Here is a 57,671-nt window from a genome sequence, read left to right as displayed (position 1 = left end):
TTGATTCGTCCACTCTCGGTGGTGCTTGCCACCATGGCGCTTGCCGCTTGCGCGGTTGGCCCCGACTACCGCCAGCCCGATCTGGCCGTTCCGGCCACCTATCCGCATGCGGACCGGCTTGCGGAACGTCAGACCACGCTCGGGGCGCCCGCACTGGACCAATGGTGGACTGGGTTCGATGACCCGGCGCTGACCCGGATCGTGCAACGTGCGCTGGACCAGAACCTCGATCTGGAAGCGTCACTGGCGCGCGTGGCGCAGGCACGCGCCGCGGCCCAGGAGGCTGGTGCGGCGCTCTATCCCGAAGGCAGCCTTGGCGCCAGCGTCAGCAAGCAGCGTCAATCGCTGGAGAGTCCGCTGGGCAAGTTGGGAAGCGCGATGCCTGGCTATGACCGCAACCGCACCGTCTACGATGTGGGCGCTGCAGCCAGTTGGGAGATCGATGTTGCGGGCGGTTTGCGGCGCGGCGCCGAAGCCGCGACGGCTGAAGCGCAGGCGGCCGACGCCGACCATCTGGGCGTGCGGATCACGGTAGCGGCCGAGGCCGCCGATGCCTATTTCCGCGTACGCGGCGCGCAACGCCGCATTGCGATTGCCGAGGACCAGATCCGCACCAATGGCCGGTTGCTCGATCTGGTACGCACGCGACAAAAGGACGGCTTGTCCGCACGTCGCGAAGTGGCGCAGGCCGAAGCACTGGTGGCCCAGGCGCGCACCACGGTGCCGCCGCTGCGCATCGAGTTGCAGACCCAGCTGAATCGCCTCGATGTACTGATGGGCGCCCAGCCTGGCACCTATGCCAGTGAACTGGCTACCCTGCCCGAAGCTTCGGCCGTGCCCGCCATCTCTGCTGCGGAGGGCCCGGGCGGGCTGCTACGACGTCGACCCGATGTCATGGCGGCGGAACGCCGGCTCGCCGCAACCAATGCACGCATCGGCGTTGCCACCGCCGAGTACTACCCCAAGGTGTCGCTCTCGGCGCTGCTTGGCTTTGAAAGCTTGTCCGCCAGCAAGCTGTTCACCGCGCGTGCCTTCCAGCCTGCCGCAACGGCCGGCCTGCGCTGGCGACTGTTCGACTTCGGCCGCGTCGATGCCGAAGTCAAACAGGCGCGCGGCGCCAATGCCGAAGCGTTGGCCCAGTACCGCCAGTCGATGCTGCGCGCCACCGAGGATGTCGAGAATGCCATCGTCACGCTGACCGAACTGGAGCAGCAGTCGGTCGAACTGCGCGCCGAGGTCGATGCGCATGTTCGAGCGCGCGATGCGTCCGAGGACGCCTACAAAGGTGGCGCGGTCAGCCTCTATGAAGTCCTCGACGAAGACCGGCAACTACTGGCCGCACGTGACCAGCAGGCGCGCGTGACCGCCGACAATGCACGCGCAGCGGTAGCCACGTTCCGGGCGCTGGGCGGCGGATGGTGAGCAACCACGGCGCTTCAACGTCCATTACCGGATGCCTTCAGCGCCTGCGCAAGAACCCGCGCCACATGAATGGCCTCGGTATCGGCGCCGTCGTGAATTTGATGCCGGCAACTGGTTCCGTCCGCCACGACCCACGCATTCTCCGGGCGCTTTCTGACCGCCGGCAACAATGAGAGCTCCGCCATGGCCCTGGACGCCTCGATGTGTTCGGCTTCGTAGCCAAAGCTGCCCGCCATGCCGCAGCACGATGATTCGATTGGCGAGACCCTGAGGCGTGGAATCCAGTTCAGGACGATCTGCACGGGGGTGAAGGCATCGAATGCTTTTTGGTGACAGTGGCCATGGACCAGAACCTCAGGTGTGTCGATGCCGGCAAGTTCAAGTTCGAAACGGCCCGCCTGCTTCTCGCGCACCAGGAATTCTTCGAACAGGAACGCATGCGCGGCCAGACGCACCGCCTGTTCACCGTATCCATATCCCAGGAACTCGTCACGCAAGGACAGCAGGCACGAGGGCTCCAGCCCCACCACGGGCACGCCGCGCTCTACAAAAGGCATGACCGCCTCCAGCAAACGCTTCGCTTCCGCCTTGGCTTCATCTACCAGACCCGCCGACAGGAAGGTCCGGCCGCAGCATAGCGGACGCTCGCCCTCACGGGAGTTGAAGTGGACCGTGTACCCTGCCGCCTCGAGTACCTGCTGGGCGGCCCGCGCGTTCTCCGGCTCCATGTAGTTGCTGAATGTATCGACAAACAGGAGCACTTCCTTGCCTGCCCCGGCATTGGCGGCATTGGCGGCATTGGCGGGATTTACGCCACGTATGCCGGAAAGGAACGGTTTCGCAAAACGTGGCAACGACCGGGCCTGCGCCAGCCCGAGTGAGCGCTTTACCAGGCCGGCGGCAAACGGGATGCGCTCGGCTAACGAAAGGACACCCCTGAGTTTGCTCGCGAGCGGCGCATAGCGCGGCATATAGGCCACCATCTTGTCGCGCAATGAGGTGCCATGCACCTTGGACCAGGCATTGCGGGCCTCGATCTTGAAGCGCGCCATGTCGATGCCAGTTGGACAGTCTCTCTTGCAACCCTTGCAGGACACGCAGAGATCCAGCGCTTCCTTGACTTCAGGGCTTGCCAGCCCCTCGGTACCGAGCTGACCCGACACAGCAAGCCGCAGCGTATTGGCGCGACCACGCGTCAAGTGTTGCTCATCCTTTGTCACGCGATAGCTGGGACACATGGTTCCAGCATCGAATTTTCGGCAATGGCCATTGTTGTTGCACATCTCGACCGCAGCGGCCAGGCCGTGGGCCTTGTCATAGCCCGTGCCAGGCGCCGATTCCTCGCCCGTCAATGGATCGCGCGTGACATTCCACGCCGACCAGTCCAGCGCCGGGTCGATGGGCAATGCGGAATAGCCGGGAGCGAAGCGGAAATTCTCGCGGGCATCCATGCGAGGCGGGCGAACGATCTTGTCCGGATTGAAGCGATTATCCGGATCGAAAATGTCCTTGATCTCGGCAAACGCGCGATTGATCCGGGGACCGTATTGCCAGGACACCCATTCACCACGGCACAGGCCATCGCCATGCTCGCCGGAGAACGCACCTTTGTACTCGCGAACCAACTCGGCAGCCTGCCCGGCAATCTCCCGCATGTGCAGCGCGCCATCGCGGCGCATGTCGAGCACCGGCCGGACGTGAAGCGTGCCGACACTGGCGTGCGCGTACCAGGTACCTTCCGTTCCATACTTGTGGAAGATCTCGGTCAGGCGCCGCGTGTATTCGGCGAGATGTTCGAGTGGCACCGCGCAGTCTTCAATGAAGGATACCGGCTTGCCATCGCCCTTCATGCTCATCATGATGTTCAGGCCCGCCTTGCGCACGTCCCACAATGATTTCTGGGCCTTCGGGTCCGACATGCTGACAACGCTCCCGGGCAACCCAAGATCGCTCATCAGCGTGACGAGTTCATCGAGCTTGCTCAACAGCACGCGATGGTCATCCCCCGCGAACTCCACCAGCAAGATCGCCTGAGGATCGCCCGCCAGCGCGGTTTCAATGACCGGCCGGAATGCAGGATTCTCCATGGACAAGTCAATCATCGTCCGATCCACCAGTTCCACCGCAACAGGCTTGAGCTTGACGATGTGCTGCGTCATGTCCATTGCCTGATAGAACGTCGGGAAGTTCACCACGCCTAGCACCTTGTGCTGGGGCAGCGCGGACAGCTTCAACGTCAGTTGCCTGCTGTAGGCCAGCGTGCCTTCCGAGCCCACAAGTATGTGTGACAGGTTTGCGTGCCCATCGTCGGTGTACTGCCGGGGGTTCTGGCAATCGAAGAGATCGATGTTGTAGCCGGCTACACGGCGTAGAACCTTGGGGATGCGCTCCGCGATTTCGTCGCGCTCGCGCTTCGCGATCCGGGCCAGTTCCGCGGCAATGCCCTGCACCCGCGGATCCGTTACAGGGGCGGCAAGCGAACCAAAATGGCAGTGGCTTCCATCGGCCAGAATGGCATCGATGGCAAGCACGTTGTGCACCATGTTGCCGTACTCGATGGATCGGGAGCCACACGAGTTGTTACCAGCCATGCCCCCGATGGTGCACTGTGCGCCCGTTGAGACATCGACGGGAAACCAGAGGCCATGTGGCTTCAGCCAGGCATTGAGGTGGTCCAGCACCATGCCCGGCTCTACGACGATCGTGCGTGCTTCGGCGTCGAAAGAGATGACCTTGTTGAGCCATTTGCTGTTGTCGATGACAACGGCCTCCCCGACGGTCTGACCGCACTGGCTTGTGCCGGCGCCACGGGCGAGTACCGGGACCTTCTCGTCGCGAGCAATATCGAGGGCGGTCAGCAGATCCTGCTGGTCGCGCGGTACCACCACGCCCATTGGCATGATCTGGTAAATCGACGCATCCGTGGAATAACGGCCGCGACTGGCACGATCGAACAGTACGTCGCCGCGCAGTTCCTTGCGCAGTCGCGTCGCAAGCGGCGACAAGCTCGTGGCCATGGACGGCGGGAGCAGATGAATTGGCTTGACCAAGGACGATGGGGAACTCATAGCAATACCCGAACTGGAATGAAATGCAGGGTTACGCAAGGACGACAGACACGGCGGGAAGCCCCGCGATGCGTCCCTCTACGACACCCGGGTTCTGAGGGAAAAACATGCCGGTGTAGGAACCCGTGGTGACCAGTGTTCCCGTTGGCAATGACATGCCACGGCCGGTAACGTGGTTCACCAGCCATGTCAGTAGCAGGCGCGGATCGCCGGCCGGATTGGCTGGCAGCGACTTCAGGATGTCGACACCATCGAGCGTCAGGCTGATGCTCGGGTCCAGATAGGGAAAGTCGACGTCGTACGGTGCGTCTTCTCCAACAATCAGCGCACCGTGATTCTGGAAATCGACAAGCTGCAAGAGCTTGTCGACGTCTGGCCATGAACAATATCGGCTGGTAACGATCTCGATGGTGGCGGCCATGGATCGGATAGCTTCCATCACCTCTGCCTCGGCATAGCCTTCCCGCCTTGGGGAGAACGAGCGGCCCAGCCGAAATGCAATCTCCAGCTCCACCCCAAGTACGGGAAAATCGATGGCATCGAGTTGGTGGCCGCTCTCGCATACGCCGCGGGCAAGCAGCGGCGCCGCGTTCGCCGGGCCACCCGGGCTCCTGGCGCCGACCTTCCACCCGCCCACCTCCGCGCCGTGGGCGTCTAGCAATGCCTCCTGCATGGCATATGCCATTGCCGTGCTCTGTGGAAGCGCCTCGGGCGCAAGCGCCGGGACGTCGAGCGTGCCGTTGGCGGCGGTCGCCAGTTGTTCTACAAGCATGCGGTGTTCGGGGGTGGATAAGCGAAAGGTCATGGCGCTGTCTCGATGATCGAAATACTGCGGATGTCAGACGCGTGATCGCGCTGTGTTTGGGGTAGCCGGGTTTTCGTCCTGCTCGAAACGCTGTTCGGGCTGCATCCGGAAAGCCAGCACCACACCTATCCCCATCAGGATCATGCTGCCGACGAACGGCAGTTCCCAACTGCCATACTTGTCGATCAGGTATCCGGAAAGCACCGGGGAAATGATGGCGGCCAATGCCGAACCAGAGTTCATCATGCCGCTTGCCGTACCCGAGTGATCGGGGGCGATGTCCATCGGAACGGCCCACATCGGCCCAATGGTCATCTCGGCAAAGAAGAAGCCAGCTGCCAGACAGCCCATGGAGATATAGAGGTCATGGGTGAATATGAGCGGCAACAGGGAAACCATGGTCAACAGCATGCAGACCGCCACCATCCAGCTTCTGGCGAGCTTGAGATTGCCGGTACGCTCGTAGAGCTTGTCGGTGACGATGCCACCCAACGTGTCGCCGACCACGCCGGCGACGAACACGGCCGAGGCAAAGATGGCGGACTTCTTGAGGTCAAGGGAATAGCTGTGCAGGAAGTACTGGGGAATCCAGCTCAGGAACAGCCAGAGCGTCCACCCGTAGCAGAAGTACACAACGGTGACAGGCGCCATCCGGGCAAACAGCCGCTTCCAGGGCACCGCGGTGTTCTTCTTTTTCGGCTCGGGAAGCGCGGCCAGCTCCTGAGGCGTGATGCGCGGATGATCCTTGGGGAATTCCGTGAAGGTGATTGCCCAGAGTGCCACCCACACAAGGCTGATGACGCCGCAGATATAGAACGACTCGCGCCAGCCATACACCGCCATGATCGCAACGACCGCGGCCGGCGCAACCGCGTTACCGACCCGGGCACATGCATGGGTAATGCCTTGCGCAAATCCGCGCTTTTCCCTCGCCACCCAGCGCGACATCGCCGCGGTTGCCGCCGGAAAGGTTGCACCTTCGCCAAGCCCCAGAAGCAAACGGGCGGCAAGCAGCGAAACCAGGCCCCCGGCAAGGCCGGTCAACAGTGTGGCAATGGCCCAGAGCACACCGCAGACAAGCAAGGTTCGCCGCGCGCCAAAGCGGTCGCTAACCCAGCCGCCAATAATCTGGAATACCAGGTACGGATAGGCAAATGCCGAGAAGACCAGTCCGATCTCGGTCTTGTTGAGGCCGAACTCCTGGCCGAAGCCCGCGGCTGCGGTGCTAACGTTGACGCGGTCCAGGTACGTAATGAAATACATGATGCACAGCATTAATAGAACAATGCTTGTGGCACGGAAGCGCTTCATGATTCTGTCTCCGGGAAATCATTTGGCAATCGTCGGGGGCAATGCCGTACCCGCTCCTGGCTCTGCGGCGGATGCGGTCCGGCAATGTCTGGCGCGGCGAAGCCGCTCCCTACGCCACCCATGGCGGCGTAGTTGCATGGCGTTTGGAAGAGGGAATGCGCGCGATGAACTGCGCGGGGTGCTCCCGTCGATCAGGCGGCGATCCTGAGCGCTGGAACTTTCTCAAGGGAGGACAGGTAGTCCATGGCAGCTGCGACGCCGCCGCCGGCGAGCTTGACGCCGGCCATCTTCAGACCCATCTCGCAGCCCGACAGGGTGGCCATCAACATGAGATCGTTGCAGTCGCCAAGATGGCCAATCCGGAACATCGTGCCGCGGATCTTGCCGAGCGCCTGCCCCAACGACATGTCGAAACGCTCGTAGATGATCTTGCGCACGGCATCGGCGTCCACGCCTTCCGGCACACGCACGCCGGTCAACACGGGGCTGTAAACTTCAGGATCCACGCATTGGATCTCCAGTCCCCATGCACGCACCGCACGGCGCGTGGCCTCGGCGAGTCGCTGATGACGGGCAAACACATTGTCCAGGCCCTCCTCCAGGATCATGTCCAGAGCCTCCGACAATCCATAGAGCAAGTTGGTATTCGGGGTGTAGGGCCAATAGCCGGTCTTGTTGGCCTCAATGATTTCGTCCCAACCCCAGAACGCGCGTGGCAAGCGTGCCTGTTTGCTTGCGGCAATCGCCTTGGGCGACAGCGCATTGAAGCTGATGCCCGGTGGCAGCATCAGACCTTTCTGCGATCCCGACACCGTCACGTCAACGCCCCACTCGTCGTGCCTGTAGTCGGCCGAGGCCAGGCCGGAGATGGTGTCGACCAGCAGCAGCGCCGGATGGCCCGCAGCATCGATAGCACGGCGAACGGCGGCAATATTTGAGGTGACGCCCGTCGAGGTCTCGTTGTGCACCACGCAGACCGCCTTGATCGTGTGTCCGGCGTCTTCACGCAGACGCGCCTCGATCTTGTCTGCCTTGACGCCGTGTCGCCAACCTTCAATGCCGGGCAAGCCCAGAAACTCCGGCTTCAGGCCCAACGCTTCGGCCATCTTTTTCCAGAGCGTTGCAAAGTGGCCCGTCTCGAACATCAGCACGGAATCGCCCGGGCTCAGGGTGTTCGTCAGGGCGGCTTCCCATGCACCCGTGCCGGAGGCCGGGTAAATGATGACCGGATGCTCGGTCTTGAAGATCTTCTTGATATCAGTGAGGACCTTGCGGCCCAAGGCGCCGAATTCGGGGCCGCGATGGTCAATGGTGGGATAGCTCATCGCCCGCAAGATGCGGTCCGGCACTGGGCTCGGACCGGGAATTTGCAGGAAGTGGCGGCCGGAAGGGTGGAAATCGAGCTTGATCATTACGTCTCTCCTGGGTGAATTGAATTATGAATTTTGAATTCAAAATACTTTAGCACCCGGTTTCCGGAGACCTCAAGGTAAACTTCTCGCTCGTAAACCCGTATGAACATGGGTTTCCTGCTTTGGGCTACAATGCGACCCAGCGGTCCCACCAAGGAACTTTGAATGCAAAATCCTCTTAACGATGGCGCTAGACAAGCGGCATTGCTCCCGAAAGTGGAGCGCATGCGTCTGCACGACACCGTCGTGGAGCATTTGCGCCGCTTTATCGTCGAAGGCGTGTTGTCACCAGGCATGAAGCTCAACGAACGTGAGCTTTGTGAAACGCTCGGCATTTCCCGAACGCCTTTGCGCGAGGCACTCAAGGTGCTGGCAGCCGAAGGGCTGATTGATTTGTTGCCAAACCGGGGCGCCTCGGTCTCGCGCTTGAGCGAAGGCGAGGTCTGGGAGATGTTCGAGCTGATGAGCGGGCTGGAAGCGTTTGCCGGCGAGCTGGCTTGCGAACGCATCACGCCTGCCGAACTCGCCGAGATCAAGGCCCTGCACTACTCGATGCTGGCCTGCAAAGTGCAGAACGACCTGCCGGGCTACTACGCCCGGAACCAGGAGATTCACAATCGCATCGTGGCCGCGGCACGCAATGCCGCATTGAGCCAGACGTACCAGTCGATGAACCATCGCCTGCAGGCCCTACGGTTCCGCTCCAATCATCAGACCGACAAATGGGACCGCGCCGTAGAGGAGCACGAAGGCATGATCGGCGCGTTGGAAGCGCGCGACGGACGGAAACTGGCTGGCATTCTGCGTCACCACCTGCTTGAAAAGCGGGACGCCGTGATGCAGATCCACCAGGACCCCATAGGCGACCAGATTCCGCAAAACGGCTAACCGATCCTGCCCAAAAAAAACGTCGCAACCCGTGAGAGTTGCGACGCCTGAATGCCTGCGCGCGTAGTGGAGTCCTCGCGCCGGCCCCTCGCTTACTGCTTGCTCAGAAGATGTGCCGCAGACCCAGCGATACGCCAAGTTGGCCGCTTGCATCCGGCGTCTTGTAGTACACCTGCGACGTCGCCGGCAGGTAGCCTACCGACTGGCCATTGGGCAGGTAGGCGATGTTGTCCCAGTTCAGCGACGCATTGCGCGCATAGTTCACCGCGAAAAACACATCGGTACGCTTGGACAGGCTGTAGTCCGCCATCGCCAGATACTGCTGCGGATTCTTCGGATTGGTCTTCACACCGCCGATCGTGGCGGACTTGATGTCGTCGTAGTAGTAGGCCAGCGACAAGCGCAGCGCGGCCGTGGCATCCCAGTTCACGCCGAGCCAGTACATGTCGTCACGATGCGGCAGCAGCGTCGGCGTACCGGTGGCCGGTGCCACGGAATTGCCCCAGCGATAGCCAGCCACCATCTTGACCGGCCCCAGCCGGTAGCTGGCGCCAACCGTGGCACGCATGTCACGGCCATAGTCGTTCGAGCCAGACGTACCCGCTGCCTGCGCGGTATTGAGCGTCTTGACTTCGTCGTACGCAGCAGCCAGGCCGAGCGGTCCGCTCGAATACGACAGGCCCACGCCGTAGGCCGAACCGGCCGCGAAGGTGCCCGAGCGCTCGCCAAACGACCAGTGCCCGATGGCCGTCACCGGACCGAAGGTGCCCTGGTACTGCACCATGTTGTTCTCACGGAAGTTCGGGCCTGCGATACCGACCACAGGCTCGAACTCCGGCGCATAGGCAACGGGCGTGAAGCTGCCCATCGTCAGGAACCCGGACGTGTACTGGCGGCCAAACGTTACCTTGCCCCACTGGTTCTGCAGCCCGACAAACGCCTGGCGGCCAAACAGCAGTCCGCCGTTGCCCATCTTGCCATCGTCGGTGTTGAACTGGTTTTCGAGCACGAACAGGCTCTTCAGGCCACCGCCGAGATCTTCCACGCCGCGCAAGCCGAAACGCGACTGGGCAATGCCCGACGAGTTCATGAACACCGCGGAACCGCTGCCCGGCGTCAGTACGCCGTTGCTGGTGTTCTGTACGTGATTGACATACTGGATGCTCGTGGTCACGACGCCATAGAGCGTCACGGACGATTGGGCCCAGGTTCCCGGCGCCAGCAGTGCGCCGGCCATGGCGGCGAACAGCGTCTTTTTTTTCATGTAGTGCTTCCGTGTTCTGGTGTGGTGGCTGATGGCGCCAGCAGTCTCCTCCTTCCAGCGCCTGCGTTGCGACCCTTGTCGATCGCTTGTGCCAATTTAATCCCTCGTATTAAATTGGCATGATGCGCAGGCTAACGGCATCCGTGGATTCAGATACCTAGGGCTTTCCCGAACGGAGCGCACATTTGCAGATAATCCGACGCTTACCCGATGTCGGACGTCAGATTTTTACGTATCCTTGCGGAGCTTTCATTTTCATAACGACAAGCCTGCACGGCCTGCCAGGCCAACCAGGCATGCAAGTACTTCCATGAAGCTCAAGCAAGCGCGCGACATTTTCGCGGACGAGCCACCGACACCGGCCCCGGGCAAAACCCGCCGGGCCGCCAGCGCCGATGCAGATCGCGCGGCCAACACGGATCCCGCGGCCGCTGACGGCCATGACACCGATGACGGTCTGACCGATACCGCTCGGCGCATACTGGAAATCGCCGAGCGCCTGTTCGCCGAACAAGGCGTGGAACAGGTGCCGCTACGGCAGATCGTGGTGGAAAGCGGGCAGCGTAACCGCTCGGCGCTGCACTACCACTTCGGTTCTCGCGAGGCATTGGTCAGCCATCTGCTGAACCGGCGCCTGCATCAGGTGAACCAGGTGCGCCACCGCCATCTCGATCAACTTGAGGCACAAGGCCGTCCGATCGATATCCACGGCGTGGTCGAGGCCACCATCCGCCCGCTGGTCGAAGTGGTATTGCATACGGAATGGGGCACCAACTACCTGCAGGTATTGGCGCAGACCACGTTCAGTCCGGGCCTGCTCAACAAGGGTCTGGTCGACAAGACCGCGATGAGTGCGTTGTATCGCGTGCGCGAGCACGTCTACGGCTTGCTGCCCGATGTACCGCGCAACGTCATGAAGCTGCGCATGATCTGGTTCATGGACACGGTGGTCTACTCACTGGCCCACTGGGTGCGCGAGCGCGGCAAGCGCGCGCGCACCGAGCCCCCGGTTGAGGAACTGGTGGACTTCTGCGCGGCGGCCCTGGCAGGACCAAGGCCACCGCCCACCCCCAGGGCCGCGCGTTCGCGCTGATCAACCCGCGGCGCGTGCCTCTGCCGGTGCGGTGCGGGCCAGGACCGGCACCAGCGCCGCCCCGGTATGGCTGGCCTTGATGCGCGACAGCGCTTCCGGATCGGCCGCACCGACAATGGTGCCGCCATTGGCGCCGCCTTCGGGACCGAGATCGAGGATCCAGTCCGCCTCGGCGATCACGTCGAGATCGTGTTCGATCACGACCACGCTATGGCCGCCATCGGCCAGCCGGTGCAGTACACGAATCAGCCGCGCCACATCGGCCATATGCAGGCCCACGGTAGGTTCGTCGAGCACATAGAGCGTGTGCGGCGCCTTCTGGCCGCGACGCGTGATGTCGTCGCGTACCTTCGACAACTCCGTCACCAGCTTGATGCGCTGCGCTTCGCCTCCCGATAGCGTCGGCGATGGCTGCCCCAGCGTCAGATAACCCAGCCCCACATCCTTCATCAGTTGCAGCGGATGCGAGATCTGCGTGATGGCGGAGAAGAAGTCCACCGCCTCGTCGATTTCCATGGTCAGCACATCGCCGATATTCTTGCCGCGCCATGTAACCGCCAGGGTTTCCGGATTGAAGCGCTGGCCATGGCACACGTCGCACGGCACCTTTACGTCGGGCAGGAAACTCATGCCGATCGTGCGCACGCCCTGCCCTTCACAGGCCGGGCAGCGGCCGTCGCTGGTATTGAACGAGAAGCGCGAGGCGCTGTAGCCGCGTGCCTTGGCTTCCAGCGTTTCGGCAAACAGCTTGCGGATCGCATCCCATACGCCGATATAGGTTGCCGGGCACGAACGCGGCGTCTTGCCAATCGGGGTCTGGTCCACTTCCAACACACGGTCGATCGATTCCCAGCCGCTGATGCTTTCGCAACCGTGCCAGGCGTGGTCAACCGTGAGCGCCCGCGTTGCGGTGGGCTTGCCAGCCTTCTCCGCCGCAGCACGTGCGCGCCGCGTGGCCGGCGACGACATCACCGAACGGCCCACCGCGTCGAGCAGGTTGGTCATCAGCACATCGCGCGCCAGCGTGGATTTGCCGGAGCCCGATACACCGGTGATTGCCACCAGCCGCGCCAGCGGAATCCGCGCCGTGACATTGCGCAGGTTATGCAGGTGCGCGCCTTGCACGGTCAGCCAGTGCGCGGGTTCCGCTTCCTTGCCCGCGCGTGCCGGCCGTACCGCACGGCGCGTCTGCAACGGGTGGATCATCGGGTGAGCCAGGAACCGACCCGTGGTGGAATCTGGCGCGCCCGACAGCGCGGCCACGCCGCCCTGGGCCACCAGGTGTCCGCCACGCTTGCCGGCACCGGGGCCGATATCGATGATATGGTCGGCGCGGCGGATCGTGTCTTCGTCATGCTCCACCACCACCAGCGTATTGCCCTTGTCGCCAAGCTTGCGCAACGCATCGAGCAGGATCTGGTTGTCGCGCGGATGCAGGCCGATGGTCGGCTCGTCCAGCACATAGCACACGCCTTGCAGATTGCTGCCCAGTTGCGCGGCCAGCCGGATCCGCTGCGCCTCGCCCCCTGACAGGCTCGGCGCGGCACGATCCAGGCTCAGGTAACCCAGGCCCACCTCTTCCAGGAATTGCAGGCGGCTGGCGATCTCGGTCACCACGTCGCGTGCGATCTCGGCGTCGCGGCCCGTCAGACTCAGCCCATCGACCCAGCGCCGCGTATCCGATACGGTCCATTGCGCGACGTCGGTAATGGCATTGGTATCGAAGGTCACCGCACGCGCCACGTGGTTCAGGCGCGTGCCGTTGCAGTCCGGACACGGCGTATCCACCACGCCCTCCGGTTCCTGCTCCTCGGACGGCAGGCTTTGCTCACGGCCTCGGTCGTCGCCACCGAGCACGGTGTCATCGAACGCCGCGCGTTGCTCGCCGGTCAGGGCCAGGCCAGTGCCCACACAGGTACCGCACCAGCCATGCTTGCTGTTGTACGAGAACATGCGCGGATCGAGTTCCGGATAGCTGGTGCCGCAAACCGGACAGGCGCGCTTGGTCGAGAACACCTTGGTCTCGCCCAGTTGCGCGGTACGTGCGCCGTCCTGCATCGCATCGTGCAGACCATCGAGCGGCGCCAGCAGGTGCATTACGCCCTTGCCCAGCTCAAGCGTCTGCTCCAGCAAGGACCGCAGTTCGGCCTCGTGGTCAGCCGAGACGACAATATCGCCCACCGGCAGTTCGATCGTGTGTTCGCGGAATCGATCCAGTCGCGGCCACGGATCCACCGGCAGGAATTCGCCGTCGACGCGCAGATGCGTATTGCCGCGCGCCTTGGCCCATTTGGCCAGGTCGGTATAGACCCCCTTGCGATTCACCACCAGCGGCGCCAGCAGGCCCACATGCTGGCCGCGATAGTCGCGCAGCAACTGCGCAACGATCGATGCCGGGCTTTGCGACGTGACCGGTGCGCCGTCGTGTACGCAATGCTGGATACCCAGCTTGACGTAGAGCAGCCGCAGGAAATGCCAGACTTCGGACGTGGTGGCTACCGTACTCTTGCGTCCGCCGCGCGACAGGCGCTGCTCGATGGCCACGGTCGGCGGAATGCCGTACACGGCATCGACCTCGGGCCGCCCCGCCGGCTGCACGATCGAACGCGCATACGCATTGAGCGATTCCAGATAGCGGCGCTGCCCCTCATGGAACAGGATGTCGAAGGCCAGCGTCGACTTGCCCGACCCCGACACGCCGGTGATCACATTGAACTTGCCGTGCGGAATATCGACATTGAGTGCCTTGAGGTTGTGTTCATGCGCATTGACGATACGCACCACGCCCTCGCCTTCCACGGCTCGCCGCGCGCGCGCCGCCTGTACCGCTGCCTGCAGCGGCAGGCCGTGCTCCGCGCGTTCGGCCGCCAGCGTGCCCGACTCGCCCAACGCCTGGTCATAGGCAACCAGCGCATGCCCGGTGTGCGAATCGGCGCAGCGCTTGACGTCGTCGGGTGCGCCCACGCACAGCACCTGTCCGCCCGCATCGCCGCCTTCCGGGCCAAGATCGACGATCCAGTCCGCGGCGCGGATCACGTCAAGGTTGTGCTCGATCACGATCAGCGAATGGCCGCCATCCAGCAGCTTGCCAAACGCGCGCATCAGCTTGGCAATATCGTCGAAGTGCAGCCCGGTGGTGGGCTCGTCGAACATGAACAGGCGCTTGGGCAATACCACTGCCTTGCGGTTCTTCACCGGTTGCGCGGCAGCCGTCTCGGCCAGGAAGCCCGCCAGCTTCAGGCGTTGCGCTTCGCCGCCCGACAGTGTCGGTACCGGCTGGCCCAGTTTTACGTATTCCAGGCCGACATCGGCGATCGGCGCCAGCACGCGCAGCACGGCGGCATCGGCCTCGAACAGCGCCGTTGCCTCGCTGACGGTCAGCTCCAGCACATCGGCCACGCTCAGCGTGCGCGGCGGTTGGCCACGTGCGGCACGTTCGATCTTGACTTCCAGCACTTCGGCCCGGTAGCGCGTGCCATCGCAATCTGGGCAGCGCAGGTACACGTCCGACAGGAACTGCATCTCGACATGCTCGAAGCCCGAGCCGCCGCAGGTCGGACAACGCCCGTCCCCCGAGTTGAAGCTGAAGGTGCCGGCCGTGTAGCCACGCTGCAGCGCCAGTGGCGCCTTGGCAAACAGCTTGCGGATCTCGTCGAAGGCGCCAACGTAGCTGGCCGGATTCGAGCGCGCGGTCTTGCCAATCGGCGACTGGTCGACGAATACCACATCGTCGACCAGTTCGGCGCCAACCAGATCGCGGAACGCACCCGGCGACTCGGTGGCCTTGCCGAAATGGCGGGCCATGGCCGGATACAACACATCCTGCAGCAGCGTCGACTTGCCCGATCCCGACACCCCGGTCACGCACACCAGCCGGTTCAACGGAATCTCGACCGTGACATCCTTGAGATTGTGTTCGCTTGCGCCTTCCAGCTTCAGGCGCGGCGTCTGGTCGTCGACCGGCCGCAACTGCCAGTCCGTGGCATCGGTCACGCGCCGGCGCCCGCCCAGGTAGTCGCCGGTCAGCGTGCGCTCCTTGCGAATTGATTCGGGGGTGCCGTCAAAGATGATCGAACCGCCGCGCTCGCCCGGGCCGGGTCCCATATCGATCAGCCGATCCGCGGCCAGCATGACCGACGGATCATGCTCCACCACCACCAGCGTATTGCCGGCATCGCGCAGCCGGTGCATGGCCTCGACGATGCGGTTCAGGTCGCGCGGATGCAGGCCGATGCTCGGCTCATCGAGCACGAACAATGTATTGACCAGCGAGGTACCAAGTGCCGTGGTCAGGTTGATACGCTGCACCTCGCCACCCGACAACGTGCGGCTCTGCCGATCGAGCGTGAGGTAGCCAAGCCCCACATCGCACAGGTATTTAAGGCGCGTGCGGACTTCGGCCAGCAACAGCTTCAGTGCATCGTCGAGCAGCGTGCTTGACAGCGTCAGGTCGTCGAAGAAACGGCGGATGCGTGCAATCGGCATCAGCATCAGGTCGTGCACGGTCAGGCCCGGCAGCGTTTCAAGCTGCGCGCGGCTCCAGTCCACACCACGCGGCAGGAAGCGGCTGGCCGGCGCCAGCACCGCATCGGCGTTGTCCTTGCTACCCAGTCGCCACAGCAGCGCCTCGGTTTTCAGGCGCGCGCCGCCGCAGGTTTCGCACGGCGTATAGCTGCGGTACTTCGACAGCAGTACGCGGATGTGCATCTTGTAGGCCTTCGACTCCAGGTAGTTGAAGAACCGCATCACGCCGTACCACTGCTTGTTCCACTGGCCATCCCAGTCCGGCGAGCCGTGGATCACCCAGTGCTGCTCGGCCTCGCTCAGTTGGTTCCAGGCGAGGTCGCGCGGAATGCCGGCCTTGGCCGAATAGCGCATCAGGTCGTCCTGGCATTCCTTCCAGGCGGGCGTTTGCATCGGCTTGATCGCACCATCGCGCAGCGACTTGCGGCCGTCGGGAATCACCAGGCCCAGATCGACCCCGATCACGCGACCGAAACCGCGACACGTCTCGCAAGCGCCATAGGCCGAGTTGAACGAGAACAACGCCGGTTGCGGATCGGCATACCGGATATCGCTCTCGGGGCTGTGCAGCCCGGTCGAGAACTTCCACACCGGACCTTCGCCGTCATCGGTCACAACGTTCACGCTGACCCGGCCGCCGCCGCGTTTCAGAGAGGCCTCGATGGCCTCGACCGCACGCGCCTTTTCGACATTGCCGATGCGGAACCGGTCGGCCACCACATCGAGCACCTTGCGCTTGCCGGTGGGCGATTCGACGGTGCGCTGTCCGTGCACCCGCGTATAGCCACTCACAGATAACCACTGCTCCACCTCCTGCTCGGTGGCCGATTCCGGCAGTTCCACCGGAAACGTCACCACCAGCCGGGCATCGGCATACGGCTGCCCTGCCGCCGTACGGGCCTGCAGTTCCGCATAGATGGTTTCCGGCGAATCGTGGCACACCGGCAACGCGGTCTGCTTGTCGAACAGTTCCGAAGCGCGCGCGTACAGCAGCTTCAGATGGTCGTTCAACTCGGTCATGGTGCCGACCGTCGAGCGCGAACTGCGTACCGGATTGGTCTGGTCGATCGCGATGGCCGGCGGCACGCCGTCGACCTTGTCCACCTGCGGACGGTCCATGCGATCCAGGAACTGGCGCGCGTAGGCACTGAACGTCTCGACGTAGCGCCGCTGGCCCTCGGCATAGAGCGTGTCGAACACAAGGCTCGACTTGCCCGACCCCGACGGCCCCGTCACCACGGTCATCTGCCCCGTGTGCAGGTCGAGATCAACGTTCTTGAGATTGTGCTGACGGGCCCCGCGAATGCGGATCGTGCCGGAATCTGACAATTTCTTGCCCCGAATCAATGAGTTGGAAGCGATATTTAAAGCGCTTCAAGAGATTTGCATACGCGCCAGGAGCGCGGAAATGTCGTAACTATACTGTATAAACGTACAGGCTTCCTGACAGGCTACGGACAAGTTCATGGCGAGTAGGTCAGAGATCGCTGGTGCAATTTGGTGCACTTCATCAGTGGATCGAGTGGCGCAAACTCCTTATCATCACCTGTACAAACATACAGGCCTCGACTTGACGTACGCGACCACCAAACTTCAAAACGGGATTGACTGTTTATCGATAACCGATATACTTCACCATGATCGTGTCATTCAGTTGCCGCTTGACGCAAGCCTTGTTCGAAGGCAGGCGCGTTCCAAGGTTTGTGAACTTCCAATCGACCGCGGAACGCAAGCTCGCGATGTTGGACGCTGCAGCCATTCTTGATGATCTCGGCACGCCGCCGGGCAATCGACTGGAACGCTTGTATAGCGACCGCCCCGAGCAGTACAGCGTACGTGTCAATGATCAATGGCGAATCTGCTTCACCTGGACGCGTGACGGCCCGGCCCATGTCGCGATCATCGATTATCACTGATCCCACGCGGTCCGCCATGACCGCACGTTTAGAAGGAATGAGCGATGCAGAAATTTGAGAACGGCATGCGGCCCGTACATCCTGGCGAAGTATTGCGCGAAGAATTTCTTGCGCCACTTTCCATGACCCCGAACGCGCTCGCGGTTTCCCTGCGTGTCACGCCGGCTCGAATCAACGAGATCGTGCGCGGTGAGCGCGGCGTTACCCCGGTCACTGCCCTGCGGCTTGCACGCTATTTTGGCGGTACGGCCGAATTCTGGATGAACCTGCAGCAAACATACGATCTCAAGGTCGCGCGGGAAGAACATGAGCAGCAGATCATCGCGGAGATCCAACCACGTGGATCCGACTAAGCCTGGGGATCTGCAGCTTCTGAACGAAGCCGAGGACGACCTACTGGTCGCGTTTGACGCAGCCGTCGCAGCCGACGATGGCTTTCGGATCCCGGCCGTAGTACTCGATGCCGAACTTGCGGGAAGGCACCCAGTTGGAGCATGGCGTGAGCATCGCGGCCAATCGACGACAGCACTTGCTCAGGCGACAGGAATCAGCGAAGACCATCTGCTGCGAATTGAGCGGCGCGAGTTTGTGGGCGAGCCCGCAATGTACGTCGCGATAGCGGCGGCCTTGCAAGTGCCTCTGGACTTGATCGTTGAGCAGTAATCCGTTTGCGAGAGCCTCGAAGGGCGAGGCTCTCCCGCCATCACCCCCGCTGCGGCAGCTTCCACCCCGGCCTCACAAAGTGGCACGTATAGCCGTTCGGGATCCGTTCCAGATAGTCCTGATGCTCGGGCTCGGCTTCCCAGAACGGTCCTGCGGGAGCGATCTCGGTGGCGACCTTGCCCGGCCACAGGCCTGACGCATCCACATCGGCCGCGGTTTGTTCCGCTACCTGCTTCTGCTCGTCGTCGAGATAGAAGATCGCTGAGCGATAGCTCGTGCCGATATCGTTGCCCTGGCGGTTCTTGGTCGATGGATCGTGGATCTGGAAGAAGAACTCAAGGATCTGGCGGTAGCTGATCTGCTTCGGATCGAACACGATCTCGATGCCTTCCGCATGGGTGCCGTGGTTGCGGTACGTGGCATTGGGTACGTCGCCGCCGGTGTAGCCCACGCGCGTGGTCAGTACGCCGGGGTAGCGGCGCAGCAAGTCCTGCATGCCCCAGAAGCAGCCGCCGGCCAGGATTGCGGTTTCAGTTTGCGTAGTCATGTCTGGGTCCTCTTGTCCGTGTCGCCTTTCAGAGCCCAGTACTATACGCACACCCGTTCAAGTTCGCTCGAAGCGCATGAAGTCCCCACACCACGCGCAGGGTGTCATCGAGACCCTGCAGCAAGAGATCGCCGCCTGTACCCGTTGCGCCGCCGACCTGCCCGCTGGTCCGCGCCCCGTGGTGCAATTCAGTGCGACATCCCGAATCCTGGTGATCGGCCAGGCGCCTGGCTCGCGCGTGCATGCCAGCGGCGTGCCGTTCGACGACCCGAGTGGCGACCGCTTGCGGTCATGGATGGGTGTGAGCAAGGACGAGTTCTACGACGCCACGCGCATCGCCATCATGCCCATGGGGTTCTGCTATCCGGGCAAAGGTAAAGGTGGCGACCTGCCCCCGCGCCGTGAATGTGCGCCGCTATGGCACCAGCAAATCCTGCAATGCCTGCCGGAAGACCGGTTGACCTTGCTGGTAGGTACCTACGCGCAGGCACATTACCTGCCCGGTGCAGCGAAACAATCGATGGGAGAAAGGATGGCGGACTTCAGGCGCTTCGGGCCGCATGTCGTGCCGTTGCCGCATCCGTCATGGCGCGTGGCGATCTGGATGCGCCAGCATCCGTGGTTCGAGGCCGAACTGTTGCCCGTATTGCAGGCCGCGGTCCGCGCACGGCTATAGCTACAACGCTTAGAGTCCCAGCGATTTCACGAACGCGTCGAGGTCCTTGCGCCAGTAGCGCTGCCCAAAAGACAGCAGCAAATGGCCGTCACGGCCCGGCACTTCCTCCACGCTGACCAGCTTGACCGGGCTACCGCCCGCCGCAAACGCCTGATACCAGCCCAGCGGCGCCTCGGCGCCAAAATACTGGTCGTTCTTCGCGTAGAGCCACAGTCCCGGCACCGTCGCCGTCTTGCCGAACTCGGCCATCACATCGCGCATCTGGTCCGGATCGCAACTACGGCCCGGCGAGCGCTCGGGCGAACCGCCCGCGCCACCCGAAAAATTAACATAGCCGATCACGCCCGGCGCCTTGGCAGCAGCAGCGGCTACGCTGGCAAAACCACCCACAGAGCGTCCTTCCAGCACAATACGCTGCGTATCGGCCCACGGCTGCGTGCGCAACCACTGGATGGTGGCCAGCGTGGCATCGTTCAGCGCCGTCGCAACGTGACGGTAGTCGGGCTTGCTGGTGCAGTGGCCCATGGTGTCGAAGTTGGCGCCATTGGTCTCGCGGTCGGGACCGCCGGTGTCTCCGTAGCCAACCCGGATCGCCGCCACCACGGCCACACCGTGGTCGAGCCAGTACCGCACATGCCAGTTCTGGATCGGATTCTTGAGCTTCGCGCGTTCCAGTCGGTCAGATGCACGTCCGTGGGAAAAGATCAGGACTGGAAACGGCCCGGGCCCATCCGGCTTGAACAGCTCCGCATGCATGGCGATACTACCGCCAAAGGTGCCGGCGCCAGGCACCGGGATCTCGACGGCCTCGGCCACCGGTGCCGGTGGCTGTGGCTTGTCTTCAGCGGCGGCCAGCGCGATGGACGCGGAAGTCAGCGTGAAGATCATCGCCGCCAGGATCGGCAGGCGCTGGATACCGCGGAATCGGATGGACGGATGCATGGACGTTGTGCGATGTAGTCGGCCGCCAGCCTACCACCGTACTGGCTTGCGAAACCGCATGATGCGCCGTTGCAACCCCGGCCGGCAAGGCCAGCATGCGCCACAGTTCGAGCAAGGTTGGATTGCTGCTCAATACGGGCCGGTAGGCGCAGATTTCCAGGTCGGCCTGCCACATTGCATCGCCGGCCCGCACCAGCGTGCCGTCCGCCAGCGCCTCGGCCGCGGTACTGAGCGGCAGCCAGGCCAGGCCGTGCCCTTCGGTGGCCATCTTGAGCAACAGCATCGCCATATCGGCCTCATAACAACGTACCAGCCCCCGATGGGCGCCACGGGCTTCCAGCACGGTATCGAGTACGCGGCCAAGCGTGGTGTTCGGCGTGTAGGCCAGGAACGGCGTGGGCGGGTTGCCGGTGACCGGCACCGTGTAGAGCGGCCGGCCACGCGAGGTTGGGACCGATACCGGTACCAGCGTGTCGGCGCCGACCGTCAGGCTCAGGAAGCGTTCGGCATCGAGCGACACCGGTACGCGCGGATGGTTATAGCCGAGCATCAGGTCGCAATGGCCTTCGGCAAGCGCCACCACGGCATCGAGCACATTGGCGGCCACCACGCGCGCGTGAAAGTCCCCGAACTGCTGGCGGCAGCGCTTGAGCCATGCCGGCAGGAACGCCAGCGACAACGTGTGACCAGCGGCAATGTCCAGCGTCCGGTCGGGCAAGGTCGACTCGCGGCGCAATGCGGCGCGCGCTTCCGTCAGCAGATCGGCCGCCTGGCTCGCACTCTCGCAAAACGTGGCCCCGGCTGGCGTCAGCGCCAGCGGATAGATATTGCGATCGACCAGTTCGGCACCGACCCATTCCTCCAGCGAGCGAATCCGGCGCGACAACGCCGACTGCGTGATGTGCCGCAACTCGGCGGCCCGCGAAAAACTGCGCGTGCGCTCCAGTACGAGCAGATCTTCGATCCATTTCAACTGCATAAGGCGACCCCGGTAATGCGCTGGCCTGCGTGAGGTACATCGATGCACGGATGCATCGATGTACCGCGAACCCTATTCCGCTTTCGCATAGGTCCATGGCCAATTTGCATCTTCCCTTGCACAGACCATGCCTAGAATCGATCCCACTTCCCAACAGCGCACCATCCGCAGCACGGTGCCAGTCATGACAGACGCGACAGTGCCGCCAGCAAGTGGCCGGGCGTCAGATGTTCCGCAACCCTTCGCCCAACCGCGAGCGCCGGTCGCTCTTCGCACCGATGCCACGCGGCAGACGCACTCTCGGAGTCATCCCGATCATGTTGAAGCAGTCGATTTCGCCCGTTCGCACCAGCCCGGCGCATGTGCGCACCATCGTGAGCCGCTGGCTGTCGCGCGGCGCCATGTCCGCCGTTCCCGTCCTGATGGCCGCCGTCGGCCTGAGCACCGCACTGGCTTCACCCGCCGCGCTGGCCGATTATCCGGAACGCCCAATCCAGCTGGTGCTGTCGTTCCCGCCGGCCGGCGCCACCGACGTGCTGGCCCGTGCGATCGGCCAGCGCCTGTCGCAAGAGCTCAAGCAGCCGGTGGTGGTGGAAAACCGGCCGGGTGCCGGTGGCGCGCTGGGCATGGGCTATGCGGCCAAGGCCGCGCCCGATGGCTACACGCTTTACCTGGCCGCGGTCAGCAATGCCGCGATTGCCGCTGCCACCTACCCGAACCAGCCCGCCAACCTGGCCCGCGATTTCGTGCCGATCGCCGGGGTGGGCAACGTGCCGCATATCCTGGTGGTACCGGCCACGCTGCCGGTCAAGACCGTGCCGGAACTGATCAAGTACCTGAAGGCCGCACCGGGCCAATACAACTTTGCCTCGCAGGGTTCTGGCACGTTGTCGCATCTGGAATCGGAACTGTTCCGGCTGCGTACCGGTGTCGACGTCATGCACGTGCCTTACAAGGGCAGTTCGTTCGCACTGCCCGACCTCATGGCCGGACGTTCGGCGATGATGTTCGACAGCATCCCGTCGGCGCTGCCTCACGTGAAATCGGGCAAGCTGCGCCTGCTGGCCGTGGCATCGGAACAGCGCGTGAAGTCGCTGCCCGATGCACAGACCATGAACGAAGCCGGCATCGCAGACTTCCGCGCCAACAACCTGTTCGGGCTGGTTGCTCCAAAGGGTACGCCGCCGGCCGTGATCGACAAGGTCGCCGCAGCGGCGAAGACGGTGCTGGCCCAACCGGAACTGGCCGCGACCATGGACGCACAAGGCGTGCAGATCGCCTACACGCCCGCCGACAAGTTTGGCCGCATGATCCAGCAGGAAATGCGTGACTGGGCCAAGGTCGCCGAGGCCGCTCACGTCAAGGTCGACTGATTCACCATTACCGCTCATGAACGCATTCTGGGATTTCCCCTACGCCGCCCGGCGACTGCCGGTGCTGGCCGACAACGTCGTCACCACCTCCCAGCCGCTGGCAGCGGCCGCCGGCCTGCGCATGCTGGCGCGCGGCGGCAATGCCGTCGATGCGGCACTGGCCACGGCCATCACGCTTACCGTGGTAGAACCGTGCATGAATGGCATCGGTGGCGATGCCTTCGCGCTGATCTGGGATGGAGAACGGCTGCATGGATTGAACGCTTCGGGGCGCGCACCGCGCGCATGGACTCCCGAATCGTTCGCGAAATACGACGCGATGCCGTTTATCGGCTGGGATGCGGTAACGGTTCCCGGTGCGGTCTCGGGTTGGCGTGCCACCTGGGAGCGCTTTGGTTCGCTACCGTTCGAGGACCTGTTCGAACCGGCGCTGGAATATGCGCGCAACGGCTTTACCGTATCCCACACCGTGCATCGCCAGTGGCAGGCCCAGGTGCCGGTGCTCGATGGCCAGCCAGGTTTTGCCGAAGCATTTGCGCCGCGTGGGCGTGCCCCACTTCCCGGCGAGCGCTTTGTCTGCCCGGGCCAGGCCGAAACGCTGGAACGCATTGCGCGCACAGCTGGCGACGATTTCTATCACGGTGAACTCGCGCGCCGGATTGCCGAGCATGCGCGCGCCACGGGCGGCCGCATCGACGAAGCCGACCTGGCGGCGCACCGTGCCGATTGGGTCGAGCCGATCCGCATGCAGTATCGTGACCTGACGCTCTGCGAAATTGGCCCCAATGGCCAGGGTATTGGCGCGCTGATGGCGCTGGGCATGCTCGAACACTGGGATATCGCCGATTCCGGGCGCGACAGCGCGCGCACCATGCACCTGCAGATCGAGGCCATGAAACTGGCCTTCGCCGACCTGCACGCCTATGTTGGCGATCTCGACGCGATGCGCGCGCCCGGCGCGGTCACCCCGGAGGCGCTGCTGGACCCCGCCTACCTGGCGCAGCGTGCGCGCGCCATTCGCCCCGACCGCGCAACGTTTCAGGGACCGGGCAAACCGCACAGCGGCGGCACGGTCTACCTGACGGCGGCCGATCGCAACGGCATGATGGTGTCTTACATTCAGTCGAACTTCAAAGGCTTTGGTTCAGGCGTGGTGGTGCCGGGCACCGGTATCGCGCTGCATAACCGCGGCTGGGGATTCAATCTGAAACCGGGCCATCCAAACCAGGTTGCGCCGGGCAAGCGACCGTTCCACACCATCATTCCGGGATTCCTGATGCGCGGCGCGGCACCATTGGCATCGTTCGGCGTGATGGGCGGCTCGATGCAGGCACAGGGCCATGTGCAGATGACCAGCCGTATCGCCGATTTTGGACAGAATCCGCAGGCCGCGAATGATGCGCCGCGCTGGCGCGTGCTCGACGACAACATCGGCGTAGCGGTGGAAGCGCATTGCCCGCCGACTACCGTGGAGGGCTTGCGGGCAATGGGCCACAAGCTCGAAGTATCGCCAGCCGACAGCCTCGAGTTTGGTGGCGCGCAGATGGCGATGAAGGTCGAACATGGCTTCGCGGCCGCATCCGACTATCGCAAGGATGGCTATCCGGTTGGCTTCTGAACGCAGCCGGGCCTGCGCGCGTACCTAGTCCGCGCGCAGGCGCAGCGCGGCCAGCGTGAACGGCTTGGCCAGCACGGTGGTAGCCAGCGCCATCAGCAGCAGACCCGAGAATGCCGGCGTGCTGATCAACCGGTTTTCCAGCAGGATGGCCAGCACCACCACTTCCATCAGTCCCTTGGTCTGCGCGAGCGCGCCCACGGTCCAGGCATCGCGCCGGTTCAATCCCGCCCAGCGGGCCGGCAATGCGGTCCCGGCCATCTTGCCGACCACGGCCACCAGCGTGGTCAGCGCGAACACGATCAGTGCATCGGTGCCGGCCGTATTGAGGTCGGTACGCAGCCCCGTCATCAGGAAGAAGAACGGCATCAGCACCACCACCGTCGTGGGTTCCAGTTGGCGGCCAATCTCGGCCGCCGCATGGCGCGGTAATACCACGCCTGCCAGGAAACCGCCCAGGATGTAATGCAGGCCGATCAGTTCGGACGCGCAAGCCGATGCGAAGATCAGCACCACCACCGTGGCCAGCCGCGCATCGTTGCCGCGCAAGGTCGGCAGCCAGCGCGCAAGCAACGGACGCACGATGCCAAACATCACCGCCAGATAGATGGCTCCGCCGAACACGAGCTGCAGCGGATCCTGCGCTGCGGCCTGTCCTGTACTGGCCAGGATGCACGACAGCACGATCCAGATGGCTGCATCACTGAACGCCGAACAGGTCAATGCCAGACGCCCGGCCGTGGTATCGGTCAGCTTCATCTCGCGCAGGATGGCGCCGAGCACCGGCAGCGCGGTGACGGCCATCGACACCCCCACCGCTATCGCAAATTGCCAGCGCGTGGCAACCTCGCCAAGCAACGCCGGACGCCAGCCCGCAAGCAGATACCCTGCGCCTACGCCAAGTACGAACGGCAACGCGACACAGCCCGCAGCCGCGCTGATGGCGATACGGCGCATGCCCTTGGTTTCCGGGCCACCGATATGCAGCCCGGACAGGAACGCGAACAACACCACCGCCAGCCACTGCAAACCCGATAACGCCGTCAGCTTCTGCGCACCGAACAGGGCCTGCCAGTTGTCGGGCCAGATGGCGCCGAGCAACGACGGACCCAGCACAATGCCACCGGCAATCTGCATCACCACCAATGGCACGATGCCCCCCATGCGCAAACCACGCCACAGGATCAGCGGCGTGCCGACCACCAGGCAGGCTTGCACAAAGAAGATTGCAATCGGGTTCAACGCAGACGGATTCATGGCTCGTGGCTTTTGGCTTGTGTATCTGGCTCGCGCGCATGGCAAGCAAACGCGCCGGTCCCTCGGCAAGGGCCCGATGATACAGGCTCGGCCATGACAAACGTCAGCCCAGCGGCAGCGCGGTGCTGTAGAGCACCTGCTTCAGCGCGAAGCTCGAGCGGATGCTGGCCACCCCCGGAATCCGCGTGATCTGGTCGATGATCAGGCGCTCGAGCGCGTCCACGTCGGACACCACCACGCGCAGCAGGTAGTCGGCATCGCCCGACATCAGGTAACACTCCATCACCTGCGGCAAGGCGGCAATCTTTCGCTCGAAGGTATCGAGCGTTTCACGGCGCTGCTTGTCCAGCGTCACCGAAATGAACACCACCACCTTCAATCCGAGCCGGCGCGCATCGAGCAAGGTCACGCGCCGCGAAATCACGCCGATCTTTTCAAGGCGCTTCACGCGCGCCAGGCATGGCGACGGCGACAGGTTGATGCGGCTGGCCAGCTCCACATTGGTCAGGCTGCCGTCGCGCTGCAGCTCGCCCAGAATCCGGATGTCGGTGGCGTCGAGATCAATGTCCAGCATATTCCGCTTTGAAAAAACTGATTGTCGGCATTCTATGCTGAACGCCAGTGGAATGACAGCGTGATCCAAACAATACTGCGGGGCGATGGATCGTAGACTTTTCACCATGCCGCCGGCGTCGTGCCGGCCCCCGATTCCACACCGCCATGTCCGTTACCGCCTCCACTGGCTCAGCAACTTCCGCTGGTTTCAAATCGTTCCTGCCGCTGCTCGGCGCCGTGATCATCTGGGGCGGCAACTGGCCCGTCATGAAATTCGGCCTCGCGCACGTCAGCCCGCTGTGGTTTGCCGCGCTACGCTTTGGCTCGGCCGCGTTGATCAGTTTCGTGGTGCTCGGCGCGCTGCGGCGCGTGCGGTTGCCCTCGCGCGCGGAATGGCCGCTGGTGATTGGCGTGGGTCTGCTGCAGATGGGTGCGTTTACCGCGCTGGCGCTGTGGGCGTTGCAATATGTGCCGCCGGGCCGCGCCTCGGTGGTGGCCTACGCCACGGCCGTCTGGGTGATTCCGTTGTCCGCGCTGGTGCTCGGCGAGCGGCCGTCACGCTGGCAATGGCTGGCTACCGGCTTCAGCTACGCCGGCATCGCCGTGATCGTGGCGCCGGCGCTCGGTGGCTGGGAATTGCATGCGGTGATGGGCCTGGCCATGCTGCTCGGCGCGTCGCTGGCCTGGTCGATCAGCATCATTCAGTTGCGCGCGCATCGTCATGTGCGACTCGGCGCGGACATGATTCCCTGGGAATGCACGGTTGCCACGGTTCCATTGATCCTGCTGGCAGTGCTGCGCGATGGCGCACCCGATATCGGCGCCATGACGGCAATCTGGCCGGCGATTGCCTATACCGGCCCGCTGGCCACGGCACTGACCTTTATCGTCGTGCTCAACGTCACGCAATCGTTGCCGCCGGCAGCGACCTCGATCGCAATGCTCGGGGTGCCGGTGATCGGCCTGCTGTTGTCAGCCGTCGCCTGGCATGAACGGATCTCGGCCGACCTGTCGCTGGGCCTGGCCCTGATCGCACTGGGCGTGGTCACCACCGCGCTGGCGCCGCGCCTGGCCCGGCTGTCCGCACGTTAACAACACTTCAAGGTTCGACCGACAGTTCGCGCTTCAAGGTACGTAGCACAAAGGTCGAATGGCTATGGCGCAGGCCCGGTAGCTTGTAGAGCTTGTGGCGCAGGAATTCCTCGTACCCTTCCGTGCCAGCCACCGCCACCTTGATCAGATAGTCGTACTCGCCCGTCAGCAGATGGGCTTCCAGTACTTCCGGCAATTGCGCGAGTGCTTCGCCAAAGCGATGGAGCATGTCATCGTCGTGGCGGTCGAGCGTGACCTCGATCAGCACCGTGTCCGGCAGGCCCAGCGCCTTCTGGTTCAGCAACGCGGCGTAGCCACTGATTACGCCCGCGTCTTCCATGGCCTTGACGCGGTTCCAGCATGGCGTGGCGGACAGCCCGACGCGCTCGGCCAGTTTCGCGTTGGAGATCCTTCCATCACGGCGCAGCTCGCGCAGGATGCGGCGGTCGATATCGTCGAGTTTGGGAACGTTTGTCACGGCAGGCCAATCATGTAGAGATAAATTAACCGGTAATTTACCTTAACACGGATATTTGTTCTTCTATTTCGCGCCGCAAGAAGAAATTTCAGAAGCCAATTTTGCGACACCGCTGGTAAATTTACCGGACCGACCGCACATCACTTCGCGCTATTTTCCGGACCCAGCCATGTCACTTCCCACCCTCCAACTCGCCCTGCAACTCGATCGTGCCGATGTCTTTGGCAGCCTGGAATGGGTACTGGCCAATGCGCGCCGCACCGGCTTGTCACTGCAACAGATGAGCTTCGATGCCAATCGGTCCAATGCCGTACGGCTGCATTGCGAAGCGCCGATGGTGGAACTGCTGCAGTTGTTCGTGCGCCGCGTGGCGCATGGCGTGGACCTTGAAATCGTCGATGCCGAGTTCTCGGGAGACGTCGAGCTGGCCGAAGTGGCTGAAGAACGGGTCGCGCTGGTGGCCTGAGCGGTCAGGAATCGCCGAGCAGTTCGATGCCGTCGAGCTCCGCCGCGCAGATATCGCGCACGATGGCCACGAAGTCATCGACATAGGGCCGGTCGGCCAGCGCCGACGGCAGCGTGGCATAGAGCTCGCTCCACAAGCCTTTCGCGCCAATCCGCTTGGCCAGCACATAGTCGTGGTCGACGTAGTTCTTGACGCCCCAGTTCGGTAGCGCGGCCACGCCACGCCGGCTGGCCACCAGTTGCAGCACGGCAACCGTCAATTCCGCGGTGCGCCGTTCCAGATGGATACCGGCCGGTTCAAGCACCTCGCGAATCAGGTCGATCCGCTGCTCCGGTACCGGATAGGTAATCAGGGTCTCACCGGCCAGGTCGGCCGCCTCGACGCGACGCTTGTTGCGTAGACGGTGTTCATTGGCAATGACCGCCAGGATCTCGAAGCGGAACAGCGGCGCCACCGTCAATCCGCGCTTGCTGGGCGGCCTGGATCCTATGACCATGTCCGCCTTGCCCTGGCTCAGCAGCGCCAGCGGGTCGGCATGAAAGCCTGCCACCAGGTCGATCTCCACTTCGGGCCAGCGCCGGCGGAATTCGTCCATCACGGGCATCAGCCAGTCAAAGCAGGTATGGCACTCCAGCACTACCCGCAGTTCTCCACGCGTATCGCTCTTGAGCCGCAGCAGATCGCGCTCGGCCGCGCTAATGGCGGCCAGCGTATCGCGCGCCAGCGCCAGCAGCCGTTCACCGGCCGGCGTAAAGCGCAGGCCCTGGCGCGTGCGATCGAACAGCGCCATGCCGTAGTGGTCTTCCACCGCCTTGATCTGGTGCGATAGCGCCGACTGGCTCACGTGAACGCGCTCGGCTGCCGTAGCCAGCTTGCCCGATTCGGCAATGGCCACGAGCGAGCGGAAATGGCGGACTTCAATCATTGCGCAACCCTTGCGGCCGTGTGAGTTGAATGAAATTCATACATTGTTTAAAACATGTCGCTTGATTCATTCTAGCCGCGAATCGACACTGTGCGCCAGATCAAGACATCACCGGAGCACAGCATGGCACGCACCCACACCCTCGGCTTTCCGCGCATTGGCGCGCGCCGTGAACTGAAATTCGCGCAGGAAGCATTCTGGCGCGGCGAAACTTCCGAAAGCGCATTGCGCGAGACCGGTACCACGCTGCGTCGTCGCCACTGGCAACTGCAGGCCGATGCCGGCCTGAGCACCGTGGCCGCAGGTGACTTCGCCTGGTACGACCAGATGTTGGGCCTGACCACGTTGCTGGGCGCACTGCCCCGGCGCTTTGGTTTCGACGCGTCCGCGCTGACACTGACCCAGTACTACGAACTGGCGCGTGGCAATGCCGCCCAGCCGGCCATGGAAATGACCAAGTGGTTCGATACGAACTACCACTACATCGTGCCCGAGCTCGATGCCGACAGCACCTTCGACGGCGGCACCAACTGGTTCTTCGACGAGATCGACGAAGCGCTGGCCCTTGGCCTGGCCACGCGTCCGGTACTGATTGGACCGGTCACCTACCTGTGGCTGTCGAAGTCGCATGTTCCCGGCTTTGACCGCCTGAGCCTGCTGCCGAAGGTAGTACAGGCCTATCGCCGCATCCTGGCGCAACTGCAGGCGCGCGGCATTGAATGGGTCCAGATCGACGAGCCGGCCTTGTGCCTGGACCTGCCAGCGCAATGGCTCGACGCGTTCGACCAAGCCTATCCGGTACTGGCCGAGGCTGATGTGAAGCTGTTGCTGGCCACCTATTTCGACACCGCCGCACCGCATGCCGAGCGCATTACGGCCTTGCCCGTGCAGGGCTTCCATATCGATCTGGTGCGGGCCCCGCAGCAGCTGGGTGCCTGGCAAGCACTGCTGCCGGCCAGCACGGTGTTGTCGGTGGGCGTGATCGACGGGCGCAATATCTGGCGCGCCGACCTGCGCCGCGTGCTGGCAATCGTGCAACCGCTGCATGCGCAACTGGGCGACCGACTGTGGCTCGCGCCGTCCTGCTCGCTGCTGCATGTACCGGTCTCGCTCGACGGCGAAACCCGTCTCGATCCCGAGCTGAAAGCGTGGCTGGCCTTTGCCACGGAAAAGCTCGACGAACTGCACACGCTGGCCACGGCGCTGAACCAGGGTGAAACCGCCGTTGCGGAACAACTGGCAGCGTCGGATGCAGCCCAGGCGTCGCGCCGTACCTCGCGCCGGGTGGTCAACCAGCAGGTGCAAAAGCGTCTGGCGGCGATCACCACCGGCATGGCCAATCGCGCCAGCGAGTTCGAGATCCGCATTGCCCGCCAGCGCGACGCGCTGAAGCTACCCGCCCTGCCAACCACCACGATCGGTTCGTTCCCGCAAACCACTGCGATTCGCCAGACACGTGCTGCCTACAAGCGTGGCGAGATCGGTGCGCTCGAGTACCTCGAACGGATTCGCGGTGAGATCGAACTGGCCGTGCGCAAGCAGGAAGCGCTGGGCCTCGATGTGCTGGTGCACGGTGAAGCCGAACGCAATGACATGGTCGAGTACTTCGGCGAGCAACTGTGCGGTTACGCATTCACCGAGAACGGCTGGGTACAAAGCTATGGGTCGCGCTGCGTCAAGCCACCGGTGATCTTTGGCGACGTCTATCGACCCGAGCCGATGACGGTGGACACCGCGCGGTTCGCCCAATCGCTGACCAACAAGCCGATGAAAGGCATGTTGACTGGCCCGGTAACCATGCTGCAATGGTCGTTCGTGCGCGACGACCAGCCGCGCTCGGTCACCACGCAACAGCTCGCGCTGGCGATTCGCGACGAAGTGTGCGACCTCGAAGCAGCCGGCATCCGCGTGATCCAGATCGACGAGCCGGCGCTGCGCGAAGGCCTGCCGCTGCGCCGCGACGACTGGGCGGCATACCTGGAATGGGCGGTCAATGCGTTCCGGCTGTCGGCAGCCGGCGTGGGCGACGAAACGCAGATCCACACCCATATGTGCTATGCCGAGTTCAACGACATCCTGCCGGCCATTGCCGCGATGGACGCCGACGTGATCACGATCGAAACCTCGCGTTCGGCCATGGAGCTGCTGGAGGGCTTTGGCGATTTCGACTATCCGAACGAGATCGGGCCGGGCGTGTACGACATCCACTCGCCTCGCGTGCCCAGCGTGGAAGCCATCACGCGTCTGCTCGAACGTGCATGCGAGGTGATTCCGGCGGAACGCCTGTGGGTCAATCCGGACTGCGGCCTCAAGACCCGCGGCTGGTCCGAGACCGAAGCGGCCCTGGCCAATATGGTGAGCGCGACGCGCGCACTGCGTGGCAAGCTGGCTGGCCAGGCGCCGGTCACATGGAAGCGTGTGGCACGCCCTGCTGCCCATTCGCTGCCAGGCGCGCATGTGCATGACACGGCATGCGGCCCCGGCTGCGGCGGTCAGGCACTGGTCTGAATCGACTGGTTTTCTTCGAAGCTTATGCGCTGAAACGCACGCTGCGGCGCTGTGACACATGGCGTCGCGGCAGCCTGCTTCGTATCCTTGCGATCGAGCCAAACAAAAAAGATTCAGGGGTTGCGTCGTGCCGCGGCGCAGCCTTCGAACGCAAGGAATGAAACGAACCACCCCTTGGCGCCGCGTAGCGGTGCTACCTGCCGCAGCGCTATCCGGCGCAGCCCTGGCGCAATCCGCGCCTGTCGTCACGTCCGCCGAATCCACGATCCCGACCTTGCCGATGGTTACCGCCACCGCCACGGCCGCAGGCTCGCTGACCGCACCGGGCATTGCTCGGCAGCGCCAGTCGCTGTTCGAGTCGGCCGGTTCGGTCGGCTTTGTCGATGCAGCGTCGTTTGCCAACACCTATGCGTACGACCTGCGCGATGTACTCAAGGACACACCCGGCGTCTACGTGCAGGAGCGCTATGGTCAGGAGTTGCGCCTTTCGGTGCGCGGCTCGGGCATTGCACGCGGCTTTCACACGCGCGGCATCGAGATCCTGCAGGATGGCGTGCCCACCAATTTTGCCGATGGCAGTGGCGACTTCTATCAGATCGATCCGCTCGCCCTGTCGGCGGCGGAAGTCTACAAGGGCGGCAACGGACTGGCCTATGGCAGCACCACACTGGGTGGCGCGATCAACTTCACCACGCCTACCGCGCTGACTTCCGATGCGCAGAACATGGTGCGCGTCGATGGTGGCAGCTTCGGCACCGTGCGTGGCAGTGGCCAGGTGTCGCGGCAGATCGGCCAGTGGGACTTTCTGGTCAATGCCACGGTCAGCCATTCGGAAGGCTACCGCAATCACGAGCGCGGCCAGTACGAGCAACTCAACGCCAACGTCGGTTACCGCTTCAGCCCGAACGTGGAAACGCGTTTCTATTTTGGCGCTTATATCGTCGACCAGTTGCTGCCCGGCGCGCTGACACTCAACCAGGCGCTGACCAACCCGCGCATGGCCTCGGCCAGCGCGCTGGCCGGCGACCAGGCGCGCAATACGCGCACCGAACGCATGGCCAATGTCACCAGCATCAAGCTCGACAATGGCCAGATCGACTTTACGACCTGGGGCATCCACAAGAGCCTTTATCACCCGATTTTCCAGGTGATCGACCAGGATAGCTGGACCTATGGCTTTGCGCCGCGCTACACCGGCAATTTCACGCTCGGCGGCATGCGCAACCAGCTGATCGCCGGGGCACGCTTCTTCGGCGGCAACAACGATGCGCGGCAGTACATCAACAATGGCGGCAACCGCGGCGCCCAGACCTTGAATGCCAGGCAGGACGCCTACAACTACGAAGCGTACCTGGAAGACCGGCTCTACGTACTGCCCAGCGTGGCGCTGATGGCCGGAGCCAAGGCGTACCGCAACCGCCGCGAGTACACCGACTACGGCGGCTTGCCGACCAACCCCACGGCCAAGGCAGACGCCGCCACCTACAGCGGCGTAAACCCCAAGTTTGGCGTGCTATGGGAGCCGAAGCCCGAAGTACAGGCGTTTATCGATATCACGCGCAGCGCCGATGTGCCGGACTTCAGCGACCTGAGCCAGACCATCGGCACCACGCAGCAGTTCGTGCCGCTGGCCGCCCAGCATGGCTGGACACTGGAACTGGGCACGCGTGGCAGGCAAGACCGTTTTGCGTGGGATATCACCGCCTACCGCTCGCTGTTGCGCGACCAGTTGCTGCAATACACGGTCAATGCCGATATCCCCGCGTCTACCTTCAATGCCAACAAGACGATCCTGCAAGGCGTGGAGCTGGGTGCCAGTGCGGATGTGGTGCGTGACGTGTTCGGCAAGGGCGACAAGTTCACACTTGCGCAGGTCTGGAACTACAGTGACTTCCGATTCGACAACGATCCGGTCTACGGCAACAACCGTATCGCCGGCGTGCCAAAGCACGTGCTGCGTACCACGCTGGCCTACAGCCGCAACTCGCGGCTGCGTGTAGCCGGCACGATCGACTGGGTGCCCACCGGTGCCTATGTCGACTACGCCAACACGCTGAAGGTGCCGTCGTACGTGCTCTTCGGTATCGAGGCCAGCTACGAATTCGAGCGTGGCGTAACGCTGTACCTTGACGCGCGCAACCTCGCGGACAAGCGCTATATCAGCGATTTCAGCACGGTGGCCGATGCGCGCACGGCCAATACCTCGGTGTTTTACCCTGGCGTGGGTCGGGCGTTCTACGCAGGGGTCAAATACCGGTTCTGAGACGTCGCCTTCAATGAAAAAGCCCTTCCGTCCAGGAAGGGCTTGGGCTTGAAGTGCGTATGCCTATCAGCGCGTCAATTTACGCGCTGCACGGCCGGTGGCATCCATTTGCCGTCGAGCAGCACCTGATCTGGCCAGTAGGCACGCAACATCAGGTTGAATGCATCGGGCGGCGCCGGCAACCAGTTCGTGACCTGGCCCGGAGCCGGCCGCTCATACTGGATATAGATATCGAGCGAACCATCGCGGTTGTAGCGCAAGCGGTCGCGGCTGCCAATCGTATAGCGCTGCAGGTCGTTGCTGACAAAGGCCTGCTTCTCGTTGTACATCGTCAGCGACCAGAACGCCTTGACCGGCGGTAACTGGCCCTTGTCGAAATGCAGCACGTAGCGGCTGCCGCCATCGAACGGCCGCCCCGTGGCATCGGCGCGCGCCGTCGGATACACCGCGTCCTCGGCAAGATTCGCGCCGAGCCCGAACAGTGCGACCGCCGCGCGACGCCCATATTCAGTGCCATAGGCGCCGGTGTCACGCTGCAAACGCCAGCCCGTGCTGCCCGCCGCGCTCTTGCGCGCATTGGCGGCAATCATCGCCAGCGCTGCCGTGGCACCTTCCTGCACGGCTCGCGCCGTGGACGGTTCCAGCACCGTGGTCTTGAACGGCTCGCCAGCCTTGATGCCCATGCGCTGCATCTTCTCGACCATCGCGGCGTCATCTTCGGCGGGCGGGTTCGCCTGCAGCAACGCTGCCAGACGGCTGAAGAACGCCTGCGCATCCATGGCCGCAACCTGTTCCGCCGGCGGCGTTTCCGTATCGACCAGCGTGACGCGCGGCACCGCCGCTGGCGTGCTGCGGCTACCCTTGCGCCAGGCCGACAACGGCACCAGGCGGAACTGGTCCTGCAGGCGATGGACGTTCGCGTAGTCGCCCTTGCCGTTGGTCTGGATCCGGCCGATCAGCCACACCATATTGGTAGGGGCACGGATTTCCGTCACACCCTTGGGCAGCGTGCCTTCCCATTCGGGGCCGACCAACGCGAATGCACCCCGCTTGGTCCCGGTCGTGCGCTTGCCTGGCGACGCGAACACGTTGGTCCACGCATCGAGCAGCTGCATGACGTAGTAGCGGCCCGCTGTATCGGGCACCGACAGCACCAGGGGCTCCTTCGACAGGTCAAGCCAGGCCATCGAGTACAGTGTGTCGGCATTGGGGCTGACCACCGTGGTGAACGAGGAATCCGGGAATGAACGGCTATGTTGGAATGTGTTGACCGGCACCCGGGCCGTCATGACCTCGCGCGTGACATCCATCAGCACGAGCGGATAGCCGTACGTAAACACCTCTGCCGAGAGTGTCTTCATCGCCTGGTCGGAAGGCGGTTGCTCGGCCACCGGTACGCTGGAGACAGGCTCGGGCGTGGACGAGCAGGCGGACAGCAAGGCAGCAAGCGCGACCACGCTTGCCAGTTGGCGAATTGATCGGTTCATGACCCCGTTTCCCTGTGTGCTGCGACCTTTCCGGGCGACGTACTGGACGTATTGGGGCTGCGTGTAGCTCCGGAGGCGCATCTATTCCGGACGAATGATGTGCCTCCCGGTTGGCGACTGTCAATGACCCCGTGGGCAGGTTCCGGGGGGAACCGAACACTGGCGGCGCGGAACCCACAATCGTTCACTGGATTGTGTGCGGCACGCCACGCAACAAGCGATGCAACAACGCAGCGACCAAATGAAAAAGGGCTTCCGTTTCCGGAAGCCCTTTCGCACTACATAGGTGGCGCGGCTGGCAGGATTCGAACCCACGACCCCTTGGTTCGTAGCCAAGTACTCTATCCAACTGAGCTACAGCCGCACGCGAGGAGCGCATTGTATCGCAATTCGTTTCCAGCGCAAGCGTTTCATCAAAATTATTTCGGTGATCGTGCAAACCAGCCAGTTGGGAACGTCACCAGCGGTACCTGGCGCCGAGCGTTCCGCCCGGATTTTTGCCGCCTCGCGCCTTCATCCACAGCTTGAGCCCGGTATTCGAATTGCTATGCGCGCCGATATTGAACGAGAACAGTCCGCGCAACAGATCGGTATCGATGCGCGTGCCATTGATGTTGATGGTCTTCGCGCGGTTATCCTGCCACCAGTCGGCCTCGACGAACGGATAGACACCCCGGAGCCGGGTCGGCGTTGAACCGTAGAGCCGCACCGCGAGCCCGGTTGCATTGGCTTCGCCCGGGGGCGCATCCCAGTTACCTGGCACCGGCGCCATGCCGGGCCGGTACGCCATCTCCACGCGCGACTGCAAGGTCAGCCCGTTGCCGCTACGCGATAACGGTGCGTCAAGCGCCAGTGCCATGCTTCGCACGCGACTGTCGACAAAACCGCTAGCCGTCGTGCCATCCTCGAAGTGAACGGCCGGCGCTCGCGTCGTGCTGTTGAATCGCTCCACGACCCGGTCGATCGATGCCAGGTTGATGGCAACATGTTCGCCATCGCCACCGGTTGACGGCGCACCCGATGAAGCATGCACGGGTAGTGGCAGGTCTGGATCATCGTTGTCGACCACCATGCGCGGCGGCACCAGCGACATCGCGACATCCGCAACGGGTGCTGGCGCGACATTGGCTTCCACTGGAACAGGTGGCGTATCACTGAATGGCGGCCCGCCCACTGACTCCTCGGCATGCACCACGGCGCAGGCCAGCAGCACGAACAGGAAGCACAGGGGGAGACCAGGATGATGCGCTGGATGCGCAACGATACAGCGCACCCCGCCGGGCAGTTGTCCGGCACACTCCTCTCTCCCGCACATCAACAGTACGGACATGGTGACCACCTCGTCGGGCGTTGTTTGCTGCATGCCCGATCAGCTTGAGCATAGGTCAAAGGCCTGCCGATCGTTAGAGACGAGTGTGGGATGCCGCGCCGGGCAAAAGGCTTAGAGATCGTACAAGGATGCGGTGGAGTTTGACACGCCAGCCCATCAACGACATATCAAACGCTGATGGATTGCTCCCCTCGCCCGCAACGCGGGAGAGGGGCCGGGGGAGAGGGCCAGCGCATCAAAAACCAGCAACCTGTCGCCGAACGAAGAGCCTAGTCCTCAGGACTGCCCTTTCTGGGCCTACAAATGAAAAGACCCTGCTCGTTGAGCAGGGTCTCCAAATTGGTGCCCAGAAGAGGACTCGAACCTCCACAGTGTTGCCACCGCTAGGACCTGAACCTAGTGCGTCTACCAATTCCGCCATCTGGGCTTCGTTTCGCTACATTGCTGCGGCGATGCGAAGACAGTGATTATGCTGAGCAGTCGCATGACTGTCAACACTCTTTTCACAGAAACTTCAAAAAAACCTTAATCCCGATGTAGCCAGAAGTCGACTTGCGCCGGACGCCCCGGCAGCGACAACGTTGCCGTTGCCGGAGCCGTGCGCGCCACCACCTTGCCGGCTCGCATTACCAGCAGGCGCGTGGCCCGCAGCCGAAGCGCTTCCACCGGATCGCGCGCCTGAAGCAAAACCAGGTCCGCGCGGCAGCCCGGCGACAGGCCGTAGCCATCCAGGCCCAGCACTGCCGCAGGCGTTTCCGTCACGGCCTTGAAGCATGCGCGCATGGCGTCCTGCCCTGTCATCTGCGCGACATGCAGCCCCATATGCGCGACCTCGAGCATGTCGCCGGAGCCCAGGCTGTACCAGGGGTCCATCACGCAGTCGTGTCCAAACGCCACGGGGATGCCTGCCGCCAGCATCTCTGGCACACGCGTCATGCCGCGTCGCTTGGGGTACGTGTCGTGCCGGCCTTGCAGCGTGATGTTGATCAGCGGATTGGCAATCGCGGCGACACCGGCCTCGCGTATCAGCGGCAGCAGCTTCGACACGTAGTAGTTGTCCATCGAATGCATCGAGGTCAGGTGCGATCCGGTCACGCGTCCCTGCAGCCCAAGCCGCACGGTTTCGCTGGCCAGTGTCTCGATATGGCGCGACATCGGGTCGTCGCTTTCATCGCAATGCATGTCGACACGCAGCCCGCGCGTAGCTGCTTCCTCACACAGCAGCTTCACCGATGCAGCGCCATCGGCCATCGTGCGTTCGAAATGCGGAATGCCGCCAACCACGTCCACACCCATATCGAGCGCTCGGCACAGGTTGTCGAACGCTGCCGGAGAACGCAGCACGCCATCCTGCGGGAATGCCACGAGCTGCAAGTCAAGATACGGCTTTACGCGTTCGCGCACATGCAACAGTGCCTCGGTAGCCAGCAGGCGCGGATCGCACACGTCCACGTGCGAGCGGATCGCCAGCAGGCCCTTGGCCACCGCCCAGTCGCAATAGGCCAGCGCGCGCTCCACGATGGCTTCCTGCGTCAGCAACGGCTTGAGCTCACCCCACAACGCAATGCCTTCGAGCAAGGTGCCCGACTGGTTCACGCGTGGCAGCCCGTACGACAGCGTGGAGTCCATGTGGAAATGCGCGTCGACGAACGGCGGCGATACGAGCTGGCCGCCCGCGTCGATCTCCTCGCCGGCCGTGGCCGCCAGTTGCGGCGCCACGGCCGCGATCTTGCCGTCCGTTATGCCGATATCCAGATCGGTACGGCCGTCGGGCAGGTTGCAGTGACGCAGGATGGTATCGAACATGGGAATGCGATGGAGATGGTGGAGGTCAACGTTCGCCCTTGCGGTATGGCTTCATCAGCGCCTGCGGATAGGCCGCGCGCCGAGCCACCAGCACCAGGGCCAGGATCGACAGAATATAGGGCAACATCAGGTAGATCTGGTACGGCAACGGCGGCAGCCCCGGCAGGCTCGCGCCACCCTGCTGCAACCGCAACTGTAGCGCGTCGAACGCGGCAAACAGCAAAGCACCCAGCAGCGCGCGGCCCGGACGCCATGATGCAAACACCACCAGCGCCACGCAGATCCAGCCACGGCCATTGATCATGTTGAAAAAGAAAGCGTTGAAGGCCGACAGCGTCAGGAACGCGCCGCCAATCGCCATCAACGCCGAGCCCGCCATGATGGCACCGATGCGGACAGCACCGACCCGTATGCCCTGCCCTTCGGCAGCCGCCGGGTTCTCGCCAACCATGCGCAAGGCCAGGCCCAGTGGCGTGCGATACAACAGCCACGCCAGCAACGGCGCCATCAGCAGTGCCAGCAATGTCAGCGCGGTCTCGGCCGCCATGACCGTGCCAATCAACGGGACGTGCGCCCACCACGCCATCGGCGCAAACGGCGTGATCGTCGGCGGCGTGGACACCTGCGCGAAGCCCAGCCGGTAGGCGTAGTACGACAGGCTGGTAGCAAGCATCGTCACGCCAAGCCCGGCCACGTGCTGCGACAAGGCCAGAGACACGGTCAGCCAGCCATGCAACAGGCCAAACACCAGCCCGACCGACGCGGCCACCGCCACGCCGCCCCACAGTGGCATGCCGTGATAGACCGCCAGCCAGCCCGAAAACGCACCGGCCACCATGATGCCTTCGATGCCGAGGTTGAGCACGCCGGCACGTTCGCATAGCAAGACGCCAAGCGTGCCGAAGATCAATGGCGTGGCCACACGCAGCACTGCGATCCAGAACGGCGCGCCGGCCAGGATATCGAACAGTTCCATCAGGCCGCCTTTCCGATTCGGTCGAAGCGGACACGGTAGCGCGTCAGCATGGTTGCCACCAGCATCGATAACAGCGCCACGGCCACGATCACATCGGCAATCGTATTGGGCACGCCAACCGCGCGGCTCATCCCATCTGCCCCAACCAGGATGCCCGCCACGAACACCGCCGATGCCACCACGCCGATCGGATGCAGCCCGGCCAGCATGGCGATCACCACGCCGGTATAGCCATAGCCTGGCGACATGTCGAGCGTGAGGTAGCCGGTGCGCCCGGCCACCTCGACCACGCCGGCCAGCCCCGCCAATGCCCCCGACAATGCCGCGGCCAGCAGCGTCACGCGGGCCACCGGCATGCCGGCAAATGCGGCCGCGCGCCGATTGGCACCTACCGCGCGCATCTGCAGGCCGAACACCGTGAACCGGTTGACCAGCCAGATCGCCACCGCCAACGCCACCGCAATCAACAGGCCACTGTGCGCGCGCGACCGCTCCATCAGGCGCGTCAGTTCCAGTTCCGGCACCAGTGCCACCGACTGGGGCCATCCCATCGCCAGAGGATCCTTCATCGGGCCATCGAGCATGGTCGAGACCGCCAGCAGCACAATGAAATTCAGCAGCAACGTGGTCACCACCTCATCAACCCCGAGTCGCATCTTGAGCAACGCCGGTAGCAGCAGCAACAGCGCTCCGGCCAGCATGCCGGCGGCGACCATCAGGCCAAAGAGCACGCCATTGGGCAGCGACGCCGCCCATGGCGCGGCACCCCCGTCGACCTGGCCACCCACCGCAACGGCCGCCAATGCGCCCAGGTAGAGCTGTCCTTCGGCGCCGATATTGAACAGGCGCGTGCGAAACGCCACGGCCACCGCCAAGCCGGTCAGGATCAGCGGCGTGGCGCGGGTCAAGGTTTCCGACCAGGCAAAGCGGGAACCGAAGCCACCGTCGAGCAACAACAGGTATGCCTTGCCAACCGGTGCGCCGGCGCAGGCAACCAGGGCCGCGCAGATCAGCAGCGTGACGACGATGGCCCCTACCGGTGCCAGCACCAGCGCCGTTCGCGACACTGCGGTACGTGCCTCAAGCCGCATGGACCACCTCCGTACCGACCGACGCATGCGAGGCGTCGGCGCCGGCCATGGCCAGCCCAAGTGTGGCCAGCGTCCATGAAGCGGTGGGGCGCGCCGGCGTCAGTTGCCCCGCATGCATCACCGCGATACGGTCCGATAACGCCATCAGTTCGTCGAGATCTTCAGATACCAGCAACACTGCTGCACCGGCTGCCGCGGCGTCGAGCAGTTGCCGATGCACATAGGCCACGGCACCGATATCAAGGCCCCAGGTGGGTTGACTGGCCACTACCAGACGCGGCGTCTGCGTACCGCGCACTGACAATGCGCGGCCCAGGATCAGCTTCTGCATATTGCCGCCGGACAAGGTGCGGGTGGGAACGTCGATGCCGCCACCACGTACGTCGAACCGGGTAGCCAGGTCGCTGGCAAAGCGCCGCGCCGCGCCGCCGCGGATCACGCCCGCGCGGACAAAGGCCGGATTGGCGAGCTGTTCGGTAATCGTGTTCTCCCATACCGCGAGATCGCCAACCGCGCCTTCGGCATGCCGGTCTTCCGGAATGCGCGCCACACCGGCACCAATCCAGCGATGCGGATCGGCCGGCATCGGCGCACCGCGCAACGTCACGCGCCCCGCCGAGGTCGCCACCATGCCACTCATCAATTCCGCCAGCGCCACCTGCCCGTTACCGGATACGCCGGCCACGCCCAGGATCTCGCCAGCATGCAGGTCCAGCGTGACGTGCTTCAGCCCCATGCGGCCGGCCACCGGGGCCACACTTGCACGCTCGAGCGATGCCACCACATCGGCGGTGGCCGTGCTGGCGGCACGCGCGGGCATCTCCACGCGACGCCCTACCATCAGTTCGGCCAGTTCAGCCTTGGCGGTCTCGCCGGCGCGGCGTTGGGCCACGAGCTTGCCGCCGCGCAGTACGGCCACGCGATGCGATACGCGCAATACTTCATCAAGCTTGTGGCTGATGAAAATCACCGACAACCCCTGCGCAATCAACTGGCCCAAGGTTGCGAACAGGGTGTCGACCTCTTGTGGTGTCAGTACCGCGGTGGGCTCGTCAAGGATCAGCACGCGCGCACCGCGATACAGCGCCTTGATGATCTCCACGCGCTGGCGCTCGCCCACCGACAGCGACCCCACCCTTGCCTGTGGCTGCACCGCCAGGCCAAAGCGCGCGGCCAGTTCCTGGATCCGCGCACGCGCGACGCCGCGCTGCTGGCGCCAGCGCCAGAGCGGCTCGGTTCCGATCAGGATGTTGTCGAGCACCGACAGGTTGTCGGCCAGCGTGAAATGCTGGTGAACCATGCCGATCCCCGCGGCCAGTGCGGCACGCGGATTGCCGGGCGGCAGCGCCACGCCATCGACCTCGACACTGCCCTCGTCGGCGACGTAATGGCCGAACAGGATATTGACGAGCGTACTCTTGCCGGCGCCATTCTCGCCAAGCAGCGCCAGCACCTCGCCGCGGTGCAGGTCCAGAGAAATGGCGTCGTTGGCCACCAGCGGTCCGAACCGCTTGGTGATATGGGACAGGCGCAGAACCGGAGGGGATTCCTGGGACATCGATAAGGATTGAACGCCAATGACATGCCCCATCCGCCAAGGGGATGGGGCGCTGGAAAACCAGGAACGAGCTTAAGGCGTCGACTTGGGCTCGGTCTCCACGACCTTGATGGTCGCCTTGCCGTCGAGAATCGCCTTCTCCTTGGCCTTGACCTTGGCCATCACGTCAGCCGGCACCTTGCCCTCGAACGTGCCCAGCGGCGCGAGCTCGGCCCCCTTGTACTTCATCAGCGAATACTGGCCATAGTCTTCGTTCTTGAACTGGCCGGCCTTGACCTTGGCCAGCGCCGCGGCAATGGTCGGCTCCATGTTCCAGAGCGCCGATGCCACCACCGTGGCCGGATACTGGGGCTGCGTATTGATGACGTTGCCAATTGCGAGCTTGCCACGTTCCTTGGCGGCATCGGATACCCCGAAGCGCTCGGCATACATGACGTCGGCACCCTTGTCGATCATCGCGAACGCGGCCTCCTTGGCCTTGGGCGGATCAAACCACGAGCCGATAAAGCTGACCGTGAACTTTACCTTCGGGTTCACCTCGCGCGCGCCTTCCATGAATGCGTGCATCAGGCGGTTGACCTCGGGAATCGCGTAGCCGCCCACCATGCCGATATGGTTGGTCTTGGTCATGCCACCGGCAATCATGCCGGTCAGGTACGACGGCTCCTGGATGTAGTTGTCGAATACCGAGAAGTTGGGCGCCTGCGGCTTGCCCGACGAACCCATCAGGAAGGCAGTTTTCGGGTAATCCTTGGCCACCTTGCGCGCGGCGCCTTCCACGGCAAACGATTCGCCGACGATCAGCCCCGAGCCCTGCTCGGCATACTGGCGCATCACGCGCTCATAGTCGGCGTTCGACACGCTCTCCGAGAACACATAGTCGATCTCGCCGCGCGCCTTGGCCTCGTTCAGCGCCTTGTGAATGCGCGAGACCCACTGCTGCTCCACCGGCACCGTATAGACCGCAGCCACCTTGATCTTCGCCTGTGCGTGGACCGTGGGCGACAGGCCAACGGCGGCCAGCGCGGTGGCCGCTGCCGCGGCTTTCAACCAGGTGCGGCGATCGCTTCCCATGTGCATGACTTCACTCCCCTTTTCAAAGTTGCTGCGTTGTGCGCGCGCATGGCGCGTGATTGACAGTGGTCTTCTTTTCTTCCCGCCGGCTCAGGCGAGATCGCTTTCCTGTGCGGCTTCCTGCCCGGCTTCCTGTCCGGATTCCTGCAAGCCGCAACCGCGCAGCAGCAACGCCACCAGGTGCTCGGTGGCGTTCTCGAAGTCCTGCGCGTCGAGCTGGCTGACCCCGAGCACCGCGCAGACCTGTGCATCGAAGTCGGCATAGGTCTGCGTGGCCGCCCAGATCGTGAAAAACAGGTGATAGGGATCCACGGACGCCATCAGCCCGCTGTCGATCCACGCGCGGATCACCATCGCCTTGCGCGCCACCAGCTCCCGCAAGGCCTGCCGCAGTACGCCGCCAATCTCGGGAGCGCCGTGCAGCAATTCATTGGCAAACACACGCGACGCGTCGGGATGACTGGCCGAGAGCCGCATCTTGGCGCGGATATATTGCTCCAGCGCCAGGCGCGGGGCGTATTCGCTGCTGATGATGTCGGTTTCCGACAGCCAGAGTTGCAGCGTATGGGCGAGCACTGCGCGATACAGGGCCTGCTTGGTGCGGAAGTAGTAATGGAGATTCGACTTCGGCACGCCGGCCTGCGCGGCAATATCTGCCATGGTCGCGCCGGCAAACCCCGCGCGCGCAAACACCTGTTCCGCCGCGCGCAGGATCAGCGCTTCATTTTCCTGGCGGATACGTCCGCCCGGTGGTTGGCCCGATCCCTGCGCGTGCGGCGCCTGCGCCAGCGTGTCCATCATTTGGTGCCGTAGAGCCGGTCACCGGCATCGCCGAGGCCCGGCACGATATAGCCGTGGTCGTTCAGTTCCTCGTCGATCGCGGCGGTCACGATGCCCACATCGGGATGCGCGGCCTGCAGCGCGCGCAAACCCGGGCGCGAGGCAATCAGGCAGACATACTTCATCGTGGTCACGCCGGCTTCCTTGAGACGGTTGATCGCGGCAATGGCCGAATTGCCGGTTGCCAGCATCGGATCCACCACGATCACGAAACGCTCGTGGATATCCTCGGGCATCTTGAAGTAGTACTCGATCGGCTCCAGCGTCTCGGGGTCGCGGTACAGGCCGATATGCCCTACCCGCGCAGCCGGCAGCAGATCGAGCATGCCATCGAGAAAACCGTTGCCCGCACGCAGGATCGACACCAGGCATAGTTTCTTGCCCGACAGTACTGGCGATTGCATCGGCGCGATCGGCGTCTTGATCGCAATGGTCTCCATGGCCAGGTCGCGGGTGGCTTCGTAGGTCAGCAACTGGCTGATCTCGCGCACCAGCCGGCGGAAATTGTCGGTGGTGGTTTCCTCGCTACGCACCAGCGTGACCTTGTGCTGCACCAGCGGATGATTGACGACCATCACCTGCGGCGATGCCGCCTCGGATTCGGCAAAGGCCTGTGCGGCGGTAGGGACGTTGGACATGTCAGTCATGGTGCGCTCCTTGGATATTCGGGCACTCGCGAAGGTCGGGCGCAGCGGGCCACTGGCCCGCCACGGTCTGGCTGCCTGAAAATACGCTGCACTGCGGTCTACGAATGCGGGTCGTGCGCGGTCTGGAATGCCTTAGAACACGGTCCCGTCGCTCTGGATGGCAAACGGCGGCGGCCCACCCGGCGGCCGTCGCTGCGCCGCGATACGGCGTCCGGCCGCCCACGTACCACCTTCCAGTACGCGCGCCAGCGGGAAATCCGCCTCGCTGAGGCCCAAAGCCTGCCGCACCGCATCGGCCACCAGATCGAGCCCGGTGACTGTCAACGCGCGCCACTCGACGATCTCTGGCTCGTCCACCGTATGCGTGCGGCTGGCAAATTCACGGTCGCGCGGTACGGTCAGCTCGAAGTCGTAGAGCAGGCCACCGTTTCGATACTCGGGCAACCCGGTGAGCGCATCCAGGCCCACCACGACCAGCCCGCCATCCTCGAGCGGCTCCAGCAGGGAATACGTAAGCCATTGGGTCAGCTTGTGGAACGGCACCAGTCCGTCGGGCGCAGCCGGATGCCGCCAGCAATCGCCCAGCGACACGCCTTCGATCTGGATCCGGCCCGGCCAGACCGGACCCAAAGCCACCAGCAAGGTACGCAGTACAAAGCCCGCTTCAATGCGCTTGTCCTTGGCATGCGCAGCCAGGTAGTCGAACAGGTTGCCAAGCCGCGCGGGCGTGCCGAATACGGCGGGCGTCGCCTGCATGACCTCGCCCAGCCGCCGCAACAAACCGGCCCGTCCCTCCAGGCCCACCAGTGGATTGTGCTGCGCCACCTGGAAGGCCGTGGCGATGGTCGATGCGTCGAGGCGCGACAACCGCTCGGCATCGGCGCGCAGCGGGTCCCCTGGCTCGGCCGAGAAGCCACCGCGCGCAAACAGGTCGAAGCTCGCCACGCCGAGCCCTTCGGACCGCGTCAGCATCATGTCGCTGGCCGGATCGCGATAGCGCCAGTCCGGGCCGGCACCGGCATCGAGCAGCACGCTCGGAATCACCAGGTCGATGCCGATCCGCGCGCGCTCGTCGCAGTGGTCGGCCCCCGACATGCCGGCGCGTTCGCACAGGATCTGCCAGCGGTTGATTGCGTCCTGTCCCGGGCCGCCACTCTCGAAATGACGCCAGCGGCTGTGATAGGGCACCTGCAGGTCCGGATAGCGGCGCCGGATCGTGCCAGCCACGTAGTCGGCAATCGCATGGACCCGGTCGGGATGCCACGTGAACAGTTCCGATTCGCCCGATGCCACGAACTCGGTGACTACCGCACAATGGGTACGCACCGCCTCGCCGCTCAGCAGCGCGGAAGCGGGATGATCGGCCGGGACGGGGCTGTGCCAGCCGCTGCCCGTACCGTTGTCTTGCCCTGAGCTTCCTCCTTCCGGATATTCGTTCATTCGTTCAACCCCCTGCCCTTCGCCAGGGCGAGTTCGTTGGCATCAGGCGGCGTGTAGCTGGTGAAGTAACCCGCCGCCACCTTCGCATCGATTTCCACGCGGGCATCGGCCGGGATCAGTGCCTCGGGGATGGCCACCTGCTCCACCACCTCGATCCCCTGCGCCGTGAGCGCGCCATGTTTCATGTTGCTCATCGAGGCCCAGCGATCGATGCGCCGGATGCCGAGCCAATGGAATACATCGGGCATCAGTTCCTGGAACCGCATGTCCTGCACGCCCGCCACGCATTCGGTGCGCGCGAAATACGTTTCGGCGCGGTCACCGCCCACCTGGCGCTTGCGTGCGTTATAGACCAGGAACTTGGTGACCTCGCCCAGCGCGCGGCCTTCCTTCCGGTTATAGACCACCAGGCCTACGCCGCCCTCCTGAGCCATCTCGATACACACCTCGATGCCATGCGCCAGGTAAGGCCGGCAGGTGCAGATATCCGAGCCGAAGACATCGGAGCCATTGCATTCGTCGTGCACGCGGCATGCAACCTTGGTCTCGGGCTTGCCGAGTTTGCTGACATCGCCAACGAAATAAAGCGTCATGCCACCGATGGGGGGCAGGAATACCTTCAGGTCCGGGCGTGTCACCAGTTCCGGGAACATGCCGCCGGTCTGCTCGAACAGACTGCGCCGCAGAATGCTTTCCTTGATATTGAAGCGACGCGCAATGCCGGGCAGATACCAGACCGGGTCGATCGCGGCCTTGGTCACGCGTACATCGCCATTGGCATACAGGATTTCACCATCGGGCTTGAGCCGTCCCGCCGCAATCGCGGCCACCAGCTCGGGCATATTGATATGCGCACGCGTGATGGCAATGGTTGGACGAATATCGAATCCCGCGGCAATGCGGCCCGCAAATGCCGTGGAAACCAGATGCCCCCAAGGGTCGAGCGAGACGATCTTGTCGGGGTCGCCCCATTGCGCATGGGGGCCAATCGGTTCCGCTGGCGCCGTATCGGTCAGGTCGGGCCGATGGGCCCGTTGCAGGCTGCCCGCTGCCACGGCCAGCGCGCGATAGATGGCGTAGGCGCCGCCATGCGTACCGATCACGTTGTGCTGCACCGGATCCGTCAGGCTGGCAATCACCGGTCCGCGCTCGGCCGCCGTTGGGGCGCCCCAGTGAATCGGCTCGGCCGGCTTGTCGCGGCGCGCGTGCGAGGTCAGGACGATATGGTCGGACATGGCAGCCTCGTCTCCTGGTAATGGAGCGGAACAGGAATCCTGACCAAATGGTCAGGTTTGCATCTCCATAGTAGGCAACGTTCATGCCAACACCCAACTGGGGTTGTTACCGTTAGTGGCATCCCGTACGCACCGCACGCGTGCCAGGCAGATGCCCGGCCATGCCGGACCCGATACTTTGCAGTGCATACGCACCAGTTTCCGGCACGCGGCACGAGGTGAGGTGAAGTGAGGTGATTTGAGACTTCGGCTATTCCGACGGCTCAGGCGGCTGCAGATACTTCATGCATGAAAGCAGAACCGGATCGGGTTCAGTTTCAGTTTCGTGCATGGAGTGCAAAAATGAGAAAGTCGTCCCCACCCCTCGCCGCAAGTGTGCTGCTTCTGGCCGGCACACTACTGGCGCTACCCGCCATGGCTCGCGCTACGGAATCCAATCAGGCAGACAGCTTGCCCAAGGCCTGCATGACCCTGCTGACGGACGGACAGCCACGCGTGCGTTGCGTGCTATCCGGCGACCACGCAATCGAAAAGCAGCCGGTCGCCGCAGGATCAGCGGTAACCTGGGATCGCGTCATCAGTGATCCATCGACCTTGCAAACGCTGAAGTCGCATACCGCCTGATGGCGGCCCGATTGCGGCCCGATAGCGGCCTGCCAGCGCTGCGGACAGCGCGCAAACAAAAACGGCACGTACCCTGAGGTTCGTGCCGTTTTTACATCCATCGCAAACAGGTATTCAGCTGCCTGCCCGTTCGCCGACCCGTACTCTTGCCCGGGCCGGAAGATCGGCGGTGAGCCACTTCACAACTGCCAGGACCGGATTGGACGCTTCCACATAGCGATGGAACAGCGCTCCGGCCACGTTGCTGGTGACCCAGGCCAACACCATACCTGCGGCATTGAGCCATGGCTGCCCCGGCGCCAGATGCGACACCACGGCGTTGACCACCAGGCAGACCGGGAAATGCACCAGGAACACCGAGTACGAGATCTTGCCGAAATAGGCGCTCAGGCGTCCGCCCGGCCAGTACTCCAGCCAGCCGCCACGGCGCGACAGCGCCAGCAGCAGCGCGGTCACCAATGCCACGGCAATGCGCAGCCTGAAATCGACCACCAGCGCGGCCATGCCAATGGCTGCCAGCGTGATCCAGGCCAGCGGCGACCGATCGGGATTGGAGGCCCAGAACGCCAGCGTGCCCATGCCATAGGCGCCAAAGAAATAGATCGCCCAGATATCCCAGCTGGCATCGCGGTTGAACCAGAACAGCGAAGCCACCGCCAGGGCCGCTACCACCGGCACACCAAGCGGCAACGCTTCACGCGATACCCCGCGCGCAAACCAGAGTGCGAATACCAGCAGCGCAAACAACTGCAGGTCGATGGCGATATACCAGACGCCGGCCGACAGCGCGTCCACGTCCAGGATGTTGTGCAGCAGCAGGATATGGGCCACGAACTGTGCCAGATGCGGCGCGGCCGGGATCGAGTCGTGCTGCATCCAGGTGCGGGCAATTGCCGCGCCCACAATCGCAATCAGTATGGCTGCGGCAAATGGCACGACCAGTTTCTGATAGCGGCGCCAGACCGTGGCGATTGGACTTTGCACGGTCAGATGACCTTGCGGCGCCAGGCTCCGCGCGGCCAGGAAACCGCTGATGACCAGGAATACCTGCACCGCGATGCGCGCATAGTCGGCCAGCCAGCCGATCAAACCGGGCGCCAGCGGCTGCGCGGCGTCGGACATCGGCCCATAGAAGGCCAGATGGTGTAATACGATCAGCTGCGAGCTGACCGCCTTCAGAGCGTCGACACACGCCAGACGGGAAGGACGGGGGCTCATTTGTTATGTCAAAGATACAAAATGGCTCGCATTGTACCCGGATTGGTGCCTGGATCATGTGCACAATGGGTAACCTGTGGCGTAACGGTTGTAAGCAGGCGTACATGTGGTGCGCCGACATCGGCCTGCGCCCTGTTTCCGGGCATTAGCTAATAAGAAAGAAGTTCTTCGTCCGCAAAGGGCGCGGGTTTACCCTTCCGTCCTTGTCTGCACTTTCGTCGCTTGACCCTGAATATGTCGTCGCCTGCTTCCTTCCGTGTCATCTCCCGCCTGCTTGCCGGTTTCGCACTGGGCGCCGCCCTGCTACCCACGGCCCATGCCGACAGCCCGGTTCTCGACAAGATTCGCGACACCGGCACCATCACGCTTGGATACCGCGAATCCGCACTGCCGTTTTCGTTTGGAGACGACAAGGGCCAGCCGGCCGGCTACGCGGTGGACCTGTGCCTGCGGGTGGCTGACGCAGCAAAGCAGAAGCTGGGCTTGAAGGACCTCAAGGTACGCTGGCTGCCGCTGACACCGCAGAATCGCGTGCCCACCGTGGTCAACGGGCTGGTGGACCTCGATTGCGCGCCGAATACCAATACGCTCGAGCGCCAGAAGCAGGTGGCATTCAGCGTGTCGCACTATGTGTCGACCGTACGCATGCTGGTGCGCGCCGATTCGGGCATCAAGTCGTTCAATGACCTGCGCGGCAAGACCGTGGTCACCAGCGCGGGCTCGACGGGAGACCGCCACGTGCGTCGCCTGAAGAGCGAGTACGGTTTCCGCGACGTCTACGCCAACGACCACGGCGAATCGTTCCTGCTGCTGGAAACGGGCCGCGCCCAGGCCTTCGTGATGGACGACGTGCTGCTGGCCGGGCTGCGCGCCAAGTCGAAGAATCCGTCAGAGTACGTGATCGTCGGACCGGCCCTGTCCGTCGAACAGAATGCGCTGATGTTGTCGAAGGCCGACCCCGAGTGGAAGCAACTGGTCGACCAGACACTGGCCCGGACCTTCGCCACCCCGGAAGTCGCCGCCTTGCAGAAGCGCTGGTTCCAGCAACCGATCGGCGCGCGTGGCACCAACCTGGCACTGGCGCCTTCCGCGGAAGTCATCAACGCCTGGAAACATCCGTCTGATGCAGTGACCGAATAAGAGTGCCGAACAAGGCATTTTTCCGAAGTATCCCCCGGAAAACTCCTGAGTTGACGGCCCTTGCGCCGTTGTCCACACTGGCCTGAGTCCGGTCATACCATACGGTAGAACCGGCGCAACGCAAAAACGCGAACCGCCGGAAGGCGGCATCACTCAGGAGATTTCCATGAACAAGTTCATCGCCACGGCCATCGCGCTGGGTCTCGCCACCGCTTCCGTGGCTGCGGTCGCGCAGGACAAGAAGCAGTTCGACCCGTATTCGCAAGGCGCCAAGTCGGGCGAGAAGTTCGACACCTACAGCCAGGGCGCGAAGTCGGGCGACAAGTTCGACCCGTATTCACAGGGCGCGAACAAGAGCACGCGCGCCGACCTGACCGACCAGTCGACCGCCGCCCCGAAGAAGTCGAAGACCAAGAAGGCGGCTACGAAGAAGCCGACGACCGGGAATTGATTGAGACGTTTCCGATGATCATGAAAGGAGCCTTTGGGCTCCTTTCTTATTTTGAGATCAGCAACTCCCGCCAGAAAGACCAACGGCTGCCAAAAAAGGCAGCCGTCGTAGGCGGGACTCTCTATCTGCAAACTTGCAGACTACCCACTCCAGGTGGGGCCTGGTCACCCAGGCGGCACTACGGTTTTGCACCCGCTTGCACGTAGTTTGGAAGGATACTATGCGCGCGTCAGACCGCAGTCAACCATCCTCACCGCCCCTCCTCACTGACATCCATTTCCAGCGCAGTTACGTCGACCCGTTGGACTTCATTGTTCTGGCGGATTTCCGTGCGCAGTACAAAGGCCTCCATCGGACAGTACCAGTCGGTCACGTGCAGGACGCTGGGTTCCAGTTTCAGCAGTTCGTCGCCGACCATCAGCGGCCCGAGCGAGGTGCGCTTTTCATAAGTGATCGGCATGCATTCCTTGCGGCCCATCACCGTATTGATCATCTGCTTGCGGCCAACATGGCGCGAGCCGACGATGATCGAGGCATGCAGGGCCTGCATCGTTCCCACGACCTCGTCCTTGCCGAGCGGATAGATCTTGAGCGACACACTGGACTGGAAGGTCTCGCCTTCGAGCATCGCGCCCTCGCGGATTTCCACGCCCGCGTAGTTGAATACGCCGCTGCCCTGGAACGATGCTTCGCCGAACATCCGCGCATAGCGGGCGCGCGCATTGATCACCGCGTTGCGGCTGTCGATGCGCGTCCGAGCCGTGGCGGCACTGCGGTCGATATTGATCTCGTGGACCTGGTCCATCACGACCGGCGGCCCCATTAACGCTGATAGCGCCGATTTGGAGCGGACTTCGAGCTGGGCACTGCAACCTCGTGCGGTACGCATGACATCGCGCAGCGTCATGGTGATCGACATCGGCATCGAGCCGTCGCCTTCCAGCTGCACGCGCGAACCGGAGCGGAACCAGGGCGCGTCACACAAGATGGCCCCGCCAGGCAGGGGCGGTGACATGCCCGAAACCGGTGCCGCAGTGGGCGCCGATGCCTGTGCAAATGCCGCGTTCATCACACTAGTCAGCAGTAACAGCAGTAGCGCCGATTTCATTGCCATCACCCGTTTCCAAATGGCCGGTCGCCGCTCAGCATCTGCCGATGGCGCTCCGGAATGGCACAGTATTACGCGAAATCCCGTTGCCGCAAATGGGCTCGGGGTTGTCTGATACATGACCGGAGCGGCGAAACGACGGGGCGCTCAAGGCTCTCGTGCTAACATTGCGCGCCCGCGCCACTCGGCGCCGCGGCAAGACCCAGCCGGACAGTGCGTTTCCGGGACCCGCCATGGCCGGCACGGCCGTATCGGGCCTCGATGTCCACCAATTCCGGCCGCGCTGCGTTGTGGGGTGTCCGCCACAAGGCGGCCTTACGAACGGCTTCCGCAAACGGCTTCCGGGTATCCGGCCATTTCAGGAGAGATATGCGTAGTTCTTCGCCCACGCGCCAAGCCGGGCTGCCTGTTGGCATGATCGTTCTGATAGTCATCGGCATCCTGCTGGTATGGTTCGGCACGCTCGATGCCCGCCATCTGCTGCGCCCCGACGAAGGCCGCTACGCCGAGATCTCGCGCGAAATGTTCGTGACCGGCGACTGGGTCACGATCCGCTACAACGCACTGAAATACTTCGAAAAACCGCCCTTCCACCTCTGGGTGACCACCATCGCCTACGAGCTGTTCGGCGTGGGTGACTGGCAGGCCCGTCTGTGTGTGGCGCTATCGGGCATCGTGGGCCTGGGCGTGACCATGCTGGCGGCCGCCCGCTGGTTCGGTTGCCGCGTGGGCCTGCTGACCGGTCTGGCCATGCTGGCCATGCCGATGTGGAGCGTGGCGGGCCATTTCAATTCGCTGGACATGACACTCTCGGGCGCGCTGGCCTGCGTGCTGGCGTGCATGCTGCTGGCCCAGCATCCCGACGCATCGTCCGCCGCCCGGCGCGGCTGGATGCTGGCCTGCTGGATCGCGATGGGCGTAGCCATCCTGACCAAGGGGCTGGTCGGTATTGCCCTGCCCGGCCTGGTACTGGTGGTCTACTCGCTGGTGACGCGTGACATCGGCCTGTGGCGCCGCCTGCATCTGGGTACCGGCATCCTGGCGATGCTGGTGGTCACGGTGCCCTGGTTCTGGCTGGTTTCCACGCGCAACCCCGAGTTTCCGCAGTTCTTCTTTATCCACGAGCACTGGGATCGCTATACCTCCACGGTACATTCCCGCAAGGGCTCGATCTGGTACTTCGTGCCGTTGCTGCTGGCTGGCCTGCTGCCGTGGCTGGGCCTGGTACCGCGCATGTGGGATGTGGTGCGCGACCGTGCCGGCGCCGCGCGTGGCGTGGGTGGCAAGCCATTCCAGCCCGCACTGATGAGCCTGATCTGGTTCGTGGCGATTTTCGTGTTCTTCAGCATGTCCGGGTCGAAGCTGCCCGGCTATATCGTGCCGGTGTTCCCGGCACTGGCCATCCTGGCCGGCGTGGCACTGGACCAGATCAACGAGCGCTCGTGGAACCGCCAGATCAACGCGCTGCTGGTGCTGGCCGTTCTCGGCCTGATTGCCGCCCCCTTCGTGGCTACGCTGGACCGGCCGACCAATCCGAATGAGGTATTCCGCGCGTTCGCCGTCTATATTGGTGTGGCCTTCGCGGTACTGCTGGCGGGCATGTTGCTGGCGCGCCGACTACTGCGCACACGCGGGTTGTTCCCGAGCATTACGGCATATGCGCTGGCGATGTTCCTGACCTGCACGATCGGCCTGCTGGCCCATGAGGTCATGGGCCGCCGCGCTTCGGGCATCGACATGGTGCCGGCCATCAAGGCCGTGCTCAAGGACGACATGCCACTGTATGGCGTGGGAGTACTCGATCACACGCTGCCGTTTTACCTGGGACGTACCTTGACGATGGTTGCCCACCCCGACGAACTCGAGTTCGGCACCGAACAGGAGCCAGCCAAATGGCTGCCGACCATGGAGGCCTTCGTCGCCAAATGGAAGGATGGGCAGCCCGCGCTCGGTATCATGTCGCCGGAAACCTATGACAGCCTGGTGGCACAGCATGTGCCCATGTACGAAGTGGCGCGAGATGTCCGCCGCGTCGTTGCCAGCAACTTCCCGTTGCCGGCCCAGGCCCAGGAACACAAGACCGCCCCATGACACTTTCGACTTTCGCTTTTATCTTCGCAGGCGTGCTGCTCAATGCCTGTGCACAGCTGCTGCTCAAGGCCGGCACCAATGCGGTGGGCGCCATTACCATTGACCGCGCCACGCTGCTGACCACCGCCTTCCGCGTGCTGACGCAATGGCCGGTGATCGGCGGCCTCACGTTGTACGTAATCAGCGTGGGGGTCTGGATCGTCGGCCTGTCGCGCGTGGACGTTTCGATTGCCTATCCGATGCTGTCGCTTGGCTATGTGGTCAATGCGCTGGCCGCCTACTGGCTGTTTGGCGAGATGATCGGTCCCTTGCGCATGGCCGGCATCGTGCTGATACTGGCTGGCGTTTTCCTGATTGCCCGTTCCTGACGAACATGACTGCTTCCGCTCCGCAGGATTTCCTGCCGTTCGTGCGCCCCAATATCGACGACGCCACCATTGCCGAGGTCGGCAAGGTGCTGGCCTCGGGCTGGATCACCTCCGGTCCCAAGGTGCAGGCATTTGAAGCCGCGCTGTCAGACCTGTTCGGCGGACGCCCGGTGCGCACGTTCTCCAATGGCTCCGCGACCATGGAAATCGCGCTGCGCATTGCCGATATCGGCCCCGGCGATGAAGTCATCACCACGCCCATTACGTGGGTGGCCACGGCCAACGTGATCCTGACCGTTGGTGCCAAGCCGGTGTTCGTCGACATTGACCCGCGCACGCGCAATATCGATCTCGATGCCGTCGAAGCCGCGATCACGCCGCGCACGCGCGCGATCATTCCGGTGTACCTGTCGGGCCTGCCCGTCGACATGGACCGCCTCTATGCGATTGCGCAGCGCCACAACCTGCGCGTGGTCGAAGACGCCGCCCAGGCCATCGACTCGCGCTGGCGCGGGCAGCGTATCGGCGCGTTTGGCGACCTGGTCAGCTTCAGCTTCCAGGCCAACAAGAACATCACCACCGTGGAAGGTGGCTGCCTGGTGATGAACACACCCGAGGAAGCCCAACGTGCCGAACGGTTGCGGTTGCAGGGCGTGATCCGTACCGGCATGGATGGCATGGATGTGGAGGAGCCCGGCGGCAAGTTCAACCTGACCGACGTCAATGCGGCAATTGGCCTCGCGCAGCTCAAGAACCTCGACACCATTACCGCCCGCCGTGCCGAACTGGCCGAGACCTATTTCCGCTGCGCGGCGCAAGCCGGGCTGGCGGACCTTGGCATCGAACTTCCACTGGCTCGCGACCCCGACGTGGCCACCACCAACTGGCATATGTTCCAGGTGGTGTTGCCCACCGACCGGCTGCGGGGTGGCCCGGCCGAAGCCCGCAAGCACGTGATGGAAGCCATGCGCGAACGTGGCGTGGGCACTGGCGTGCATTACCCGCCGATCCATCTTTTCACCCATTTCAGGTCGTTGGGCTGGCGCGAAGGCATGCTGCCGCATGCCGAACGTATTGGCCGCGGCATCGTCACGCTGCCGCTGTTCCCCGCCATGCAGGCCGCCGACGTGGAACGGGTTTGCGCAACACTTAGCGAAACATGCAAAAGTCTCTCTCACTAAGCCAGGTCGAGGTCTCGGTCGTTATCCCCGTCTACAACGAGGAAGATGGCCTGCAGGCGCTGTTCGATCGCGTCTACCCGGCGCTGGACGCCATGGGCGACTCGTACGAAGTCATCTTCGTCAACGACGGCAGCGTCGACCGCTCGCCGCAGATGCTGGCCGCCCAGTTCCACAAGCGCCCCGACGTGACCCGGGTGATCCTGTTCAACGGCAATTTCGGCCAGCATATGGCGATTCTGGCCGGCTTCGAGCATACGCGCGGACGCATTGTCATCACGCTCGACGCCGACCTGCAGAATCCGCCCGAAGAAATCCCGCGCCTGGTGGCCGAGATGCGCAAGGGCCACGACTATGTCGGCACAATCCGTCGCCAGCGCAACGACACGGCGTTCCGTCGCTATGCGTCGCGCGCGATGAACCGCCTGCGCGAACGCATCACCAAGATCAAGATGACGGACCAGGGCTGCATGTTGCGCGCCTATGACCGCAATGTCATCGATACGATCAACGCCTGCCGCGAGGTCAATACGTTCATTCCGGCGCTGGCCTATACGTTCTCGTCGAATCCGGTCGAGATCGAGGTGGGGCATGAGCAGCGTCACGCAGGCGAGTCCAAGTATTCGCTGTACCAGCTGATCCGCCTGAACTTCGACCTGGTCACCGGCTTCTCGATCGTGCCGCTGCAGTGGTTCTCGGCAATCGGGACCATGCTGTCGATCTCGTCGGCCGGCCTGTTCGTGGTACTGCTGATTCGCCGCTTCCTGCTAGGCTCGGAAGTCCAGGGTGTGTTCACGCTGTTCGCCTTCAACTTCTTCCTGATCGGCATCATGCTGTTCGGCATCGGGTTGCTCGGGGAATACATCGGCCGTATCTATCAGGAGGTGCGCGACCGCCCCCGCTACCGCATTCAGGCCGTACTGGAGCGCGACCCGCGCAACCAGGAAATGACTCCGGAGGAATCGTGCGCGCCGTAGTATTTGCGTACCACAACGTTGGCGACCGCTGCCTGCGCGTACTGCATGCGCAGGGCGTGGATGTTGCGCTGGTGATTACCCATCGTGACCGTCCCGACGAGAACATCTGGTTCCAGCGCGTGGCCGATACCGCTGCCGAGCTGAACCTTTCGTTCCTGTACGCCGAGGATCCGAAAGATCCTGCACTGGCCGATGCCGTGCGCGCGGCCCGGCCCGACGTCATCTTCTCGTTCTACTACCGCTCGATGATTCCGGCGGACGTGCTGGCCATCGCGCCGCACGGGGCCTTCAACATGCATGGTTCGCTGCTGCCCAAGTATCGCGGCCGCGTGCCGGTGAACTGGGCCGTGCTGCACGGCGAGACCGAGACCGGCGCCACGCTGCATGCGATGGAAGCGAAGCCGGACGCTGGTTATATCGTCGACCAGACTTCGGTACCGATCCTGCCCGACGATACGGCTGGACAGGTATTCGAGAAGGTCACGGTAGCGGCAGAGCAGACGCTGTGGCGCGCGCTGCCACCGATGATGGCGGGTCAGATACCAAAGCGGCCGAACCGGCTGGCCGACGGCAGCTATTTCTCGGGCCGCAAGCCCGAAGATGGCCGCATCGATTTCGGGCAACCGGCGTCGGCGGTCTACAACCTGGTTCGTGCCGTGGCGCCGCCCTATCCCGGCGCATTCACCGATCTTGGTGCCCGACGCTTTGTCGTGGCACAGGCGCGCCGGCTCGAAGCTGGCACCGTGCCGGCAGGCCTGCAGCCAGGCCTGCACGTTATTGACGGCCGCATCGTGGCGATCTGCGGCGATGGCGGCGCGCTGCGCGTGCTGCAACTGCTGGAAGGCCCCTCGGCCGACCATGCAAGCCCGGTTTCCGCAACCGAATTCCAGAACATCATTACTGCACAGTCCAGAGAGGAAAACCGATGAAAAAGGTCCTGATTCTTGGCGTCAACGGCTTCATCGGCCACCACCTGACGCGCCGCATCCT

47 protein-coding genes and 2 tRNA genes (1 of these 49 running past the window's edge) are annotated in these 57,671 nt (G+C 63.5%); 21 read left to right on the top strand and 28 right to left on the bottom strand.

From position 1 onward, the window contains the following. Window positions 1-1,422: the 3' portion of an efflux transporter outer membrane subunit gene (locus ACO550_RS23030; protein ID WP_315594460.1), read on the top strand. It extends 24 nt beyond the left edge of the window; the window shows 1,422 of its 1,446 coding nt (coding positions 25-1,446); its start codon lies beyond the left edge, outside the window; it ends in the stop codon at window positions 1,420-1,422. Window positions 1,423-1,436: 14 nt separating this feature from the next. Here ACO550_RS23030 and ACO550_RS23025 read toward each other — a convergent pair whose 3' ends face one another. The 4 genes from ACO550_RS23025 to ACO550_RS23010 all read right to left on the bottom strand — a co-directional run bounded on the left by ACO550_RS23025 (window position 1,437) and on the right by ACO550_RS23010 (window position 8,018). After that, window positions 1,437-4,490: an FAD-binding and (Fe-S)-binding domain-containing protein gene (locus ACO550_RS23025; protein ID WP_315594393.1), complete on the bottom strand. Its 3,054-nt coding sequence runs from the start codon at window positions 4,488-4,490 to the stop codon at window positions 1,437-1,439. 31 nt (window positions 4,491-4,521) lie between these two features. Continuing rightward, window positions 4,522-5,295: a 2-keto-4-pentenoate hydratase gene (locus tag ACO550_RS23020; protein ID WP_315594392.1), complete on the bottom strand. Its 774-nt coding sequence runs from the start codon at window positions 5,293-5,295 to the stop codon at window positions 4,522-4,524. 33 nt (window positions 5,296-5,328) lie between these two features. Next, window positions 5,329-6,606 carry an MFS transporter gene (locus ACO550_RS23015; protein WP_315594391.1) on the bottom strand — a complete coding sequence of 426 codons (1,278 nt, stop codon included), beginning with the start codon at window positions 6,604-6,606 and terminating at the stop codon, window positions 5,329-5,331. Window positions 6,607-6,797: 191 nt separating this feature from the next. After that, window positions 6,798-8,018 carry a pyridoxal-phosphate-dependent aminotransferase family protein gene (locus ACO550_RS23010; RefSeq protein WP_315594390.1) on the bottom strand — a complete coding sequence of 407 codons (1,221 nt, stop codon included), beginning with the start codon at window positions 8,016-8,018 and terminating at the stop codon, window positions 6,798-6,800. Between the two features lie 165 nt (window positions 8,019-8,183). On the opposite strand from ACO550_RS23010, the gene ACO550_RS23005 reads away from it, so the two are divergent. After that, window positions 8,184-8,906 (top strand): FCD domain-containing protein, encoded by a 723-nt coding sequence (locus tag ACO550_RS23005; RefSeq protein WP_315594389.1) that lies wholly within the window; start codon window positions 8,184-8,186, stop codon window positions 8,904-8,906. A gap of 103 nt (window positions 8,907-9,009) precedes the next feature. Here the strand turns inward: ACO550_RS23005 and ACO550_RS23000 are convergent, their stop codons facing one another. After that, window positions 9,010-10,170 (bottom strand): porin, encoded by a 1,161-nt coding sequence (locus ACO550_RS23000; RefSeq protein WP_315594388.1) that lies wholly within the window; start codon window positions 10,168-10,170, stop codon window positions 9,010-9,012. A gap of 310 nt (window positions 10,171-10,480) precedes the next feature. Between ACO550_RS23000 and ACO550_RS22995 the strand changes: the two genes are divergently transcribed. Then, window positions 10,481-11,263 (top strand): TetR family transcriptional regulator, encoded by a 783-nt coding sequence (locus ACO550_RS22995; protein ID WP_315594387.1) that lies wholly within the window; start codon window positions 10,481-10,483, stop codon window positions 11,261-11,263. Here ACO550_RS22995 and uvrA read toward each other — a convergent pair whose 3' ends face one another. After that, window positions 11,264-17,116 carry an excinuclease ABC subunit UvrA gene (gene uvrA, locus ACO550_RS22990; RefSeq protein ID WP_315594386.1) on the bottom strand — a complete coding sequence of 1,951 codons (5,853 nt, stop codon included), beginning with the start codon at window positions 17,114-17,116 and terminating at the stop codon, window positions 11,264-11,266. A 308-nt stretch (window positions 17,117-17,424) separates the two neighbouring features. Between uvrA and ACO550_RS22985 the strand changes: the two genes are divergently transcribed. From ACO550_RS22985 to ACO550_RS22975, 3 genes are read left to right on the top strand one after another with little or no spacing between them, the layout of a single operon-like run. Further along, window positions 17,425-17,703 (top strand): type II toxin-antitoxin system RelE/ParE family toxin, encoded by a 279-nt coding sequence (locus tag ACO550_RS22985; RefSeq protein WP_315594385.1) that lies wholly within the window; start codon window positions 17,425-17,427, stop codon window positions 17,701-17,703. A 44-nt stretch (window positions 17,704-17,747) separates the two neighbouring features. Next, window positions 17,748-18,056 carry a HigA family addiction module antitoxin gene (locus ACO550_RS22980; protein ID WP_315594384.1) on the top strand — a complete coding sequence of 103 codons (309 nt, stop codon included), beginning with the start codon at window positions 17,748-17,750 and terminating at the stop codon, window positions 18,054-18,056. Further along, window positions 18,043-18,366 (top strand): helix-turn-helix domain-containing protein, encoded by a 324-nt coding sequence (locus tag ACO550_RS22975; protein ID WP_315594383.1) that lies wholly within the window; start codon window positions 18,043-18,045, stop codon window positions 18,364-18,366. The genes ACO550_RS22980 and ACO550_RS22975 overlap by 14 nt, the downstream gene beginning before the upstream one ends. A 40-nt stretch (window positions 18,367-18,406) precedes the next feature. On the opposite strand, the gene msrA is transcribed toward ACO550_RS22975, so the two are convergent. Continuing rightward, window positions 18,407-18,913 carry a peptide-methionine (S)-S-oxide reductase MsrA gene (gene msrA / locus ACO550_RS22970; protein ID WP_315594382.1) on the bottom strand — a complete coding sequence of 169 codons (507 nt, stop codon included), beginning with the start codon at window positions 18,911-18,913 and terminating at the stop codon, window positions 18,407-18,409. A gap of 76 nt (window positions 18,914-18,989) precedes the next feature. Here msrA and ACO550_RS22965 point away from each other — a divergent pair, with 76 nt between their 5' ends. Beyond that, window positions 18,990-19,589 (top strand): uracil-DNA glycosylase family protein, encoded by a 600-nt coding sequence (locus ACO550_RS22965; protein WP_315594381.1) that lies wholly within the window; start codon window positions 18,990-18,992, stop codon window positions 19,587-19,589. 9 nt (window positions 19,590-19,598) lie between these two features. On the opposite strand, the gene ACO550_RS22960 is transcribed toward ACO550_RS22965, so the two are convergent. Together ACO550_RS22960 and ACO550_RS22955 are read right to left on the bottom strand one after the other, a co-directional pair. Beyond that, window positions 19,599-20,531 carry a dienelactone hydrolase family protein gene (locus ACO550_RS22960; RefSeq protein WP_315594380.1) on the bottom strand — a complete coding sequence of 311 codons (933 nt, stop codon included), beginning with the start codon at window positions 20,529-20,531 and terminating at the stop codon, window positions 19,599-19,601. After that, window positions 20,431-21,510 carry a LysR substrate-binding domain-containing protein gene (locus ACO550_RS22955; RefSeq protein ID WP_315594379.1) on the bottom strand — a complete coding sequence of 360 codons (1,080 nt, stop codon included), beginning with the start codon at window positions 21,508-21,510 and terminating at the stop codon, window positions 20,431-20,433. The genes ACO550_RS22960 and ACO550_RS22955 overlap by 101 nt, the downstream gene beginning before the upstream one ends. Before the next feature lie 317 nt (window positions 21,511-21,827). On the opposite strand from ACO550_RS22955, the gene ACO550_RS22950 reads away from it, so the two are divergent. Further along, complete coding sequence (locus ACO550_RS22950) at window positions 21,828-22,883, top strand: tripartite tricarboxylate transporter substrate-binding protein (RefSeq protein ID WP_315594378.1); 1,056 nt, start codon at window positions 21,828-21,830, stop codon at window positions 22,881-22,883. A gap of 16 nt (window positions 22,884-22,899) precedes the next feature. After that, a complete protein-coding gene (locus ACO550_RS22945; RefSeq protein ID WP_315594377.1) occupies window positions 22,900-24,501 on the top strand; it encodes a gamma-glutamyltransferase in 1,602 nt (533 codons plus the stop codon). Between the two features lie 24 nt (window positions 24,502-24,525). Here ACO550_RS22945 and ACO550_RS22940 read toward each other — a convergent pair whose 3' ends face one another. After that, window positions 24,526-25,755 (bottom strand): cation:proton antiporter, encoded by a 1,230-nt coding sequence (locus ACO550_RS22940; protein WP_315594376.1) that lies wholly within the window; start codon window positions 25,753-25,755, stop codon window positions 24,526-24,528. A 103-nt stretch (window positions 25,756-25,858) separates the two neighbouring features. Continuing rightward, a complete protein-coding gene (locus ACO550_RS22935; RefSeq protein WP_315594375.1) occupies window positions 25,859-26,329 on the bottom strand; it encodes an Lrp/AsnC family transcriptional regulator in 471 nt (156 codons plus the stop codon). A 146-nt stretch (window positions 26,330-26,475) separates the two neighbouring features. Here ACO550_RS22935 and ACO550_RS22930 point away from each other — a divergent pair, with 146 nt between their 5' ends. Continuing rightward, on the top strand, window positions 26,476-27,402 hold the full coding sequence (locus ACO550_RS22930; RefSeq protein WP_315594374.1) for an EamA family transporter: 927 nt from the start codon (window positions 26,476-26,478) through the stop codon (window positions 27,400-27,402). Window positions 27,403-27,409: 7 nt separating this feature from the next. Here ACO550_RS22930 and ACO550_RS22925 read toward each other — a convergent pair whose 3' ends face one another. Next, complete coding sequence (locus ACO550_RS22925) at window positions 27,410-27,880, bottom strand: Lrp/AsnC ligand binding domain-containing protein (RefSeq protein ID WP_315594373.1); 471 nt, start codon at window positions 27,878-27,880, stop codon at window positions 27,410-27,412. A 169-nt stretch (window positions 27,881-28,049) separates the two neighbouring features. Here ACO550_RS22925 and ACO550_RS22920 point away from each other — a divergent pair, with 169 nt between their 5' ends. Beyond that, the gene (locus tag ACO550_RS22920; RefSeq protein WP_315594372.1) at window positions 28,050-28,346 is read left to right on the top strand and encodes an AsnC family transcriptional regulator; all 297 of its coding nucleotides are present in this window, start codon (window positions 28,050-28,052) and stop codon (window positions 28,344-28,346) included. 4 nt (window positions 28,347-28,350) lie between these two features. Here the strand turns inward: ACO550_RS22920 and ACO550_RS22915 are convergent, their stop codons facing one another. Next, window positions 28,351-29,271 carry a LysR substrate-binding domain-containing protein gene (locus ACO550_RS22915; RefSeq protein ID WP_315594371.1) on the bottom strand — a complete coding sequence of 307 codons (921 nt, stop codon included), beginning with the start codon at window positions 29,269-29,271 and terminating at the stop codon, window positions 28,351-28,353. Window positions 29,272-29,394: 123 nt separating this feature from the next. Here ACO550_RS22915 and metE point away from each other — a divergent pair, with 123 nt between their 5' ends. Then, a complete protein-coding gene (gene metE / locus ACO550_RS22910) occupies window positions 29,395-31,779 on the top strand; it encodes a 5-methyltetrahydropteroyltriglutamate--homocysteine S-methyltransferase (RefSeq protein WP_315594370.1) in 2,385 nt (794 codons plus the stop codon). 157 nt (window positions 31,780-31,936) lie between these two features. After that, the gene (locus ACO550_RS22905) at window positions 31,937-34,042 is read left to right on the top strand and encodes a TonB-dependent receptor domain-containing protein (RefSeq protein WP_315594369.1); all 2,106 of its coding nucleotides are present in this window, start codon (window positions 31,937-31,939) and stop codon (window positions 34,040-34,042) included. A 74-nt stretch (window positions 34,043-34,116) separates the two neighbouring features. On the opposite strand, the gene ACO550_RS22900 is transcribed toward ACO550_RS22905, so the two are convergent. The 13 genes from ACO550_RS22900 to ACO550_RS22840 form a co-directional block, all read right to left on the bottom strand. Continuing rightward, window positions 34,117-35,529, bottom strand: a complete 1,413-nt coding sequence (locus ACO550_RS22900) for a DUF1254 domain-containing protein (protein ID WP_315594368.1) — start codon at window positions 35,527-35,529, stop codon at window positions 34,117-34,119. 287 nt (window positions 35,530-35,816) lie between these two features. After that, a tRNA-Arg gene (locus ACO550_RS22895) sits at window positions 35,817-35,893 on the bottom strand. A 93-nt stretch (window positions 35,894-35,986) separates the two neighbouring features. Further along, window positions 35,987-36,892 carry a hypothetical protein gene (locus tag ACO550_RS22890; RefSeq protein ID WP_315594367.1) on the bottom strand — a complete coding sequence of 302 codons (906 nt, stop codon included), beginning with the start codon at window positions 36,890-36,892 and terminating at the stop codon, window positions 35,987-35,989. 307 nt (window positions 36,893-37,199) lie between these two features. After that, window positions 37,200-37,286 (bottom strand) — tRNA-Leu (locus tag ACO550_RS22885). Between the two features lie 98 nt (window positions 37,287-37,384). Next, entirely contained in the window at window positions 37,385-38,665 is a 1,281-nt protein-coding gene (locus tag ACO550_RS22880; protein ID WP_315594366.1) for an amidohydrolase family protein, read from the bottom strand. Window positions 38,666-38,690: 25 nt separating this feature from the next. Continuing rightward, on the bottom strand, window positions 38,691-39,641 hold the full coding sequence (locus tag ACO550_RS22875; protein WP_315594365.1) for an ABC transporter permease subunit: 951 nt from the start codon (window positions 39,639-39,641) through the stop codon (window positions 38,691-38,693). Continuing rightward, on the bottom strand, window positions 39,641-40,732 hold the full coding sequence (locus ACO550_RS22870) for an ABC transporter permease (RefSeq protein ID WP_315594364.1): 1,092 nt from the start codon (window positions 40,730-40,732) through the stop codon (window positions 39,641-39,643). The genes ACO550_RS22875 and ACO550_RS22870 overlap by 1 nt, the downstream gene beginning before the upstream one ends. Then, entirely contained in the window at window positions 40,722-42,290 is a 1,569-nt protein-coding gene (locus ACO550_RS22865; RefSeq protein WP_315594363.1) for an ATP-binding cassette domain-containing protein, read from the bottom strand. The genes ACO550_RS22870 and ACO550_RS22865 overlap by 11 nt, the downstream gene beginning before the upstream one ends. 72 nt (window positions 42,291-42,362) lie before the next feature. Further along, window positions 42,363-43,370, bottom strand: coding sequence for a BMP family ABC transporter substrate-binding protein (locus ACO550_RS22860; protein WP_315594362.1), 1,008 nt, complete (start codon window positions 43,368-43,370; stop codon window positions 42,363-42,365). An 84-nt stretch (window positions 43,371-43,454) separates the two neighbouring features. Beyond that, entirely contained in the window at window positions 43,455-44,162 is a 708-nt protein-coding gene (locus tag ACO550_RS22855; protein WP_315594459.1) for a TetR family transcriptional regulator C-terminal domain-containing protein, read from the bottom strand. Beyond that, window positions 44,162-44,851: a uracil phosphoribosyltransferase gene (upp, locus tag ACO550_RS22850; protein WP_485994962.1), complete on the bottom strand. Its 690-nt coding sequence runs from the start codon at window positions 44,849-44,851 to the stop codon at window positions 44,162-44,164. The genes ACO550_RS22855 and upp overlap by 1 nt, the downstream gene beginning before the upstream one ends. Before the next feature lie 132 nt (window positions 44,852-44,983). Then, complete coding sequence (locus ACO550_RS22845; protein WP_315594361.1) at window positions 44,984-46,291, bottom strand: DUF1688 family protein; 1,308 nt, start codon at window positions 46,289-46,291, stop codon at window positions 44,984-44,986. Further along, a complete protein-coding gene (locus tag ACO550_RS22840) occupies window positions 46,288-47,526 on the bottom strand; it encodes a GTP cyclohydrolase II (protein ID WP_315594360.1) in 1,239 nt (412 codons plus the stop codon). Before ACO550_RS22840 ends, ACO550_RS22845 begins: the two co-directional genes overlap by 4 nt. Window positions 47,527-47,868: 342 nt before the next feature. Between ACO550_RS22840 and ACO550_RS22835 the strand changes: the two genes are divergently transcribed. Further along, a complete protein-coding gene (locus ACO550_RS22835) occupies window positions 47,869-48,150 on the top strand; it encodes a hypothetical protein (protein ID WP_315594359.1) in 282 nt (93 codons plus the stop codon). Between the two features lie 114 nt (window positions 48,151-48,264). On the opposite strand, the gene ACO550_RS22830 is transcribed toward ACO550_RS22835, so the two are convergent. Continuing rightward, window positions 48,265-49,368, bottom strand: a complete 1,104-nt coding sequence (locus ACO550_RS22830; protein ID WP_315594358.1) for an acyltransferase family protein — start codon at window positions 49,366-49,368, stop codon at window positions 48,265-48,267. Window positions 49,369-49,602: 234 nt separating this feature from the next. On the opposite strand from ACO550_RS22830, the gene ACO550_RS22825 reads away from it, so the two are divergent. Next, window positions 49,603-50,508: a transporter substrate-binding domain-containing protein gene (locus ACO550_RS22825; RefSeq protein WP_315594357.1), complete on the top strand. Its 906-nt coding sequence runs from the start codon at window positions 49,603-49,605 to the stop codon at window positions 50,506-50,508. A 166-nt stretch (window positions 50,509-50,674) separates the two neighbouring features. Further along, window positions 50,675-50,959, top strand: a complete 285-nt coding sequence (locus ACO550_RS22820) for an amino acid ABC transporter permease (protein WP_315594356.1) — start codon at window positions 50,675-50,677, stop codon at window positions 50,957-50,959. Between the two features lie 250 nt (window positions 50,960-51,209). Here ACO550_RS22820 and ACO550_RS22815 read toward each other — a convergent pair whose 3' ends face one another. Next, complete coding sequence (locus ACO550_RS22815) at window positions 51,210-52,067, bottom strand: hypothetical protein (RefSeq protein ID WP_315594457.1); 858 nt, start codon at window positions 52,065-52,067, stop codon at window positions 51,210-51,212. Between the two features lie 369 nt (window positions 52,068-52,436). Between ACO550_RS22815 and ACO550_RS22810 the strand changes: the two genes are divergently transcribed. The 5 genes from ACO550_RS22810 to ACO550_RS22790 are packed head-to-tail and all read left to right on the top strand — an operon-like array spanning window position 52,437 to window position 57,610. Further along, the gene (locus ACO550_RS22810; RefSeq protein ID WP_315594355.1) at window positions 52,437-54,158 is read left to right on the top strand and encodes a glycosyltransferase family 39 protein; all 1,722 of its coding nucleotides are present in this window, start codon (window positions 52,437-52,439) and stop codon (window positions 54,156-54,158) included. Beyond that, window positions 54,155-54,526 (top strand): 4-amino-4-deoxy-L-arabinose transferase, encoded by a 372-nt coding sequence (locus ACO550_RS22805; protein WP_315594354.1) that lies wholly within the window; start codon window positions 54,155-54,157, stop codon window positions 54,524-54,526. The genes ACO550_RS22810 and ACO550_RS22805 overlap by 4 nt, the downstream gene beginning before the upstream one ends. A gap of 5 nt (window positions 54,527-54,531) precedes the next feature. Next, window positions 54,532-55,707 (top strand): aminotransferase class I/II-fold pyridoxal phosphate-dependent enzyme, encoded by a 1,176-nt coding sequence (locus tag ACO550_RS22800; RefSeq protein WP_315594353.1) that lies wholly within the window; start codon window positions 54,532-54,534, stop codon window positions 55,705-55,707. Further along, on the top strand, window positions 55,686-56,681 hold the full coding sequence (locus tag ACO550_RS22795) for a glycosyltransferase (RefSeq protein WP_315594352.1): 996 nt from the start codon (window positions 55,686-55,688) through the stop codon (window positions 56,679-56,681). Before ACO550_RS22800 ends, ACO550_RS22795 begins: the two co-directional genes overlap by 22 nt. Beyond that, the gene (locus tag ACO550_RS22790; protein ID WP_315594351.1) at window positions 56,669-57,610 is read left to right on the top strand and encodes a formyltransferase; all 942 of its coding nucleotides are present in this window, start codon (window positions 56,669-56,671) and stop codon (window positions 57,608-57,610) included. Before ACO550_RS22795 ends, ACO550_RS22790 begins: the two co-directional genes overlap by 13 nt. Window positions 57,611-57,671 lie beyond the last annotated feature (61 nt).

The organism is Cupriavidus sp. (assembly GCF_057315035.1).
The sequence above is the reverse complement of the archived record's forward strand: the minus strand, read 5'-3'. Positions and strand labels throughout refer to the sequence as shown.

Excerpts from the sequence above, each read along its gene's own strand:
- ACO550_RS22860 (WP_315594362.1), bottom strand. The coding sequence starts at position 43,370 with ATGCACATGGGAAGCGATCGCCGCACCTGGTTGAAAGCCGCGGCAGCG.
- upp (WP_485994962.1), bottom strand. The coding sequence starts at position 44,851 with ATGACTGACATGTCCAACGTCCCTACCGCCGCACAGGCCTTTGCCGAA.
- ACO550_RS22930 (WP_315594374.1), top strand. The coding sequence starts at position 26,476 with ATGTCCGTTACCGCCTCCACTGGCTCAGCAACTTCCGCTGGTTTCAAA.
- ACO550_RS23005 (WP_315594389.1), top strand. The coding sequence starts at position 8,184 with ATGCAAAATCCTCTTAACGATGGCGCTAGACAAGCGGCATTGCTCCCG.
- ACO550_RS22955 (WP_315594379.1), bottom strand. The coding sequence starts at position 21,510 with ATGCAGTTGAAATGGATCGAAGATCTGCTCGTACTGGAGCGCACGCGC.
- ACO550_RS22935 (WP_315594375.1), bottom strand. The coding sequence starts at position 26,329 with ATGCTGGACATTGATCTCGACGCCACCGACATCCGGATTCTGGGCGAG.
- ACO550_RS22825 (WP_315594357.1), top strand. The coding sequence starts at position 49,603 with ATGTCGTCGCCTGCTTCCTTCCGTGTCATCTCCCGCCTGCTTGCCGGT.
- ACO550_RS22995 (WP_315594387.1), top strand. The coding sequence starts at position 10,481 with ATGAAGCTCAAGCAAGCGCGCGACATTTTCGCGGACGAGCCACCGACA.
- ACO550_RS23025 (WP_315594393.1), bottom strand. The coding sequence starts at position 4,490 with ATGAGTTCCCCATCGTCCTTGGTCAAGCCAATTCATCTGCTCCCGCCG.
- ACO550_RS22900 (WP_315594368.1), bottom strand. The coding sequence starts at position 35,529 with ATGAACCGATCAATTCGCCAACTGGCAAGCGTGGTCGCGCTTGCTGCC.
- ACO550_RS22980 (WP_315594384.1), top strand. The coding sequence starts at position 17,748 with ATGCAGAAATTTGAGAACGGCATGCGGCCCGTACATCCTGGCGAAGTA.
- ACO550_RS22840 (WP_315594360.1), bottom strand. The coding sequence starts at position 47,526 with ATGTCCGACCATATCGTCCTGACCTCGCACGCGCGCCGCGACAAGCCG.
- ACO550_RS22890 (WP_315594367.1), bottom strand. The coding sequence starts at position 36,892 with ATGCAGCAAACAACGCCCGACGAGGTGGTCACCATGTCCGTACTGTTG.
- ACO550_RS22960 (WP_315594380.1), bottom strand. The coding sequence starts at position 20,531 with ATGCATCCGTCCATCCGATTCCGCGGTATCCAGCGCCTGCCGATCCTG.
- ACO550_RS22865 (WP_315594363.1), bottom strand. The coding sequence starts at position 42,290 with ATGTCCCAGGAATCCCCTCCGGTTCTGCGCCTGTCCCATATCACCAAG.
- ACO550_RS22820 (WP_315594356.1), top strand. The coding sequence starts at position 50,675 with ATGAACAAGTTCATCGCCACGGCCATCGCGCTGGGTCTCGCCACCGCT.
- ACO550_RS22830 (WP_315594358.1), bottom strand. The coding sequence starts at position 49,368 with ATGAGCCCCCGTCCTTCCCGTCTGGCGTGTGTCGACGCTCTGAAGGCG.
- ACO550_RS22855 (WP_315594459.1), bottom strand. The coding sequence starts at position 44,162 with ATGGACACGCTGGCGCAGGCGCCGCACGCGCAGGGATCGGGCCAACCA.
- ACO550_RS22985 (WP_315594385.1), top strand. The coding sequence starts at position 17,425 with ATGATCGTGTCATTCAGTTGCCGCTTGACGCAAGCCTTGTTCGAAGGC.
- ACO550_RS22945 (WP_315594377.1), top strand. The coding sequence starts at position 22,900 with ATGAACGCATTCTGGGATTTCCCCTACGCCGCCCGGCGACTGCCGGTG.
- ACO550_RS22845 (WP_315594361.1), bottom strand. The coding sequence starts at position 46,291 with ATGAACGAATATCCGGAAGGAGGAAGCTCAGGGCAAGACAACGGTACG.
- ACO550_RS22800 (WP_315594353.1), top strand. The coding sequence starts at position 54,532 with ATGACTGCTTCCGCTCCGCAGGATTTCCTGCCGTTCGTGCGCCCCAAT.
- ACO550_RS22950 (WP_315594378.1), top strand. The coding sequence starts at position 21,828 with ATGTTGAAGCAGTCGATTTCGCCCGTTCGCACCAGCCCGGCGCATGTG.
- ACO550_RS23000 (WP_315594388.1), bottom strand. The coding sequence starts at position 10,170 with ATGAAAAAAAAGACGCTGTTCGCCGCCATGGCCGGCGCACTGCTGGCG.
- ACO550_RS22920 (WP_315594372.1), top strand. The coding sequence starts at position 28,050 with ATGTCACTTCCCACCCTCCAACTCGCCCTGCAACTCGATCGTGCCGAT.
- ACO550_RS22795 (WP_315594352.1), top strand. The coding sequence starts at position 55,686 with ATGCAAAAGTCTCTCTCACTAAGCCAGGTCGAGGTCTCGGTCGTTATC.
- ACO550_RS22940 (WP_315594376.1), bottom strand. The coding sequence starts at position 25,755 with ATGAATCCGTCTGCGTTGAACCCGATTGCAATCTTCTTTGTGCAAGCC.
- metE (WP_315594370.1), top strand. The coding sequence starts at position 29,395 with ATGGCACGCACCCACACCCTCGGCTTTCCGCGCATTGGCGCGCGCCGT.
- ACO550_RS22915 (WP_315594371.1), bottom strand. The coding sequence starts at position 29,271 with ATGATTGAAGTCCGCCATTTCCGCTCGCTCGTGGCCATTGCCGAATCG.
- ACO550_RS23010 (WP_315594390.1), bottom strand. The coding sequence starts at position 8,018 with ATGATCAAGCTCGATTTCCACCCTTCCGGCCGCCACTTCCTGCAAATT.
- ACO550_RS22810 (WP_315594355.1), top strand. The coding sequence starts at position 52,437 with ATGCGTAGTTCTTCGCCCACGCGCCAAGCCGGGCTGCCTGTTGGCATG.
- ACO550_RS22965 (WP_315594381.1), top strand. The coding sequence starts at position 18,990 with ATGAAGTCCCCACACCACGCGCAGGGTGTCATCGAGACCCTGCAGCAA.
- ACO550_RS22870 (WP_315594364.1), bottom strand. The coding sequence starts at position 40,732 with ATGCGGCTTGAGGCACGTACCGCAGTGTCGCGAACGGCGCTGGTGCTG.
- ACO550_RS22805 (WP_315594354.1), top strand. The coding sequence starts at position 54,155 with ATGACACTTTCGACTTTCGCTTTTATCTTCGCAGGCGTGCTGCTCAAT.
- ACO550_RS22875 (WP_315594365.1), bottom strand. The coding sequence starts at position 39,641 with ATGGAACTGTTCGATATCCTGGCCGGCGCGCCGTTCTGGATCGCAGTG.
- msrA (WP_315594382.1), bottom strand. The coding sequence starts at position 18,913 with ATGACTACGCAAACTGAAACCGCAATCCTGGCCGGCGGCTGCTTCTGG.
- ACO550_RS22815 (WP_315594457.1), bottom strand. The coding sequence starts at position 52,067 with ATGAAATCGGCGCTACTGCTGTTACTGCTGACTAGTGTGATGAACGCG.
- ACO550_RS22905 (WP_315594369.1), top strand. The coding sequence starts at position 31,937 with ATGAAACGAACCACCCCTTGGCGCCGCGTAGCGGTGCTACCTGCCGCA.
- ACO550_RS23020 (WP_315594392.1), bottom strand. The coding sequence starts at position 5,295 with ATGACCTTTCGCTTATCCACCCCCGAACACCGCATGCTTGTAGAACAA.
- ACO550_RS22880 (WP_315594366.1), bottom strand. The coding sequence starts at position 38,665 with ATGTTCGATACCATCCTGCGTCACTGCAACCTGCCCGACGGCCGTACC.
- ACO550_RS23015 (WP_315594391.1), bottom strand. The coding sequence starts at position 6,606 with ATGAAGCGCTTCCGTGCCACAAGCATTGTTCTATTAATGCTGTGCATC.
- ACO550_RS22835 (WP_315594359.1), top strand. The coding sequence starts at position 47,869 with ATGAGAAAGTCGTCCCCACCCCTCGCCGCAAGTGTGCTGCTTCTGGCC.